Raw genomic sequence first — 56,084 nt, forward strand, 5'->3', positions numbered from 1 at the left:
GTCTCTGGCCGTAGCCGTCCGCACCACGGCGGGACGGCGTTCGGGCACAATCTGACCATGGCCATCCGCTACTGGCTCGTTGTGCAGCCCTTCGATCGCGCCCTCGCCATGGTCGAGGCGGGCTTCGTCCAGGCGCCTTGGGGTGCGTTAGAGGGCGTCGAGCAGATGCGCGTCTCTGACGGCGTGGTGCTCTACTGCCCGCGCGAGACGAACCCGGATGGCGAGCCGATGCGGAGCGTCGTGCAGGCGGGCTACGTGCTCGACGACGCGCCGTATCGCGCAGGCGGGAGGGGCTCGTCGCCGTGGCGCCGCGAGGTGCAGTGGATGCGGGAGTCGCGCCCCGCGCCCATCCGGCCGCTCAGGGATCTGCTTGATCTGACTCGCAACGACCGGTACTGGGGCGAGCGTCTGCGTGCGGGCTGGCTGGAGCTGTCGCGGCGCGACTTCGAGATCTTCGAGGATGCGGTCAGGCGGCCGTCGCCGGAGCCGAGCGCGCTGGGGATGGGGCTCATCCGTGACACCGGCCTGTCGCAGGCGGATTCGTCCGCCGGGGGTCGCGAGGGCGACCGGAATGCGGACGAGGACCCCTACTCGATCCGTTTCTGAGCATCCGTTGCCTCACGTTTCAGCGGAAGAACGCGCATTTTCGGCGCATGTGACACATTATTGAGTGAGCGTGACGAACATCGCTGACGTGTCCTTACGCTTTCCGACCAGGTGACTCTACGAACGGGGTGTCCATGATCGACGCGTTGGACTTCAGGCCGGCAGCCCAGCAGTCGAACCTGCGCGCCACCATTGAGGACTCGGTCGCTGCAGCGATCGTGTCCGGCGGCCTCGCCGCCGGTGAGCTCGTGTCGGTGCCCGCGCTCGCGGCGCGGTTCCAGGTTTCGGCCACCCCGGTGCGGGAGGCGATGCTGAACCTCGAGAAGCTGGGCTTCGTGGAGCCCGTGCGCAATAAGGGCTTCCGGGTGACGCACGTCTCCGTGGAGGAGCTGCGGCAGATCGTGCAGGTGCGGCAGCTGCTGGAGGTGCCGGTCGTCCGGGAGCTGGCGGCGGATTTCCCAGAGGAGCCGCGCGCGGAGTTACGTGACCTGGCGACTCGGATCGACGCGGCTTCCGCGGCTGGCGACCTCCCGTTGTACCTCGCCGTCGACATCGAGTTCCATGAGCGGCTCCTCGGCCTGTCCGGCAACGACCGGCTCGTGTCCATCGTGACCGCCCTGCGGCGGCAGACGAGGCTCACCGGGTTGACCGAGATGTTGGGCTCCGAGGAGCTCACTGCGTCGTCGCGCGAGCATGCGGATCTGCTGGTGTTGCTGGAGCAGGGGAGGGCGGATGAGGCTGCCGAGCTCATGCACCGCCACATCGGCCATGTGGTCGGCTGGTGGGCGGGCCTACCCGAAGAGTCTTAACAAACCCTCCACCTAGCGAAACACTTTGTAACAACTGTGTTTCAAGCGTGTGCAGGGACCTTCTGCGGCACCCTGGCGAACAGTAATGTGTGACATCCCATCACCGGAGATGGTCCGGCGATTCTGACGTCTGTTCGGAAGGAACTCACCATGACTGCACGTCGTTCCACCAGCCCTCGGGGTGCTGGCATCTGGAAGAGAGTGCTCCTCCCAGGAGCACTGCTCGCAACCGCTGCGCTCGCCCTGACCGGATGCTCCGGAGGTGTCGCGGGCGGCGGCGACGCCGGGTCAGACGATGGGCCCATCAAGCTCGGCCTGGCTGCGCCGTTCTCGGGGTCCGAGTCTGCATTCGGCCCGTACATGGAGAACGGTGCCAAGATGGCGATCGACGAGCTCAACGAAGCAGGTGGTGTCCTCGGTCGTCAGCTCGAGCTGGTCACCGCCGACGACGCCTGTGACGCGACGAGCGCGACGGCAGCGGCCAACAAGCTCGTCACCGATGGCGTCGTCGCCTCGGTCGGCGGCTACTGCTCGGGCGCCACGCTCCCCACGCTCCCCATCTTCAACACCGCTGAGATCCCCATGGTGATTCCCGCGGCCAACTCGAACCAGCTTGTCGCAGCTGGCCTCGACAACGTCTTCCTCATCAACGGAACCGGCACGCAGCAGGCCCAGTCGATGCTCAAGTACGCCGAGAAGCAGGGCGTGAAGACCCTGGCGCTCGTCGACGACAACACCGACTACTCCACCGACCTCGCGAAGTCGGCCGCTGAGCAGGCGGCTGAGCTCGGCATCGACGTGGTCCTCCAGGAGTCGGTCAACGCCGGCGAGTCCGACTACGCGGCGAACGTCAACAAGGTCGTCTCTGCGAACCCCGACATGATGTACTGGACCGGCTACTACCAGGAGGGCGGCCTGATCACGCAGCAGCTGCGCGCAGCTGGCTACACGGGCAAGATCATGGTGGCCGACGGCTCGGTCGACGCGAAGTTCGCGGAGATCGCGGGCAGCGCGTCCGACGGCGTGCTCGGCACGTTCACCCAGACCCCAGACATGCTCGAAGGCGCGACCGACTGGATCGACGCCTACACCGAGAAGTTCGGCGCGGCCCCGGGTCCGTACTCGACGCAGAGCTACGACGCCGTCCGCGTCGTCGCGCAGGCGATCGAGGATGCGGGAACCACGGACGGGCCTGCGGTGATCGAGGCGCTCAACGCGCTTGACGGCTTCGACATCTTCTCCGGGCCCCTCACCTTCACTGAGGACGGCACCCTGAGCGAGGGCGGCTTCGCCATCGTCACCGTCGGACCCGACGGCACCTTCATCCTCGAGGATGACCTGAAGAGCTAATCAGCCATGGCGGGCGGGGAGGGAACTCTCCGCCCGCTTCCGCAGTCAGGAACCACTGTGATTCAACTCATCATCGACGGGCTCTTCGTCGGCTCCTTCTACGCGCTCGTCGCGCTCGGGTACAGCATGGTGTACGGCATCATCAAGCTGCTCAACTTCGCGCACGGCGACGTCTACATGGTCGGCGCGTTCGCCGGCCTCACCATCTTCTCGGCGTTCTCCGGCCTCGCCGGGGGCGGCATCCTCTCCATCCTGCTCGTCATGCTGCTCGCGATGATCTTCACGGGCATTCTCGGCGTGACCATCGAGCGCGTCGCCTACCGGCCACTGCGCTCGAGCCCCCGCCTCGCCGTGCTCATTACCGCGGTCGGCATGTCCTTCATCCTCGAGTACGGCGTGCGCCAGATCTTCGGGCCGGACCCGAAGGTGTACCCGACGCGTCTCGAAGGCGAGGCGCTCGATCTGCTCGGCGGCCGCATCACGATGCCGCAGATCATCATGATGCTGGTCGCGGCCGCCCTGATGTTTGCCCTCAACACCTACATCATGCGATCGCGCGACGGCCGCGCGATGCGCGCCATCGCGCTCGACCCGACGGCGGCCCAGCTCATGGGCGTCAACGTCAACAAGGTCATCTCGCGCACGTTCTTCATCGGGTCGGCCCTCGCGGGCGCCGCGGGCGTCATGGCGGGTGCCTACTACGGCACGATCGACTTCCTCGCCGGGTTCGTCATCGGGTTGAAGGCCTTCACCGCCGCCGTGATCGGCGGTATTGGCAACCTCTACGGCGCCATGCTCGGCGGCCTCGTGCTCGGCCTGCTCGAGGCGTTCGGCACACACTGGCTGGGCGGGCAGTGGCGCGACGTGTTCTCGTTCGCGTGCCTGATCCTCTTCCTGTCCTTCAGACCGACCGGCATCCTCGGTGCCCGCGTCGTGGAACGGATGTGATCCCATGACCGACATCAGACTGCAGGCGCCTGCCCCCACGGTGGAGCGTCCGACCCCGCGCAAGGGCCTCCTGAACCCGAAGACCTTCATGAACTTGGTCGGCCTCGTGCTGTTCCTCTTCGCGTTCCTCCTCCCGTTCATCAACGCGACCCCGTACGTCATCTCCATCGGCACGTCGGCGATGATCTACATCATGCTGGCGATGGGCCTCAACATCGTGGTCGGCTACGCGGGGCTGCTCGACCTCGGCTACTACGCCTTCTTCGCTGTGGGCGCCTACACGGCGGGCGTGCTGAACACGCTGCTCGACATGCCGCTCATCGCGACCATCCCCTTCGTCATCGTCGCGTGCATCCTCGCGGGCCTCATCATCGGCGGCCCGACGCTTCGACTGCGCAGCGACTACCTGGCGATCGTGACGCTCGGCTTCGGTGAGATCATTCGCCTCACCGCGAACAACCTCGAGGTCACGGGCGGGCCCTCCGGCATCTCCGGCATCGATACCTTCGAGTTCTTCGGCTGGTCGTTCGCCGACGGCCTCACGATCGGCGGCATCGAGTTCAACGGCAAGATTCTGCTCTACTTCCTCTGCGTCATCGTCGCGGGCGGTGCGGCGATCATCGCGGCATCGAGGCTCGGCAAGGGCAAGATGGGCCGCGCCTGGCGTGCCATCAAGGACGATGAGGACGCGGCGGAGGCGATGGGCGTCAACACCTACACGACCAAGCTCGGCGCGTACGTGCTCGGCGCGGTGTTCGGCGGCCTGGCCGGTGTGCTCATGGCGGCGCACCAGACGGCCATCAGTCCCACGTCGTTCGTGTTCCTCAACTCGGCGCTGCTCCTCATGGCTGTCGTGCTCGGTGGCATGGGCTCGATCCCCGGTGTCATCGTCGGCGCGTTGCTCGTGTCGCTGCTGCCGGAGATCCTGCGCGAGTTCTCCGACTGGCGCTTCCTCGTCTTCGGCGTGCTGCTGGTGATCATGATGATCTTCCGGCCGCAGGGCATCTGGCCGGCGACGGCGATCCTGCCGTTCCTCAAGTCGAGGGCAAAGGGTGAGCCGCCGTCTCCGAAGGACGGCTTCTCGGCCCATGAGGGGCCAGACGCCAACATCGACCTCTCGAAGGAGCAGGCATGAGCCAGGTTTCAGGCGCGGGTGAGGTCTACGGCACCTCTCCCATTGACGTGCCGAAGACGGAGTCGGTGACCGCGGTCGCCGAGGAGTTCCGGCGGGCGCACGCCGGCGAGCCGCTGCTGTCGGTGCGTGACCTGCGGCTGCAGTTCGGCGGTGTGAAGGCCGTCGACGGCACCTCGTTTGATGCCTACGCGGGCGAGATCATCTCGGTGATTGGCCCGAACGGGGCGGGCAAGACGAGCGCGTTCAACTGCATCACCGGCTTCTACCGGCCGACCTCGGGGTCGATCACGTTCGACGGGGTCGACATCATGCGCAAGCAACCGTCGACGATCACCCGCCTCGGGCTGAGCCGCACGTTCCAGAACGTGCGCATGTTCCGCGACATGTCGGTCATCGACAACGTCAAGACGGCGATGCACGCGCGCATCCGCCAGAACGTGTTCCAGACGATGCTCCATACGTTCGGCTACAAACGGGTCGAGGAGAAGGCGCTCGAGGATGCGCGGGGCTGGCTCGACTTCGTCGGCTACTCGCTCGACGACGAGCTGCTGGCCTCCCAGCTTCCCTACGGCGAGCAGCGTCGCGTCGAGATCGCGCGAGCGCTCGCGACGCAGCCGAAGTTGCTGCTGCTCGACGAGCCGGCTGCAGGTCTCAATCACAACGAGAAGCAGGAGCTCATCGCGCTGATCCGCAAGATCAGGGACCTCGGGGTCGGCATCGTGCTCATCGAGCACGACATGGGCCTCGTGATGGAGATCTCGGAGCGGGTGATCGTGCTCAACTTCGGTCGGGAGATCGCGGATGGGCTGCCCGAGGACGTCAAGAACGACCCGAGGGTGATCGAGGCGTACCTGGGGGTCGAGGATCCCGAGGACGAGGTCGAGGAGGAGGTTGCTCGGCAGCAGCTCGATTCGCCGGAGCGGCCGCGCACCCTTCGTGATCACATCGATGAAGAGAGCATCGCGGAACAGGGCTCCGCGGAGGAGGGTCGACCATGAGCGTTGAACTCGAAGTGAAGGACGTCGACCTCTTCTACGGGCGCGTGCAGGCGCTGCGCGGTCTGTCGATCGAGGTCAATGAGGGTGAGGTGGTGTCGCTGCTCGGGAACAATGGTGCGGGGAAGACCAGCACGCTCACGATGCTCTCGGGGCTCGTACGGGCCAAGAGCGGCAGCATCTCGTGGCGGGGCAAGGACATCACCGGGGCCAAGCCGTGGGACCTCGTGCGGGACGGGCTCATCCATGTGCCGGAGGGCCGCCGCATCTTCTCGACGATGTCGGTGCACGAGAATCTGCTGCTCGGCGGCTACCAGGTCAAGGATCCGAAGGTCGTGGCCGAGCGGGTCGAGGAGTGCTACGAGCTCATGCCTCGGCTGCTCGAGCGCCGGACGCAGCAGGGCGGCACGCTCTCCGGCGGTGAGCAGCAGATGGTGGCGATCGCGCGTGCGTACGTCGGTGGCCCGAAGCTGCTGCTGCTCGACGAGCCGTCGATGGGGCTGGCGCCGTTGGTTGTGAAGCAGGTGATGGAGCTGATCGGTCGCATCAACGAACGCGGTGCGACGGTCCTGCTCGTGGAGCAGAACGCCCGGGCGGCGCTGAAGGTCGCGCACCGGGCCTACGTCATCGAGCACGGGCACGTGACGTTGTCGGGCCGGGCGTCCGATCTCGCGAAGGACAAGGCGGTCATCGAGGCCTACCTGGGCTGATGGCTGTCGCCTGGCTCGCCGCGTTCTGGCGGGCCAGGCGTCTCTCGGGTCAAGAGTCCCGCCACGCGGGCGGTCGCTTTCCGCTTGCACGCATTCATGGTGTGTGACATATTACTGATGGGAGGTGCAGCATGAGCACGTACGACGTTGTGGTCGTCGGCGGCGGGATCGTTGGCGCAGCGTGTGCTGCTGAGCTCGCTGGCCGTGGCCGTCGGGTCGCGCTCGTCGAGCGCGGTCGCGTCGCAAGCGGCACGAGCGCACACTGCGAAGGCAACCTCCTCGTCTCAGACAAGGGTCCCGGGGCCGAGCTCGAGCTTTCGAAGCTCGCGAACGACGCCTGGTCGATGCTCGCCGATGGCTTCCGGGAGGAGCTGGGCGACCGGTTCCCCGACATCGAGTTCGAGGCCAAGGGCGGCCTCGTCGTCGCGACCACCGACAACGGTGCGGCTAACCTCCTCGACTTCGCGGCGACCCAGCGCACCGCCGACGTTACGGCTGAGCCGATCACCCTCGCTGAGGCGCGCGACCTCGAGCCCTGGCTCACCGAACGTGTCACCGCAGCGGTCTGGTATCCGGGCGACAGTCAGGTGCAGCCCACCATCGCCACCGAGGCGCTCGTCGCGCTCGCCAGAGTTCGCGGGGCGCGCATCCTGGAGCACCACGAGGTCGTCGGGCCGCTGCTGGCTGGCGGCCGCCTCGCCGGCGTGCGCACAACGGCGGGGGAGGTGCGTGGTCACGAGGTCGTGATCGCCGCTGGCCCGTGGTCAGGTGAGGTCGCTTCGACGCTCGGCGTGCATCTTCCTGTGCGTCCCCGCAGGGGAGTCGTGCTGGTGACCGCCAAGATGCGGCAGCGCGTGTTCCACAAGGTCTACGACGCCGACTACGTCGGTGCGGTCGGGTCTGGTGACCTGGGGCTGATGACCTCGAGCGTCGTCGAGTCGACGCCGGGCGGAACCGTGCTCATCGGCTCGAGTCGAGAGCAGATCGGCTTCGATGACGCCTTCCGCGCCAACGTGCTCGGCGAGCTCGCGACGAAGGCCATCTCGATCTTCCCGTTCCTTGCTGAGACGGCCGTCATCCGCAGCTATTCAGGGTTTCGGCCTTTTATGCCGGACCACCTGCCCCTCATTGGGGCGGATGCGCGGCTGCCGGGCCTCTGGCACGCGACGGGGCACGAGGGGGCTGGGATCGGCCTCTCGCTGCCGACCGCGTCCCTGATCGGCGACCTCATGGACGGGGTCGCGACGCAGATCGACGCCGCGCAGTTCTCGCCGTCCCGTGAGAGCCTCGCCGCAGAACTGGAGGCACTCACGTGAACGATCACATCGACAGGGCCTCGGACGCAGAGGCGCCCGTTCGCATCACCGTCGACGGCGAGCCGTTCGAGGGTATCCAGGGGCAGAGCATCGCAGGGGTGCTGCTCGGGGCTGGGCGCCGCTCCTGGCGGGAGACGGCGGTGGCCGGCAGTCCGCGCGGGCTGTTCTGCGGCATCGGCGTTTGCTTCGACTGTCTCGTCACCGTCGACGGGGTTCCGGATGTGCGTGCCTGCCAGCGGCGTGCGTGCGACGGTGACGAGGTGACCTCGCAATGAGCGCTTCGTCTGAGAGCCTGCGCCACGTCGCGGTCGTGGGCGGGGGCCCGGCCGGTCTCGCCGCAGCCCTGTCCGCCGCGGAGTTCGGGGCCAGGGTGACCATTATCGAGTCGGGTCGCGACCTCGGTGGCCAGTATTGGCGTCACCTGCCTACCGAGCGTGACGGCAGCGGCCAGGAGTCCATGCACCACGGCTGGTCGACGTTCCAGGACCTCGACGGTCGCGTCCGCGCGCATCCGGCCATCACGCTGCTCGCCGAGACGACGGTGTGGGCCGTGGATGCGCCGACCGGGAGCCCTTCGGGTTCCCGCGGGGGAGTCCCTGCGCTGCAGCTGCTCACCGGTGCGGCTGACGCGGCGAACAGGGTGGCGTCGACGCTGCGGCCCGACGCGATCGTGGTCGCGACCGGCGCACACGATCGCACGCTGCCGTTTCCGGGCTGGGACCTGCCGGGCGTGTTCACGGGTGGGGCCGCGCAGGCCTTCGCGAAGAGCGAGCGTGTCGCCATCGGCAGCGCCGTCGTGGTCGCCGGGGCCGGGCCCTTCCTGCTTCCCGTCGCGGCGTCGCTCACGCAGGTGGGCTCGCGCGTGATCGAGGTCGTCGAGGCCAACCGTCTTCCGAGGCTCGCCGCGGGATGGCTGCCGAGGCCGTGGCAGCTGGCGGGCGCGCCTGGAAAGGTGCAGGAGCTCTTCGGCTACGTCGCGGGCCAGCTGCGCCATCGGGTGCCGTACCGCGTCGGCGAGGCCGTCGTCGAAGCACACGGCGACGGGCGAGTCGAGCGGGTCACGATCGCGAGCGTCGACGCGCAATGGCGGCCGATTCCCGGCAGCGAGCGCGTCGTGGCCTGCGATGCCGTCTGCGTCACCCACGGCTTCACGCCGCGACTCGAGGTCGCGATCGCTGCCGGATGCGCGGTGAGCGACGAGCGGTTCGTGCTCATCGATGAGTCGTGCGCGAGCAGCGCCGAGGGCGTCTTCGCCGCGGGTGAGGTGACGGGCATCGGCGGCGTCGACCTCTCCCTCGCCGAGGGCAGCGTCGCGGGCCACTGCGCGGCGGGCGGTTCGTCGCGCGACCCGCAGATCGCCCCGCACCAGCGCAAGCGCGCCGTCTTCGGCTCCTTCGCGGCCCGAATTGAGGCTGCGCACGGCGTGCGTCCCGGCTGGCAGGAGTGGCTTCGCGACGACACGATCGTGTGCCGTTGCGAAGAGGTCACCGCCGGGCAGCTCCGCGCCAAGGCGGCCGCGACCGCGTCGCGCAGCCTGCGGTCGCAGAAACTCTCGACCCGTGCGGGGCTCGGCATCTGCCAGGCGCGCATCTGCGGTCGCAGCGCCGAGGAACTCCTCGCGGCGGCGGTCGACCCCGCTGGCGGACCCCAACGGGCTCTCGACGAGGGCATCGTCGACCGGCGCCCCATCCATACCCCCATCCGGCTCGCAGAGCTGGCAGGAATCTCAGAAGCACATCATCCCCTGACAGGAAGGCAAGACCCATGACCCACGCAGCTTCAACGCACCTCGACCTCGGAGGCGTCGTCGTCGCGACGGCCCTCCCGTACAAGGAGGATGCCTCCGCCCCCGCCGGGCTCGCCGTCGACTACGAGGCCTACGCCGAGCACTGCAACTGGCTCATCGAGAACGGCTGCCGTGGGGTCGGGCCCAACGGCTCGCTCGGCGAGTACTCGTCGCTCACGGATGAGGAGCGCCGCAAGGTCGTGCAGGTCGCCGTCGAAGCGGTCGGCGACCGTGGCATCGTCGTCGCCGGCGTGCACGGACCCGGGTGGCACCAGGCTCAGCACTGGGCGCAGCTCGCGAAGGAGGACGGCGCCCACGGTGTGCTGTGCCTGCCACCGACGATGTACCGCTCGGCGGATGCAGACGTCATCGAGCACTTCGCGAAGGTCGCCGAGGTCGGGCTGCCGGTGATGATCTACAACAACCCCCTCGACACCAAGGTCGATCTTCGGCCTGAGCTGGTCGCCGAGATCGCCAAGATCGACGGCATCGTGGCCGTCAAGGAGTTCTCCGGTGACGTGCGCCGCGCCTTCGAGATCCAGGAGGCCTGCGAGGCGGCCGGGTCGCAGATCGATGTGATCGCCGGCAGCGATGACGTGCTCTTCGAGCTCATGATCGACGGCGCGACCGGCTGGTTCGCCGGGTACCCGAATGTGTTCCCCGCTGAAGCTGTTGCCATCTACGACCACATGGCCGCTGGCCGCTACGTCGAGGCTCGCGAGATCTACAAGAGCCTCATTGCCGCCTTCCGGTGGGATTCGCGGACCGAGTTCGTGCAGGCCATCAAGCTCGGCATGGACATGGTCGGCCGGAACGGCGGGCCCTGCCGTCCTCCTCGCGCCGAGCTGACGCCCGAGATGGCCGATCGAGTGCGCGCAGACACGCAGCGAGCACTCGACGCACTGGCCGCGCTCCAGTAGGGTCGCAGCAGACATGGGGGTCGTGATGAATGTCCCCTCTCGTCTGCTTGCGGGCCCCTTCCCGCAACAAGCGACGCAATCAGGCAATAGGGCCGATTGCGTCTGGCCCGCGGGGCGATCCCCCCTTGTCCCGTTGGGCCGGCTGCCCGGGGTGCCCCCCACCCCGGGCAGCCCTCTCTCTTCGAGCCACGAGGTCTACTGACATGCGAGCATCACGAGTCATCTCCGCCGTCGATTCCCACACTGAGGGGATGCCGACCAGGGTCGTCACCGGGGGCGTCGGGGTCATCCCTGGCGCGACCATGAACGAGAAGCGGCTGTACGTGCAGGAGCACCGCGACGATCTGCGCACCTTCCTGATGCGCGAGCCGCGCGGACATTCGGCGATGAGCGGCAGCATCTTGCAGCCATCGACGCGGGAGGACGCCGACTTCGGTGTCCTGTACATCGAGGTATCCGGCCTGTTGCCGATGTGTGGGCACGGCACGATCGGCACGGCGACGGTGCTCGTGGAGACCGGGATGATCGAGGTCAGCGAGCCTGAGACGGTGATCAGGCTCGATACTCCCGCCGGACTCGTGATCGCGCGCGTCGAGGTCAGCGAAGGACGCGCTGTTAGCGTTACCATCGAAAACGTGCCCAGCTTCTGCGAACGCCTCGACGCCGTCGTTCCCGTCCCGGAACTCGGCATCGACGCGCTCCGATACTCGCTGGCCTTCGGCGGAAACTACTACGCGATGGTCGACCTCGACGACGTCGGCCTCCCGTTCGAGCGAGCGCGCAAAGACGACATCATGCGAGCCGGTCTCGCGATCATGGATGCCATCAACCAGCACGACGCGCCGAAGCACCCCACCATCGAGGGCGTCGGCCACGTGCACCACGTCGAGTTCATCGCCCCGGGCTCCGACGCCGCGCACTCGCGGCACGCGATGGCCATCTACCCCGGCTGGTTCGATCGCTCACCGTGCGGCACCGGAACCTCCGCGCGCATGGCCGAGCTGCACGCCAGAGGCGAGCTGCCGCTGCACACCGACTTCGTCAACGAGTCGTTCATCGGCACGAGCTTCACCGGGCGACTCATCGACGAGGTGCAGGTCGGTGACCGAGCCGCCGTCATCCCGACCATCAAGGGTCGCGCATGGATCACGGGCATGGGCCAGTACCTGCTCGACCCCACAGACCCGTTCCCCGCAGGCTTCGAATTCTAGATTGGACTCATTGATGAGCACACCCACCCCGCACACCAGCGACGCCGAGCTCGAGCAGATCCTCGCGGCTGCGGCTGCCGCCGCGCCGATCTGGGCCGCAACGCCCCCGACACAGCGAGCCACCGCGCTCGTCGCCGTCGCCGACGCGCTCGACGCCGCGGCGGGGGAGCTCATCCCCATCGGCATGCGCGAGACCGGTCTCGCACAGGCGCGCCTCACGGGCGAGCTGAAGCGCACGACCGTGCAGATCCGGCTCTTCGCCGACGTCATCCGAGACGGCTCGTACCTCGACGTGCGTCTCGACGAGGCCGACCCCGACTTCGTGCTCGGCCCACGGCCGGATGTGCGGCGCATGCTGGTCCCGGTCGGCGTCGCGGTCAACTTCTCCGCCTCGAACTTCCCCTTCGCCTTCTCCGTGGCAGGCGGCGACTCCGCCGCGGCGCTCGCCGCCGGTTGCGCGCTCATCGTCAAGGGCCACTCCGGGCACCCGGAGCTGTCGGTGGCGACCGCGCGGGTCGTCGAGACAGCCCTCCGCGGCGCCGGAGCGCCTGACGGCGTCTTCGCGCTCGTCCTCGGCCAGCAGGCCGGCGTCACCGTGCTCGAAGACGAGCGAGTCGACGTGGGCACCTTCACCGGCTCGATCCGCGTCGGGCGCCTGCTCGCCGACAAGGCTGCCGCGCGCCCGCGCCCTATCCAGTTCTACGGAGAGCTCGGCAGCGTCAACCCGGTCTTCGTCACGGAGGCGGCGCTCGCCGAGCGCGGCGAGGAGATCGCGAGCGGCTACGCAGCCTCGGTCGCTGGCTCTGCCGGCCAGCTCTGCACCAAGCCCGGGTTCCTCTGGGTCCCGACGACGGATGCGGCGGCCGAGCTCGAGCTGCGCGTCTCGCAGGCGGCGGAGCAGGCGGCGGAGCACCGACTCCTCAACCCGAGCATCGGCCGGGCGTACGTGGAGCGGCGGAGCGCCGTGCTCGCTGCGGACGGCGTGCGTGTGGTCGCGGAAGGCTCCGTGCGCAGCGATGACGACGGCAACGTGTGGGCGACGCCGACCATCGTGGCGGTCGCGGCCGACAAGCTCGAAGCCGGCGACGAGACGTTGCTCGACGAGGTGTTCGGCCCCTTCTCCGTCATCGTCCAGTACGACGACGAGCAGGCGCTGGCGCCCAGTCTCGACGAGCTCTACGTCGGGAACCTGACCGGCACGGTGCACGCGGCCGAAGGGGAGCAGTCTCCGGCGCTGTCGGCACTCGTCGCCGGCCTGGCCCGGAAGACGGGTCGTGTCCTCTTCGGCGGCTGGCCCACCGGTGTGGCGGTCACGCCCGCGATGCAGCACGGCGGACCGTACCCGGCGACCTCGAACGACACGTCGACGTCGGTCGGCACCGCATCCATCTCGCGCTTCCTGAGAGGCGTCGCCTACCAGGGTGCGCCGCAGGCCGCGCTCCCCGAGCCGCTGCAGGACGCGAACCCGTGGGGCGTCCCGCAGCGGCGCGCGGCCGCCGGGCAGTCGGTCAACTGGGGGTCCGGGGCCTGAGCTTCGTGGCGAGACGCTGACGGAGCGTCAGCGTCTCGCTGGAGGTTGGAGCCTCGCTCGAGGCCGGAGCATCGCTGAGTGTCGGAGCTGCCGCGAGGCGCCCCCGACGCCGCAGCTCGGGGACGACGTGCTCGACGAAGTCCGCGAATGAGCTCGGCAGCAGCGCCGGGGTCACGACGAATCCGTCGGCGGCCCCGGCGTCCTGCCAGGCGCAGAGCTCGTCGGCCACGTCTCGGCCGCTGCCGGTCGGTGACGGGGTGAGCTGGTCGAGCGATTGCCTGAGGGCGAGGTCGCGCACCGTGAGCCCCTCTCGGGCGCAGACGGCCACGAGCATGTCCTCGAAGCCGTCGCTGCCGGTCGCGCCGCGGTGCTCCGCCAGTACGTCGACGGTTGCCCTGTCCAGCTGAAGGTTCCCGGCGTCCGCGTGCAGGAGTCGCGCGAGCGAGCGCACCGCGGAGGCCTCGTCGATGTGGGCGAGGAGCGAGTCCCGCGTTCGCGCTGCATCGATGCTCGTCGATCCGACGATGGGCTGGATGGCGGCGCAGACTCGCAGCTCGTTGGGGTCGCGCCCCGCGCGGCTGGCTCGCTCGCGCAGCTCGGCTCGGACCGCACGGTTGCCGTCGATGCCGTCTGCCGCGACGAACACGAGTTCCGCCCACTTCGCCGCGAAGTCCATGCCGCGAGGGGAGGCTCCCGCCTGCATGAGCACCGGATGCCCCTGCGGGCTTCTCGGCAGGCTCAGCGGCCCAGGTGGCGCGGCGCGTTCGCGCGGCGACGGCATGCGCGAGATGCGTTGGGGGTCCGCAAACACGCCGGCGGCCGCATCCCGGACCACCGCGTCGCTCTGCCAGCTCTCCATGAGCTGAAGCACCTGCGTAACGACCCGGTCTGCGCGATCGTAGCGTCGCGCCTTGGGGGCGATGTGGTCGAGGCCCATGTTTCGTGCCTCTGCGTCCGTCGTCGACGTGACGATGTTCCAGGCGACGCGGCCAGCCGACAGGTGGTCAAGGCTCGCGAGCGTCCGGGCGATCGCGTACGGCGGGAGGAATGAGGTCGAGACGGTGGCGCCGAGCCCGATCGTGCTGGTCGCGCCGGCGATCGCGCTCAACACCGGCACCGGGTCGAGGGTCACGGCTCCCTTGCCGCCGCTCGCGAGCGTCGTCGCGACGTCGCCGAGCGCGTCTTCCGGCACCGCGAGGGCGTCCGGCATGAAGACCACATCGAAGCCGCCGCGTTCGAGGAGGCGGGCGAGGTCGATGTAGGTGCTCGCGCGCAGCCAGTCTCCGCCGGAGTCAGGGTGCCGCCAGGCCGCCGCGTAGCGGTGCGTCGGCGGGTTGAGCATGCCGACCAGCGTGAGGTGGGGAGCTGCCGAGTCAGACAAGTGAGAGCCCCGTTCCCGCCAGGACGCCCGCGGCCGAGACCGCCGCGAAGACGGCCAGCACGACGCCCGCGAACATCGCGTCGCGCGCATCCAACCGCACCGGGCGCCAGACGGTTCGGGGGCCAGCGCCGAGTCCCCGCGACTCGAGAGCTTGTGCGATCCGCTCGCCGGAGCGGATCGACACCACGAGCAGTGAGAACGCGGCTGCACCGAACGACGAGAGCCCGGCCCGAGGCATGCCGTTTCGTCGAAGCGGCGCTCGCACGGCCTGGGCGGCGCGGATGCTCTGCCACTCGCTGGGGAGCAGCTGCAGCATCCGGAAGCCAGCCAGCAGCGCGTACGCGAAGCGCGGGTTCAGCCTGGCGTGCTGCGTGAGGCTTGTCATCAAGTCACGTGGTGGGGTGCTCGCGATGAACGCGATCGACATGAGACCGATGACGCCGGTCCTGAGGGCCAGCGCGAAGCCGATGGCGAGCCCCTCCGCAGTCACACGCACCGGAAGGTCCGGGGCGATCTCGGTGCCCGGTCTGCTGAGGGCGTTCACCGTGAGGAGGCCGACGCCGAACGCGGCGAACGGCGTGCACGCGGCCAGGAGTCTGGCGGGGGACAGGCTCGTCGTGGTCAGTACCGCGAGGGCGGCGGCGGCCGCCAGCACGCCGAGGGTCACCGGGTTCAGCACCAAGAGCGTCGCGAGCGAGCAGCAGAACAGTATGGCGAGCTTAACGGTCGGGTTGCGTCGCTCGAGATACGGCGGCGCGCTCATGCCGGTTTCCTGAGGCCGACATCGTCGAGCTCGCGCAGGATGCCTCGGGCGTGCGCATCGGATTCGCTGTGCCCGACGAGCCACTCGAGGAGCGGGGACACCTCGAGACCGGCGGCCGCGAGCAGCTCGGGCTGCCGCAAGAGCTCGAAGGGCGTCGTCTCGGCGAGCAGGCGTCCGTCGCCGAGCACGAGCACTCGGTCGGCGTGCGCGCAGACGGTCCGGAGCTCGTGGCTCGAGAACAGCACCCCGCATCCGGATGCGGCCGCCCGCTCAAGCTCGCGCATCGCGGTGATGCTGGCGCGTCGGTCCAGCCCGAACCCCGGTTCGTCGGCGAGGAGAAACGGACGCTCGTGCGCCAGCATGGCCGCGAGGCTGAGGCGTCGCTGCTGCCCGCCGGAGAGGCGGAACGGGCTGTGGTCGAGATGCTCTGAGAGCTCGAACCGCGCGGTGAGCTCGGCGACCCGTGCCGCCGCGTCCGTTCCCAGGCCGTGCTGGATCTCGCGGCGCACGGTGTGCTGCGCGAACTGGTGCTCCGGGTTCTGGAAGATCAGGCCAGGCCTCGGTCCGGTGATGCGACCCCGGCTCGGCTGCGCCAGTCCGGCGAGCGTCCGCAGCAGGGTCGACTTGCCGCATCCGTTCGGGCCGACGAGCGAGACGGTCTCCCCGGCCCGCAGCTGGAAGGTCACGCCGCGCAGCAGCGGCGTCGCGGAGCCCGAGGCGCGGGTGCGCCGCGTCGAGGCGCCGGCGACTACGTCAACGTCCGACACCTGCAGACAGTCGGCGCCGGCCGCCGGAGGAGTCTGGGGGGTGTGTGTTGGCTCAGCCGCGCGGCCGAGCATCGACAGCGAGTCGGCGACGGCGTCGTTCGCGAGGCCGCCCGCCATGCCCGTCACCGCGGCGAGCTCGGCCTCGAGCGGCAGCCAGCATCCCGCGGCCTGCAGCTCGCGGGCGTGCTCGAGCAGCACCGATGCGGTCGCGCCATCGTGCGCGATCACGCCGCCACGACCGACCACCACCGTGCGCGCCGGCAGTCCGGCGATGCCCCGGGCGCCGGCATACTCGTCCAATCGGTGCTCGACGAGCACAAGCGTGGATGCGCGTGCCGTGGCCGCGTCGACGGCCAGACGGACCGAAGCGATGCCGGCCGGGTCGAGCATCGAGGTCGGCTCATCGAGCACGAGCACCCGGGGATCCGTGACGATCGCCGCCGCGAGTGCGACCCGCTGGGTCTCCCCGCCGGACAGCGCGGCCGACCGACGCCCGGCGAGCGCACCAGCACCGACCAGCTCGAGCGCAGCATCCACCGCCTGGCCGATCGTCGAGGGGTCACGGGCCTGATTCTCGAGCGGGAACGCGACCTCGTCGGCGACGTCGGGCAGGCAGACGGAGGAGCTCGGATGCTGCGCGACGACGGACACGTGGCGCGAGATGCTCGGGACGTCCGAGTGCCGCGTCTCCACGCCGCAGACGCGGAACGATCCCGTGACCCGGGCCGGGACGGTATGCGGGATCACCCCGGTGATCGCCTGCAGCAGGGTCGACTTCCCCGAACCGGACGGCCCGATCACCAGGATGTGCTCGCCGCGGCGGATCCGGAGGTCCACGGGGCCAAGCCCGTCACCGGACGAGTGGATAGCCTCGAAACCCACAGTCTCGATGTCCGGCGCCGCGGCGTCAGCTCCCGCCGAGTCAGACCGCACGGCGCACGGCGTGCGGCTTCGAGTCCTGCACGATCGCGAAGTTGTCGAGCACTCCGGTACGCACGAGGGCGTCGACGATGAGCTTCGCGAAGAGCCCGCCGAGGAGGATGCCTGAGGCTACCTGGATGCCGAAGCGCAGGAAGAGAATCTCCTGCCCGTACCAGCCGGACCGGAACGCGGAGTAGAAGAACACGATGCCGGCGCCGAGCGCGCCGGAGATCGCGAAGCGCAACCAGCCGTACTTCCGGTACCTGCCGAGCGCGAACGGCAGCTCGCTGCCGATGCCCTGGATCGCCGCCGCGACGAAGAGCAGGGGGCCGACCGCGGATCCAAGGAAGACGACCTCGATGACCGACGCGAGGACCTCAGCGATCACGCCCACGAGCGGCAGGCGGATGATCGCGATCGCGATGGGAGCAACGAGCAGCCACCCGCCGAAGAGGAAGTGCTGTGCGAGGTCACCCGCCGGGCCCATCGCGATCGAGAGGGCCGTCCAGGCCTGCACGAGCGCCCAGTAGAGGAAGCCGAAGACCGTGCCGAGGACCACCATGAGCACGATGTCGCGAAGCTTGAGGCTCATGCGCGCACCCCGGACTCGGTCTGGGCCGCGTGGCTCGGGCTGTTGAGCGAGATCGTGAGGTGGCTCGTCACGTGCTGCACGTGCGCACCGACCGACGCCCACGCGACAACCACGGTCTCCAGCACACGCCCGAGGTCGCCGCTGAGCTTCGTCACGAAATGCTCCGAGGCCACGAACGTGCCGCTGGCCTTCGCCGTCTCGATGGCCGCAAAGATCTCCCGCATGTGGTCGGGCTCGCGGCCCTCCGAAGGCGAGTCCTCGAGCGGGTACAGTGCCCACTCCGCGCTCGCGAAGCTGCCCGTGTGCCGCCCGCGTGGCGCATCCACCCGCCGCGGCCCAGCCCCGCCGGGCAACTCGCACACCGCCTCGCCCGGGCACCCGCGAGAGAGCAACACCGAGACCGAGGCATGCAGCCCGGTCTGCGCGATCTGCTGGGTCACATCGGTCAGCCATCGAAGCAGCGCCTGCTCGTCGCCACCTGCGTAGGTGCTGACGTCACCGGTCTCGAGGACGAGACCTGCGGCATCCGTCGTCTCGAGCGCCGACGTGATGACCTCGATGAAGCGGTCGGACATGACCGAGACGGTCAGTCTTGCCCCCACGCCAAACGCGAGCGGGTCTTTGGTAATGGATTCCATGTGCGTGCCTTCCGTCGGAGCGTGACGGCACGGGTGAGTCGACTCCCTTCGCTGGCATTACCCAGATCAGGTTCAACGGTCGGAGTTCGAGTACTCCCTCTCAGCCCGACTCATCGGGCTCCCGTGCACGGCCACACTGTAGCCCCGACGGGGCACGCGCCTACCCCGCGGCGCTCGTGAAAACGACGTGGTTCCCCTCGGGGTCGAGCACCTGGAGGATCTGGAAGTGAGTGGCGTCTTCGATTCCGCCGTGCTCGATGCGCGCCGCGTCGAGGCGCTTGGCGACGGCCGGCAGGTCGTCATCGTTGAACACCACTGTGGATTTCCCCGACCTGCTCGGGTCGGCCCACAGCTGCAGGCCGGCTTGGTTTGTGAAGTGCCACTCCAGGAGACCCGGCATGGGGTTCTCGTCCGGGCCGCGGCCGAAGAGCCTGCCGTAATATTCCGTAGCCTGCGCCAGGTCGGACACTGTGATCTGTGCGAGAACGCCTGTGATAGCCATGGTGGAAGTCTGCGCGACGCGCGTGCGAGGAACCTCCGAGTCTCGCCTCAGGCGAGCACGCATGCACCTTCATTGTGTCGCCCCGTTGCGACTCGTAACGGGGCGCGTCAGGCGCCGTGGACCGGGGCAGGAGCGCTGCCTAGCGTCGGAGCATGACGAACCCCAACCGAATCCACCTCGGCGTCGCGCTCGACGGCGCCGGCAGTCACCCGGCGGCCTGGCGGGAGCCGAGCGCCCGCCCCGACGAGCTGTTCACGGCCGAGTACTGGGTGTCGCTGGTCCAGCTCGCCGAGCAGGGGCTGCTCGACTTCGCCACCATCGAGGACTCCCTGGCGCTCCAGAGCAGCGAGCTCCTCCGCGGAGACACCCGCCTCGACGAGGTGAGGGGGCGCCTGGATGCGCTCCTCATCGCCTCGCGCGTGGCTCCCGTCACGCAGCACATCGGCCTCATCCCGACGGTCACGACGACCCACACGGAGCCGTTCCACGTCTCGAAGGCGGTCGCCACGCTCGACTACACCAGCCAGGGACGGGCCGGCTGGCAAGCTCGCGTGTCGCCCGGCGCCGAGCACGCGCACTTCGGGCGCAGAGACGCGCCACTCGTGGGCGAACTGTTCGCCGAGGCGAACGACGTCGTCGAGGTCGTGCGCCGCCTCTGGGACAGCTGGGAGGACGACGCGGAGATTCGCGACGAGTCCACCGACCGCTTCCTCGACGCCGCGAAGGTGCACCGCATCGAGTTCGAGGGGAAGTGGTTCAGCGTGCGCGGCCCGTCGATCACGCCGCGCCCGCCACAGGGCCAGCCCGTCGTCGCCGCGCTCGGCCACGCCGAGATCCCGTACGAGTTCGCCGCCGCGAGCGCCGACCTGCTCTTCGTGACCCCAAGCGATGTCGGGTCCGCCGTCCGCATCCTCAGCGAAGTGCGCGCCGCGGAGGCGAAGGTGCAGCGCGAACGTGAGCTCTCGGTCTTCGTTGACCTCGCGGTGTTCCTCGACGGCCCCGGCGAGACCGGCGCTGCCCGCCTCGCTCGGCTCGACGCCAAGGGGCGCAGACTCGGCCAGCCACCTGCCGTGTTCGCCGGCTCCGCCGCCGAGCTCGTCGAGCACTTCGAGACCCTGTCCGCGCTCGGCTACGACGGCTTCCGCCTCCACCCCGGGGTCCTGACCGACGACCTGCCTCGCATCGTCGCCGACGTCGTCCCGCTGCTCCAGCAGCGAGGACTGTTCCGTGAGCGCTACGAGGAGTCGACCCTGCGCGGCCTCCTCGGGCTGCCGACCACCGTCCCCAACCGCTACGCCGCCGTCTGAGCGCGCACATCGACCAGACCGAACGCGATCAGGAGAACACAGTGACCAAGAAGCAGATCATCCTCGCCGCCTACGTCGGCGGCGTCAACGAGCACACCCTCTGGGAGCATCCGGACGCCGGCAGCCAGATCGAGTTCTCGACGTTCAAGCACGTGGCGCAGAAGGCAGAGGCCGGGAAGTTCGACTACTTCTTCCTCGCAGAGGGCCTCGCGTTGCGCTCGCGGCTCGGCGAGATCTTCGACCACGACATCGCGGGCCGCCCGGACACGATCCCGGTGCTCGCCGCGCTCGCGGCCGTCACCGAGCACATCGGGCTCGTCGGCACCATCAATGCGACGTTCAACGAGCCGTACGAGCTGGCACGCCAGTTCGCGAGCCTCGACCACCTCTCCGGGGGCCGCGCGGGCTGGAACGTCGTCACCTCCTTCGACGCCTTCACGGGGGCGAACTTCCGCCGGGGTGGGTTCCTCCCGCACGCGGAGCGCTACGAGCGGGCGGAGCAGACCGTCAACACCGTCCGCGAGCTGTGGGACTCCTGGTCCGCTGACGCGATCGTGGCGGACAAAGAGACCGGCCAGTTCCTCGACTCCGCTGAGGAGGGCCGATTCGATGTGTCGACGAGCCAGTTCGACATCCGCGGCCGCTTCACGGTGCCGCGCAGCCCGCAGGGGCGACCCATCATCGTGCAGGCCGGCATCTCTCCGCAGGGGCGCGACTTCGCTGCCGCCAACGCGGACGTCATTTTCTCGCCGTACTCGCGCCTCGTCGAAGCCCGCGAGTTCTACGCAGACGTGAAGGCACGCGTCGAACGTTTCGGCCGGCACCGTGACGACCTCAAGATCCTGCCCCAGTCGAGCTTCGTCCTCGGCGACACACTCGAGGAGGCGCAGGAGAAGGCTCGCTGGGTGACCGAGCAGCAGCTCAGCCCACGAACCATCCAGGTGCGGCTCGAACAGGTCTGGAACCGCGACTTCTCCGACCTCGATTTCGACGGGCCCCTGCCCGACGTCGATCCCGACGGCGACAGCGCGCCGGTCATCGAGGGGCGAGCCTTCACCTACGGCGATCGACTCGCCACCGTCCGACGGTGGCGCGAGCAGGCGACGGCGAACGGGTGGAGCATCCGCGAGTTCGCACGCCACGAGCTCGGCGGTGTCCGCTACGTCGGCACGCCTGCCCAGGTGGCCGAGGAGATCGACGACTTCGTGCAGAACGACGGCTCCGACGGCTTGGTCATCGGCTCGCACCTCACTCCGGGAGGCATCGACGAGTTCGTCGACCACGTCGTCCCGATCCTCCAGGAGCGAGGGTCGCTGCGCGCGGAGTACACGGGCAGTACTCTGCGCGACAACCTGGGCATCCCGGTTCCTGCGCGCGGCACCACGGCGCCGAGCGCCTTCGCGGCCCAGCCCTAACCGGAGCAGGCCGAGCTGCCGCTGGGCGCGTCCGAGCCAGTGTCACCCGGGGGTGGGCCTCTCACCCCGAAGGGTAGGCCTCGCGGAGGACGCGCCCGAGGTAGGCCGCGATGGCGCCAGGGCCGGATCCGTCGGCCACTCGCTCCACGTCGGCGTTGTAGTTGGTGTTCGTGTTGATGTCGTAGACGACCTGGCGGCCGTCCTCGGTCTCAATGAACTCGATGCCGGCGATCTCCAGGCCTATGTCCCGCGTGAACGCCACGAGACGCGCGACGAGGTCGTCGTGACCGCCCTCACGGAGCGAGAAGATCGAGGTGCCTGGTTCCGGCGCCAGCTCGGCCCCTGGCGGCAGCGCCGGTCGACCGGTCTCCGGGTCAATCGCGCACGCGTCCGCGGGGCACAGCTGGAACCCGCCGTGGATGGTGTCGGCAGCGATCGAGTAGACGTGCTCGCCACCCACAATCTCGACGCGGGTGATGAAGCCGCCCGCGGGGCGCAGGTACTCCTGCAGCAGCGTGATGCCGTCGAGGGGCTCCTCGAACTCGGGTGAGTCGAGGTACGCCTCGAACGCTGCGAAGGTGTCGAAGCGGCGCACTCCGAGCCCCTTGCCGCCCTGGTTGTGCTTGGTGATGAACGGGGTCGGGAACTCGCGCGCCGCATCCCGGAGCCGTTCCCGGCCGATGACGGCGAGCGTGCGCGGGGTGTCGATCCCCGCGTTTCGGAGCAGCGTGAGCTGGTCGACCTTGCTCACCTCGAGCTCGATCGCGCGGCGCCCGTTGACGGTACGACGCCCGGAGGCCTCGACCCAGTTGAGGACGGACCTGGCGTAGTCCTTGGCGAGGGCGTGGCCCCGGGTGTGCGAGGACGCGCTGATGCGGGACCAGAAAACTCCCTCCGGCGGGAGGGCATCGATGTCGAGGACGCCCTCGATCAGGTGCCATTCGACGACGGGGACGCCCGCGGCCTCGAAGGCGGCCTGGAACGGGGGCCACCATTCGGGGTTCTCGTGCAGTGCGTAGACGACGGGGCCCGCGGCGACGGGCTGGGACGAGATCGATGTGCTCATGAGAAGAATCCTTCGACGTCGAGAGCGCCGCCCGCCGCGTCGAAATCGGCGCGGGCGGCTGCTCGGAGGTTGGGGTCGCTGAGGAAGTCGGCGGCGACGAGGGCGAGGCCGACGCTGGCGTCGGCGATGGCCGTGCTGGCCTCGTCGCCGGTCGCGTACTCGGCGAATTCGCGCGTGTGGAGACTCACGTCGGGCGGGCTGATCGCGATCACCGGGTGGATGCCGGGGACGCGCACGCTCACGTTCCCGAAGTCGGTGGATGCTGCCAGGTGGGAGGGCACGGACGCCTTGGTCAGGACCCTCCTGTCCCTTGCCTCCTGGTGCACCGCCCACCGCTCGGAGAGCGGGGTGTTGTAGCGCAGTGGCATGGTGAACGGCAGTGGGTCCCACTCGACCTCGACGCCGGTGCCCGTTGCCAGGGCGATGCCGTTGGCGATGTCTTCCAGACGCAGGCTGAGCTCTTTGAGCGTTGCTGCGGCGTTGGAGCGCACGTAGTACTCGAGCTCGGCGAACTCGGGGACCACGTTGGGGCGCTGCCCGCCGTCGACGATGACGCCGTGGATGCGGTCGCCCGGGTACAGGTGCTGCCTGAGTAGGCCGGTGGCCTGGTAGTTCAGGTTGGCGGCGTCCAGCGCATTGCGCCCTTGGAACGGCGAGGCGGAGGCGTGGGCTGGGACGCCGAAGTAGCGCACGCGCAGGATGCGCCGCCCGATGAATGGCTGGTCGGTGACGTCGTAGCCGAAGGGGTGGATCATGATGGCGGCATCGACGCCGTCGAAGGCGCCGGCGCGGGCCATGATCTCCTTGCCGTTCCCGCCTTCCTCTGCCGGGGTTCCGTAGAGCAGCACCCTGCCCGGTGCCAGCGCGTGCGCTCGGCTGGCCTCGACGAGCGAGAGGAAGGCGCCGACGGCCGAGGCCGCGATGATGTTGTGCCCGCAGCCGTGGCCGACACCGGGCAGTGCGTCGTATTCGGCGAGGATCGCGACGGTTGGCGCGTCGGGGGCGGGGGTGCCGATGCTTAGTTCGGCGACGAGCGCCGTGTCGAGGCCGAAGGCTCCGACCTGCGCGTCGACACCGTGCTCGGCGAGCAGCTCGGCGATGTCGGCCACGCTCTGCGTCTCCCGGAATCCCTCCTCCGCGTACTCGAAGATGCGGTGCGACAGCTCGACGAGCTCCGGCTGGAGCGCCTCGGATGCGGCGGCCAGTGCGGCGGCGTCCTCGCTGCTCGCGCCGTCGTGCGGCGAGGTGATCCTGGGCGCGGCCGCCGCGGCGATCGCGGTCTCGGCGGCGACGAGGTCGAGATAGGTGCTGCTCGGGGTCGTGGGGGTCGCCCCCACCTTGATGCCGCGGGTTGCGTCTGCTGCTTCGCTCACGTGGTGTGCTCCTTGCCGCCGTCCGGCCCCTGGCGGGCCGTCTGCATCCATCGTGCCTCGATTCTCCGGGAGGGGGCGAGGCCGTGTCCCGGTTGCCGTCGTGGGCCGTAACGTGAACCTCCATTACAGTGGCAGCGTGATGTTCATCTTCGGCGCCGTGCTGCTCGGGCTCAGTCTGGCGCTCACGACCTGGGCGCATTTTCTCGTCGGTCGGGCGGGCGCGGGGCGGAGGCTCCCGATCTTCAGGGACCCGCCTGGCACGCCGAAGCTCGCCAGCTGGCTCCGGATGGGCGGCGCACTGCTGGCGGTCATCGCCGCGGGGCAGCTGTGGCACGGTATCGGGCTCTTCGCGCTGCTCCCGGTTGCGCTCGTGCTCTTCGTTCCCGGGCTCATCATGCACGCACGACACGAGCGTACGCTTCGCTCATGAGCGATGGAGCCCTGACCCTGTCCGCAGACACCGAGGGCGTCGACGTCACGGCGCCTCCGATCGGATCCGGGGGCTGCGTCGAGTGCGACGCGGCCGGTGGGTGGTGGGTGCACCTGAGGCGCTGCGCTGCGCGCGGCCACGTCGGGTGTTGCGAATCCTCACCAGCTCAGCACGCGACGGCACACCACCGTGAGACCGGCCACCGGTACATGCAGTCCTTCGAACCTGGCGAGAGCTGGTTCTGGGACTTCGACGACGAAGTGTCCCTCGACGGCCCCGAGCTGGCGGCTCCCACCTCGAAGCCCCGCGACGTGGCGACTCCCGGGCCAGCTGACCGGCTCCCGGCTGACTGGCGCACGCACATCCACCAGTAGCTACGGCTACCCTCGGCTCACGGCCGCCGTGAGCGAGCGCGCTCGAGAGCCCCGCGATTCCGCCCCCGATCACCGCGGCCCGCCTGTTCATTGCGGCGCTCTACTACATCCATAGTGCAAGCACTACGGTTATAGTAAATCGTGGCTTCTACCCGGGATCGTTCACTGACTGCCGCGCTGGAGCTGCTCGCGGAGGGCGGCATGCGCGCCCTCACGCACAGCCGCGTGGACGCGGCCGCTGAGTTGCCGCGCGGATCCACGTCCAACTACTTCCGCACCAGACAGGCGTTAATCGAGGGCGTCATCGAGCGTCTCGAGCGCACCGATTACGCAGAGTGGCTCCTCACCTATGAGTGGGGGGCTCCGAGCCTCGAGCGCTTCTGCAGCGCGATCGAGGCCGCAGTCGAGTCGATGACCGGCGCCGGCCGCACGCAGACGCTCGCTCGCTACGCCCTGTTTCTGGAAGGCACCCACAACCCGGCCGTCGCGGCTGCGGTCCAGGCTGGCCGTGAACGCCTGCGCGGCTGGGCGGTTGGCGCCGTCGCCGGGCTCGGCCTCAGCGAACCTGAGGCACGGGCGGCCGCGCTGTTCGCCTTCATCGACGGGGCCGTCCTGCACCGACTGTCGCTGCCCGCAGAGGGTGGTGCTGACGCGCCGCCCAACATCGTGGTGACCGTGCGGCGGCTGCTCGCCGAGGGTTAGCCGCCTGCTTGCTGGAGCTCCATCGCCCAAGCCGTCGTCGCTGAGGCGATCTGCTGCCGCGCGTCAGCGTCCGGGATTGTGGCCGTCCCGTCGCCAGACTGGGGCCCGTAATTGCCGAACATGGCGTGGTTGGCGCCTTCGATCTCGAGTGTGTTCGCGTCTGCCGGGAGCAGCGGGCGTGCATCCGCCGCCTTCTGCGGGGTCGTGAGCCCGTCGGCGCTTCCTGTGATGCTGAGGACGTCGAGGGAGGAGTCTGCCGAGAGGTCGTTGGCGCAGTAACTGCCGAAGAGCAGCAAGCCGGCGGTGTCGTCGGATTCGGCGAGCTGGCAGGCGCGGACCCCGCCGAGTGAGTGTCCGCCGACGGCCCACGTGCTGACCTCCGGCGCTGCCGCCGTGAAGTCGTCGAGCGTGCGGGTGTCGAAGAATGCCAGGTTCAGGACTGGCTGGGGGAGGACGACGGTCACATTGTTGTCGGTGACGAGGCTGGAGAGCTTCGCTGCGTAGGCCGACGGTTCGACCTTCGCCCCGGGGATGAAAACGAGTCCCGTGTCGCTCGGCTCGACGGTCGGGCTGAGCACCAGCGAGCCGTCGACTTCCGTGATCGTGATCTCGGGGTCGCTCGTGACCGAGGCGAGTGCCTCCGGCTCAGCGGCCATGACGCCGACGTTCGCCCAGATCAGGAACGCGGCGATCGCGACGACGAAGACGGCCGCGACGACCGAGAACGCCCAGATGAGGGTGCGTCGAAGTCGGCTCCGCCGGCGGCGCGGCGGCTGCTGGTTCTTGGGCGTTGCTGGCACGTCCCGAGCGTACTGCCCGCGCCCGAACGGACGCTGGTCAGCTGCGCTGGGCGTCCCTTGCGACCGCGGTTGCAACCGGTTTCTCGAACGCGAAAATGGGGAGGTCGAACTGCGGGACGCGACGTTCCCCGCCCTCGAACCCGGCGGAACGATAGAGGGCGACGGCCTCCGGCTGTCGGGACCCCGTGGTGAGGAAGATGCGTGCGTAGCCGAGCGAAGCGGCGGCGGCGTCGAGCTCACGGAGGACTCGTTGGGCGAGACCCTGCCGACGGTGGGTGTCTCTGGTCCACATGCGCTTCACCTCTGCCGTCGTCGCGTCGTACCTGCGGATCGCGCCGGCGGCGACGAGGAGGTCCCCCTCAAGGATCCCGATGAACGCCCCGTCCGGTGCGACGAAGTCGGTGACGGGGTACGCGCCGATGTCGTCCTTGTAGAACTCCCGGTATCTGCTGCGGTACTCGTCGTCGAGCGCGCCGAGCACCTCGGCGACCTGCCTCGAGGTGACGTCGAGGTGGCGGACGGTCAGGGCGGATGTCATGCGCACATCGTGCGTCCCGGCGGCAGATCGCGCACGGAGCCGGGGGACTGGATGACGTCGTATTGCGTGCGGTGTAGCCGCGAGTCGTTTCGTGTCGGTGTGCGGCCGCCTCGTGGGTGGCGGCCTCCGCATCGGGCCGCTCGCTCCGTACGCTGACGATGCACACCGTTCGGCGGCGGACTCGCCGAGGGGACGCCTTCGAGAGGATGAACAGAGCATGCGCATCTCACTTCGCGCGACCCGAAACACTTCGCTCGTCGCGCGCGTGCAGCGGTTCCTCGTGCGGTGCCTCGCCGCCGAGCCTGCCGGCATCGGTCAGCAGCGTCTGCTGCTGCGCGGCGTCGGCATCGAAGAGGTGTAGCCGCGCTGCGAGCTCCTCGTGGAGCCGGGTTCAGGGCAGCTGCCGAGCGAGGAAACCGAGCGACGCCGCTGTGTCGACGATCTCGCCGACCGAGGTGCGTGGAACGACGACGAGCGGATACGCGTCGCTGTCTTCTTCCAGGAAAACGATCGCGAGCCCCACCGGTGCGAGCAACGCGTCAGCTGCAGACGCTGCCGCTGGCACGTCTCCGTCGACGTCGCCCACCTCGTCGGTGTCGAGCCCGAGCCGCACGATGCGGGGTACCCCCGCCAGTGCATCCGCGAGCTCCATGCCGGAGTCGTTCGCGTGGAGGTAGGCCAGCGCGCCGCAGTCGTCGAGCGCGTCGATCAGGGCCTCCCAAGCCTCGTCGGCACGGTCCGGCTCGACGCCGCTCTCGTCGGTGGTGTGGCCGGCCGACGCGTCGCCCTGGGTGTCCGTGGCGTCGTCGTCTTCGCCGTCCACATCGCGAAGCGCTTGGCGCACGCTCGGCCAGATCTCGGGGTCGTCGTCGATGAGCGCGCAGAGGCGCTCCCAGGAAGTGTCGTCAGTCACGGACCGAGGGTACCCGCCGCATCGGACCGGGGGATCACTTGCCCGCGATCGCGGCGATGAGTCCATCGACGTCGTCTTCGGTGGTGTCCCAGGAGCAGAGGAAGCGGACCAGCCCCGTTGAGGTGTCCCAGGTGTGGAAGGCGTAGCGCTCGCTGACTCGCTCGGCGACCTCGCCCGGCAGGAGTGCGAAGACCCCGTTGGCCTGTCGGGGCAGCGGTACGGAGCAGCCGTGGACGGGAGCGACCCCGGAGGCCAGCCTTGCAGCCATCGCGTTGGCGTGCTCAGCGTTCGCTCGCCAGAGTTCACCACCGAACAGTGCAAGGAGCTGCGCTGAGACGAAGCGCATCTTCGAGGCGAGCTGCAGGTCGATCTTTCGCGCCTCCTCGACGCCGTACACGGCCTCCGGGTTGACGACGACGACGGCCTCCGCGGCGAGCGCGCCGTTCTTGGTGCCGCCGAGACTGATCACGTCGGCACCTGCCGCGCTCGAGACCTCGGCGAGCGAGCATCCGAAGTGTGCGGCGGCGTTTGAGAGGCGAGCGCCATCCACGTGCAGCCACATGCCGTTCGCGTGGGCGACGTCGGCGAGCGCTCGCACCTCGTCCGGCGAATAGGCCGTGCCGACCTCAGTTGCCTGGCTGATGCTCACGGCGAGTGGGGCCGCGCGGTGCACGTCGCGGCGCACCGCCGCCGCGCGCTCGATGTCGGCGGGGACGAGCTTCCCGTCCGAGGTGTCGACGGTGAGGAGCTTCACGCCGCCGACCCGTTCGGGTGCGGCGTTCTCGTCGGTGTTGATGTGTGCGGATGCGGGGCACACGACGCCGCCCCAGCGAGGGAGCATCGACTGCAGCGCGACGACGTTCGCGCCCGACCCGTTGAAGACCGGCAGGCCGATGGCCTCCGGGCCGAACAGCTCCCTGCACAGCGCCTGGAAGGCTGAGGTGTACGGATCGGCGCCGTAGGCACCGACGTGGCCGCCGTTCGCCGCGATCAGCGCTTCCAGTACCGACGGGTGCGCGCCTGCCGCGTTGTCGCTCGTGAAGGTCCGGTGGGTTGCATCGTGCAGCTGCGTGGTCACCGCACTATTCTCCCGCACCTCGAAGAACATGCGTTTTCATGTTGCGCGTCTACGCTCGCACCATGAGTAACACCGAGGTCAACCCGATCGAGCAGCAGCTCCAGGCCGCCTACGAGACGGGCCAGGTGGTCGCTGGCATCGAGCTGCTCCTGCCGCGTGAGGTGCCACTCGGTGGGCCACGCTCGATGCCGGTGCTGCGCTCGCTGCCCAACAAGTTCCGGCACTTCATCGGCGCGTGGTGCTTCATCGACCACTACGGTCCCGTCGATCTCCCCGAAGAAGGGGGGATGGACGTCGCCCCGCACCCGCACACGGGTCTCCAGACCGTCAGCTGGCTCTTTTCCGGCGAGGTGGTGCATCGGGACTCCATCGGCGGACACCACGAGGTTGTCCCCGGTGGCGTCAACGTCATGACTGCCGGTCACGGCATCGCGCACTCCGAGGTCTCGCCCGATCGCCCAGATCGAAACCCCGTGCTGCACGGGGTGCAGCTCTGGGTCGCGCTCCCCGCCGCCCAACGTGGCATCCCGCCTGCCTTCACCGGGCTGGATCGATGCCCATCGATACCGCTCGCCTGCTCCTCGAACGATGCCGAGCCCGTCGTGGCGACCGTCTTCGTGGGCGAGTACGCCGGTGTGCGCTCGGAGGCGCCAAGTTTTTCACCGTTGCTCGGCGTTGAGCTCGAGTTCCCCGGCTGCGCTGAGACGGTGCTCGAGCTGAAGCCCGAGTTCGAGCACGGAATCCTTGCATGCGCGCCCGGGATCACCGTCGACGACGTCGAGCTTCCCGTCGGTGCGGTGGGCTACCTGCCTCCGGGCACGGAGCGTGCCGTCGTCGGCTCCTCGGGCGGCGGGCATGCAGTGCTCCTCGGCGGCGAGCCCTTCGGGGAGAAGATCGTGATGTTCTGGAACTTCGTCGGCGCCTCCCACGACGAGGTCGCCGCCGCGCGCGAGGAATGGGAGGCCACCCGAGGTGTGGACGCAGGCGGCGCGCGCTTCGGTGCTGTGAACAGCCACGGCGGGAAGACGCTTGCGGCGCCCGCCCTCCCCAACGTCCGCCTCGCGTCGCGGGGCCGCACCAGAGGAAACTGAGTCGCGCACCGCGGCCCGTGCTGCTGAGCCCCGCGCCTCAGTTCAGCTCAGCTCGGCTCAGCTCCGCCTCGGCGCTCCGCGTCCGAGCGCTCGCGCCATTGGATGAGGAACCGCCGATCGAAGGACGGGGCGCAGCGGAGGCATGAGACGAGTCGGCCGCGTGCGGGCCGGCGGAACCGAAGTACCTCGTGGCCGTTGGGGCAGGTGCCTGCCCACTTCGCGAACTCGCTCGCCACCTCGCCGTCGTGGGTGCGACCGCCCACGTAGCCGAGCTCATCCGCGACGCGCTTCCACTCGGGTCCGTGACCGGCCTTGTGGCCTGCGACGGCGTGCGCGACCTCGTGCAGCAGCGTCTGATGCACGGTGTCGTCGTCGTAGCGGGCCGACAGGTAGCGGGAGACGGTGATGCGCTTGTCGCGGAAGTTGCAGGCACCCGCCCGTTTCTTGGCGTGATCGAAGCCGAAGCTCCAGGTCTCATCGAGGTGCATGCGGATGAGGGCCTCCGCCCAGACCTGCACCCTGGCCAGGTCGGCCACGGCCGCCTCGCCTAGGAGTCGATCGAGGTGATCGGCTCGCTCAGCTCCGAGGAGGGCTCCTCGTCGCCCTCGAGGATCGCGCGGGTCACGCGGATCGCGAACTTCGACGACTGCAGCTGGTCGGCGGCGACGCCTCGTGCCAGACGCAGCTCGTGGGCACGCTCGAAGTCGACCAAGGCCTCCGTGTACTCGCGCTGCTCGAAACGCACCTTGCCGCGATGCTGCAGCGCGAAGGCAGCGAGTTCGTCCCATTCATGGGTGAGGGCCTCGTCGACGCAGCCCGTCAGGTCCTGCAGGGCGACATCGTGCTTGCCCTGGAACTGCTGCACCTGCGCCTTGCGGATGCGCGCCGCGAGTGCGTCCTCCCTCGCGCCGGTGAAGCGCGACTGGCGGTAGGCGGTCTGCGCGGTGTCGAACGCCTCGTCGAGCCGGCCGAGCATGCGAAGCAGTGCGACCTTCTCGTTGAGGGCGGACAGGGAGCGCAGCACGGCGATCTCCGCGAGTCGAGCCTCCGCAACGTCGACGTCGATGCGCTCGCGGAGGGTCTCCGGGTCGTAGCCGAGGATGATGGGAGCGTCTGACACCCCAGCAGGTTAGTCGCAGCGGCGACGGATCGGTGCATCCCTCGCCGGGTTGTGGAGAGGCGATCCGATCTCGTGCCTGTGCCGACTACCAGCCGCCCTGCCGTCGTTCTCGGAACACGCTCTTTCCCGGCAGCGGTGATGCCGTCGCCGAGGCGTCGCGTGCGGGTTCGGCGCCCCGCACGAACTCGCGTACGGCCTTGCCGCGCACCACGACCGCGGGCGGGAACCCGGACGCGACGCGACGCTCGAGGCCCGGCAGTGCCAGCGCATCCGCCGACCGGGAGGCGACTGCGGCGATGTTGCCGAACCTTCGCCCCTTCAGCATGGCGGGGTCGCCGACGAGCGCGACCTCGCCGAAGACCTCGATCAGTGTCGCCACCTCAGCTCTGGCGAAGGCCAGGTCATGGCCGTCGGCGATGTTGACGAGCACGACCCCGTCTGGGCGCAGGAAGGGGGCGAGCTCGGCGAAGAACTCGACGCTCGTGACGTGCGCTGGCGTCTGCGCGCCCGAGAAGATGTCGACGACGATCGCGTCGACCGAGCCGAGGAGTCCCCGCGGGAGCCTGCCGAGCTGTTCGCGCGCATCGCCGTAGCGGATGCGGATGCTCGCCCCGGCGGGGAGTGGGACGACGTCGCGCACGAAGTCGACCAGCGAGCGCTCGAGCTCGACGACCTGCTGGCGTGAGCGCGGGCGTGTGGCATCGACATACCGGGGGATCGTGAGTGCTCCGGCGCCGAGATGGAGCGCCGTGATCGCCGCTGCCTCGGGGAAGGCGAGGTCGAGCACGTACCCCATGTGCCGGATGTAGCCGAAGGAGAGTTCTCGCGGGTCGAGGGGGTTGACCGCGGACTGTGGGGTCCCGTCGACGATCAGGGTCCACTCCTCGCCGTCTCGGGAGAAGCGCGCCTGGGCGCCGGAGTCGAGCCTGACGCTGGTCTGCGGGCTGCTTTGGGGCTTGTCGTTGGCTGGCGGCACCTGGCAAGTCAAGCAGAGACACGCGGTTTTCGAGCAAGGGTCGCCTTGTTTGGAATTCTTCAAAAGAAGCGCCAGCATTGAGTCATGCCACACGTGACCGAGCCCAGAGCGGATGCGCACCGCGACGCCGACTTCTGGCAGTCGGTCCTGCGGCGCGCGGGCCTCCGGGTGACGCGGCAGCGTGTCGCCGTCCTCGAGCTGCTCGACGCGAGCCCGCACTCCTCGGCCGAGCGCATCTTCGCGGCAGCCACCCCGCTTCGGGGCGAGCTCGGCTCACTCACGCTGCAGGCCATCTATGGCATCCTCGACGACCTCGGGCGGGTCGGCCTCGTGCGGCGGTTTGACGCGCCTCGCACCGCCGCGCGATTCGAAACCCGCATCGGCGACAACCACCACCACGCCGTGTGCGACTCCTGCGGCCGCATCGAGGACGTCGACTGCGCGGTCGGCGAGGCTCCCTGCCTGGTCCCCGAAGCGCCTCGCGGCTTCGCCGTGCACACAGCCGAAGTCGTCTACCGCGGGCTCTGCGCAGACTGCTCGCGCTGACCCGAGACCGCGGCCCCGATCTCATCCCCCTGTCCCCAGTTCAGATGACACGAAAGAGGAGCGAAATGACGGAGTACATCGACCCGAAAGTCCCATCGACCGAGACGAACGGCTCACCCACCGAGAGCGACCGGAACTCCCTGAGCGCCGGCGCCGACGGCCCGCTGATGCTGCACGACGTGCGTCTCGTGGAGACGCTCGCGAGCTTCAACCGTGAGCGAGTGCCGGAGCGCAACCCGCACGCCAAGGGTGCTGGAGCCTTCGGAACGTTCACCGCGACGCACGACGTCTCCCAGTACACGCGCGCGGCCGTCTTCCAGCAGGGCGCCGAGAGCGAGACCCTGCTCCGCTTCTCAACCGTCGCCGGTGAGCAGGGCTCGCCGGACACCTGGCGCGATGTGCGCGGCTTCTCGCTGCGGTTCTACACGAGCGAGGGCAACCTCGACATCGTCGGCAACAACACGCCCGTGTTCTTCCTCCGCGACCCGATGAAGTTCCCCCACTTCATCCGCTCACAGAAGCGACTGCCGGACTCCGGACTGCGCGACAACACCATGCAGTGGGACTTCTGGACCCTCAACCCCGAAACCGCGCACCAGGTGACCTACCTGATGGGCGACCGCGGCCTGCCCCAGTCGTGGCGGCACATGAACGGCTACGGCTCGCACACCTACGCGTGGATCAACGCGGCAGGCGAACGCTTCTGGGTGAAGTACCACTTCATCTCGGAGCAGGGCGTCGAGGTCCTTTCGAACGACGAGGCCGAGCAGCTCGCGGGCTCCGACGCCGAGTACCACCGTCGCGACCTTTTCGACGCGATCGACCGCCGGGAGTTCCCGCGCTGGAAGCTCAGCGTGCAGGTCATGCCGTTCGAAGAGGCGAAGACCTACCGCATCAACCCGTTCGACCTGACGAAGGTCTGGCCGCACGCCGACTACCCGCTCATCCCGGTCGGCACGCTCGAGCTCAACCGCAACCCGGAGAACTTCTTCGCGCAGATCGAGCAGGCAGCCTTCTCGCCGTCGAACCAGGTTCCAGGCACCGGCATCTCGCCCGACAAGATGCTCCTCGGTCGCGTGTTCGCGTACCCGGACGCGCAGCGCGCGCGAGTTGGCACGAACTACCAGCAGCTCGAGGTCAACCGGCCGAAGAACGCCACGAACTCCTACACGTTCGACGGCAACATGACGGTCGCCCACTCGGGTGCCGCCCCGGTCTACGCTCCCAACTCCTTCGGCCGGCCGTACGCCGACCAGACGGGTCCCGTCGAGAACTCGTGGGAGACCGACGGCGACCTCGTTCGCAGCGCCTACACGCTGCGAGCTGACGACGACGACTTCTCGCAGGCGGGCACGCTCATCCGCGAGGTCTACTCGCCCGAGCAGCGCGACCGCCTCGTCGAGACCGTCGCCGGTGCGCTCGAGACCGTCATCGAGCCCGTGCGCTCCAACGCCTTCCAGTACTGGACGAGCATCGACGCCGAGACGGGCGCGCGCATCCGCGCCGCCGTCGAGGCCAATGCGGTGGACACCGAGCCGGCGCCCGTGGGCGTGGGCAACTAGTCCCGACCGCCCGGGTCAAGGCCCAGGCCGCGTCGCGGTGTGACGCACAACGAGCGTGCCCCCTCGAGCCGAGAGCTCGAGGGGGCACGCTCGTTGTCGTTCGAGGTGACTCCATGGTCGGTCGCGTCGCAACGCCGTCGGACGCCTCCCGTGATCAGGAAGCGCGCCAGTAGCCGCAGTTCCGGGACTCGAAGGTGTCGTCCGTCGCGTCGATCGTCACGACGATCTCCGCCTGCGACTTGTCGTAGGACGACTCGATCCAATCGCCCTTGGCGTCGTAGCGGAACCAGCGGCAGGTGTCGCTCGGAGCCTCTGGCTTGTAGGTTCCCGGCTTGATCTCCTCGCCCACCTTCCAGACACCGTCGTTGAACCGCGTGCCGTCGTTGCCGGCGGTGACGTTGGCGTCGTAGGTGTTGAGCGAGGTCCTCGCCGAATCGGCATCAGGGTGCTCGGGGCAGAGGATCAGCGCGGCTTCGAGCTGCGAGGCCTGCTCGTCGGTCGAGATGCCTGGCGAGATCGCGAAATAGAAGCCCGGGGTCGCGCAGAGCGCGTAGACGTCGGCGAGGCGCACATCGTCGGGGGCCGCGTCCTTATCGTCGTCCGTCGCGGCCTGCCCGAGCGCGTCCAGGGCCTCCTGCTCGGTGGCGGAGAATGTGGACCCGCCGTTCGACTTCCCGGTGCAGCGCGTGACGTCGTCGCCGAGTGCCCAGATCTCGCTGAGCTCGGACGGGGCCTCGTCGAAGCTCCGTGAGTCAGCCATGCGGCAGGCGTAGGTCACGGCGAAGTCGCCTGCGTCCGCGGACGCCGACGGGTTCGTGTCGTCCGTGGTCGGTGAGGCGGTTTCGGTCGAGGTGGATGAGGTGCCCTCCACCTCGGGCGCCTCCCCGCCTGACATCTGGCCGACGAGGGCGCAGCCCGAGAGGAGGAACATGGCGGTGAGCGCCACCGCCGACGTGCGCACGAGCTTCTTCACGGGGGTCTCCTTCATGGCGAGGACTCGCACGGCCGAAGCTGGGCGGCGCGCTTCCTTGCGTGCCGCTGGAAGCCGACCGTGCTCGCATCCACGGTAACGGACCCCGGCTGCTCAGCGGAGAAGCGGGGGAGGACTGCCCACCGGCTGCGGCCCGGACCACGAAGCGCCGAGGTCCCGGTGGGAGCTCGGCGCTTCGGAGTGTGGTGTGCGGATGAGGTCAGGCGGTCTCGTAGGTCAGGCAGTCGGCGGCGTCGCTGCCCTGAGCGCCGACGCGGATAGCCGGGGCGCTGCAGGTGAGGTCCTTGTTGAATCGGCAGTCGGCGGCCTGGCAGGCACCGACGCCGGCGATGACCTTGTCGAGGCCACCCTTGCGGTCGAGGGGGATGAACGTCGCGCATCCCTCGTCGCCGTCGATCGTCACGGCGGGCGCGTGGCAGCCATCGTGGTTGAACGAGCAGCCGGCGACAGAACAGGTGCTGACGTTGGGGAGATCGAGCAGTGTCATGGTGTGCCTCCGTTGTTGGGTTGCCTCAACGGTAGGAGCTGGATGGCCGGATGCTCAAGGCGACACTGGACTTGGCTGCGCCTTTCTGATAAGGCCAGGTTCGCCTTCGTGAGTGCAGGCTTGCCTGCCTCACAGGGCCGCACACGGCGGAGCCGGCGTGCGTTATACCGGAGAATCCAGATTGAGGCAAGGTCGGGGTAGACATACCACCAAACGCCGCATACACTCGATGTTTGCGCTTCGTCTCACCATGCCTTCATATTGCGGTCGGCCTGGCAGTGCTTCTCTCATCAACGTCTTCGCGGGTCTTCTTCGACCGTGGCCGTTGACGATGGGCACGCCTTGTACATCGTGAAACGTGGCGGAACCTCACCGACGACACTACTGGCATCTCGCGGAATCCGCGGGATCGTGGAGGGAACTTCCTTGGCTGCTGCGCGCAACGCATCTCCGACGCCTACGACCGGTCGGAATGCACGCCGACTCTCATTCGCGAAGATCAGCGACACACTCGATGTGCCAGATCTCCTCGCCCTGCAAACCGAATCCTTCGACTGGCTCGTCGGCAACGACGCCTGGAAGCAGCGCCTCGCCAAGGCGCAGGCTGAAGGCCGCACCGACGTCGCTCTCCGCTCCGGCCTCGACGAGATCTTCGAGGAGATCTCCCCGATCGAGGACCTCGGCGAGACGATGCAGCTGAGCTTCACCAACCCGTACCTCGAGCCCGAGAAGTACTCCCTTGAGGAGTGCAAGGAGCGCGGCAAGACCTACTCGGCGCCGCTGTACGTCGAGGCCGAGTTCATGAACCACCAGACGCTCGAGATCAAGACGCAGACCGTCTTCATGGGCGACTTCCCGCTCATGACGAGCAAGGGCACGTTCATCATCAACGGCACCGAGCGTGTCGTCGTCTCGCAGCTCGTCCGCAGCCCCGGCGTGTACTTCGAGCGCACCCCTGAGAAGACCAGCGACAAGGACGTCTTCTCGGCGCGCATCATCCCGAGCCGCGGTGCCTGGCTCGAGTTCGAGATCGACAAGCGCGACCAGGTTGCGGTCCGCATCGACCGCAAGCGCAAGCAGTCGGTCACGGTCTTCATGAAGGCCCTCGGCCTCACGACCGAGGAGATCCGCGAGCAGTTCGCCGGGTACGAGTCCATCGAGCTCACGCTCGAGAAGGACGACATCCGCACGAAGGAAGACGCGCTCAAGGACATCTACCGCAAGCTCCGTCCGGGCGAGCAGGTCGCCACCGAGGCCGCCCGCGCGCTCCTCGACAACTTCTACTTCAACTCGAAGCGCTACGACCTCGCCAAGGTTGGTCGCTACAAGATCAACCGCAAGCTCGGCATCGAGTCCGAGATCAGCGAGTCGGTCCTGACCGTCGACGACATCGTCGCGACGATCAAGTACCTGGTCGCGCTGCACGCGGGCGACGAGAAGTTCGAAGGCAAGCGCGGCGGCGAGCCCGTCGACATCCGCCTCGACGTCGATGACATCGACCACTTCGGCAACCGCCGCATCCGCGCCGTCGGCGAGCTCATCCAGTCGCAGGTCCGCACGGGCCTCAGCCGCATGGAGCGCGTCGTGCGCGAGCGCATGACAACGCAGGAGATCGAGGCGATCACGCCGCAGACCCTGATCAACGTGCGCCCCGTCGTCGCTGCGATCAAGGAGTTCTTCGGAACGTCGCAGCTCTCGCAGTTCATGGACCAGAACAACCCGCTCGCGGGTCTTACGCACAAGCGTCGCCTCTCGGCCCTCGGCCCCGGTGGACTCTCGCGTGAGCGCGCAGGCGTCGAGGTCCGTGACGTTCACCCCTCGCACTACGGCCGCATGTGCCCGATCGAGACGCCTGAAGGCCCGAACATCGGCCTCATCGGCTCGCTCGCCACGTTCGCGCGCATCAACGCGTTCGGCTTCATCGAGACGCCGTACCGCCGCGTGGTCGACACGAAGGTCACGGAGCAGGTCGACTACCTGACCGCGTCCGAGGAAGACGAGTTCGTCGTCGCGCAGGCCAACGCACCCATCGGTGCTGATGGCCACTTCGTCGAGGACGAGGTGCTCGTCCGACGCAAGGGCGGCGAGGTCGAGCTGGTCCCCGCAGGCGAGGTCAACTACATGGACGTCTCGCCGCGCCAGATGGTGTCGGTCGCGACCAGCCTCATCCCGTTCCTCGAGCACGACGACGCGAACCGCGCACTGATGGGCGCCAACATGCAGCGCCAGGCGGTCCCGCTGGTGCGCAGCGAGAGCCCGGTCGTCGGAACCGGTATGGAAGGCTTCGCGGCCATCGACGCCGGAGACGTCATCACGGCCAACCGCGCCGGTGTCGTGCAGTCGGTCTCGGCCGACCACGTCGTCATCCAGCTCGACGAGGGCGGCACGGAGTCCTACTTCCTCCGCAAGTTCGACCGCTCGAACCACGGCACGTGCTACAACCACCGCGTTGTGGTCTCTGCCGGTGAGCGCATTGAAGAGGGCATGGTCATCGCGGATGGCCCGGCGACGGAGAACGGCGAGCTCGCGCTCGGCAAGAACCTCCTCGTCGGCTTCATGCCGTGGGAGGGCCACAACTTCGAGGACGCCATGATCCTCAGCCAGAACCTGGTGAAGAACGACACCCTCTCCTCGATTCACATCGAGGAGTACGAGGTCGACGCCCGCGACACCAAGCTCGGCAAGGAAGAGATCACTCGCGACCTGCCGAACGTCTCGCCCGAGCTCCTCAAGGACCTCGACGAGCGCGGCATCATCCGCATCGGTGCCGAGGTCCAGCCCGGCGATATCCTCGTCGGCAAGGTCACGCCGAAGGGCGAGACCGAGCTCAGCGCCGAGGAGCGCCTGCTCCGCGCGATCTTCAACGAGAAGAGCCGCGAAGTGCGCGACACCTCGCTCAAGGTGCCTCACGGTGAGGCCGGCACGATCATCCAGGTCAAGGTCTTCGACTCCGAAGAGGGCGACGACGAGCTCGGCTCGGGCGTCAACCAGCGCGTGGTCGTCTACATCGCCCAGGAGCGAAAGATCACCGAGGGCGATAAGCTCGCAGGCCGCCACGGCAACAAGGGCGTCATCGCGAAGATCCTGCCGGAAGAGGACATGCCGTTCCTCGCCGACGGGACGCCGCTCGACATCGTGCTCAACCCGCTGGGAATCCCGAAGCGCATGAACTTCGGCCAGGTGCTCGAGACGCACCTCGGCTGGGTTGCGAAGACCGGATGGAAGATCGACGGCGAGCCGGAGTGGGCACAGAACCTCGCTCCTGAGGCGTACGAGGGAACCCCCGGCGTCAAGCTGGCGACCCCCGTGTTCGACGGTGCGACCGAGGAAGAGCTCACGGGCCTCCTTGACTCGACGCTCAAGACGCGCGACGGCGACCGCCTGATCGACTCGACCGGAAAGACCGTCCTGTTCGACGGCCGCTCCGGTGAGCCGTTCCCCGACCCCATCTCGGTCGGCTACATGTACATCCTGAAGCTGCACCACCTCGTCGACGACAAGATCCACGCGCGTTCGACGGGTCCGTACTCGATGATCACCCAGCAGCCGCTCGGTGGTAAGGCGCAGTTCGGTGGACAGCGCTTCGGTGAGATGGAGGTGTGGGCGCTCTACGCCTACGGCGCCGCGTACACGCTCCAGGAGCTCCTCACCATCAAGTCCGACGACATCGTCGGGCGCGTCAAGGCCTACGAGGCCATCGTCAAGGGTGAGAACATCCAGGAGCCGGGTATCCCCGAATCCTTCAAGGTTCTCCTCAAGGAGATGCAGTCGCTCTGCCTGAACGTCGAGGTCCTCTCGGCTGACGGCACCGCGCTCAGCCTCCGCGACAACGACGACGAGGCCTACCGGGCCGCCGAGGAACTCGGCATCAACATCTCCAGCCGCTTCGAGTCTTCGTCCGTCGACGAGATCTAAGCCTCCCGTACACGACGAAGACTTTTCTTCACAAGGAGACAACAGCATTGTTGGATGCAACCAAGTTTGATGAACTGCGCATCGGCCTCGCCACGGCCGATGACATTCGCAAGTGGTCGTACGGCGAGGTCAAGAAGCCAGAGACCATCAACTACCGCACGCTCAAGCCAGAGAAGGACGGCCTGTTCGGCGAGCAGATCTTCGGCCCTTCCCGCGACTGGGAGTGTGCCTGCGGCAAGTACAAGCGCGTGCGCTTCAAGGGCATCGTCTGTGAGCGATGCGGCGTCGAGGTCACGAAGTCGGCAGTGCGCCGTGAGCGCATGGGCCACATCGAGCTCGCCGCGCCCGTCACGCACATCTGGTACTTCAAGGGCGTTCCGAGCCGTCTCGGCTACCTGCTCGACATGGCGCCGAAGGACCTCGAAAAGGTCATCTACTTCGCGGCCTACATGGTCATCTCGGTCGACGAGGAAGGCCGTCGCGACGACCTCAGCGGCCTCGAGAGCGAGATGCGTCTCGAGCTCAAGAGCCTGAACGACCAGAAGGATGCGGCCATCGCGGCTCGCATGCTGCGCCTCGAAGAGGAGCTTGCTGCCCTCGAGGCCGAGGGTGCGAAGGCAGACCAGCTCCGCAAGACGAAGGACGCCGGCGAGAAGGAGATGGGTCAGCTCCGCAAGGGGTTCGACGAGGACATCACCCGCGTCGAGCGTGTCTTCGAGTCGTTCAAGAACCTCAAGGTCGGCGAGCTGAAGCCTGAGGACACGGACTTCCACGAGCTGGTCGACCGCTACGGCGACTACTTCGAGGCCCACATGGGTGCCGAGTCCATTCAGAAGCGCCTCCAGAACTTCGACCTCAAGGCCGAAGGCGAGCTCCTGCGTACGCAGATCGCCGAGGGCAAGGGGCAGAAGAAGATCCGCGCCATCAAGCGCCTCAAGGTCGTCTCGTCGTTCCTCGCCACGGGCAACAGCCCCGCGGCGATGGTCCTGGATGTCGTCCCGGTCATCCCGCCGGAGCTCCGCCCCATGGTGCAGCTCGACGGTGGCCGCTTCGCCACCAGCGACCTCAACGACCTCTACCGTCGTGTGATCAACCGCAACAACCGCCTCCGCCGCCTGCTCGACCTCGGTGCCCCCGAGATCATCGTGAACAACGAGAAGCGCATGCTCCAGGAGTCGGTCGACGCGCTGTTCGACAACGGCCGTCGCGGACGCCCCGTCACGGGAACCGGCAACCGCGCCCTCAAGTCCCTCAGCGACATGCTAAAGGGCAAGCAGGGACGCTTCCGCCAGAACCTGCTCGGCAAGCGTGTCGACTACTCGGGCCGTTCGGTCATCATCGTGGGTCCGCAGCTGCGCATGCACCAGTGCGGCCTTCCTAAGCAGATGGCGCTCGAGCTGTTCAAGCCGTACGTCATCAAGCGACTGATCGACCTGCAGCACGCCTCCAACATCAAGGCAGCCAAGCGTGCCGTTGAGCGCGCGAAGCCCGAGGTGTGGGACGTCCTCGAAGAGGTCATCCGTGAGCGTCCGGTGCTGCTCAACCGTGCACCTACGCTGCACCGTCTCGGCATCCAGGCGTTCGAGCCGCTGCTCGTCGAGGGTAAGGCGATCCAGCTGCACCCGCTCGTCTGCGCGGCGTTCAACGCCGACTTCGACGGTGACCAGATGGCCGTCCACCTGCCGCTGTCGGTCGAGGCTCAGGCCGAGGCTCGCGTGCTGATGCTCGCGTCGAACAACATCCTCAAGCCGTCGGATGGCCGCCCCGTCACCCTGCCCTCGCAGGACATGGTTGCCGGTTTGTACCACCTGACGACGCTGCAGGACGACGTCGAGGGCGCCGGGCGAGTGTTCTCCTCGACCGCCGAGGCGATCATGGCGTTCGACCAGGGCTCGCTCGACCTCAACGCACCCATCAGGCTGCGCCTCACGGGCGTCACGTTCGAAGAGGGCAAGGCTCCAGAGGGCTACGTGCAGGGCGAGACGGCGCTCGTCGAGACGACGCTCGGACGCGCGCGGTTCAACGAGCTGCTCCCGGCCGACTACCCCTACGTCGAGGACACGATGACCAAGGGACGTCTGTCCGGTGTCGTCAACTACCTCGCGGAGCGGTACTCGAAGGACGAGGTCGCCGAGACGCTCGACCGCATCAAGGACGCCGGCTTCTACTGGGCCACACGCTCCGGAATCTCGATCGCCCTGAGCGACCTCGTGACGCCGGACTCGAAGCGAGAGATCGTCGAGCGCACCGAGGCAGAGGTCGCCGAGCTCCGCAACGAGTGGCAGGTCATGGGCGCGATCTCCGAGCAGGAGTACCGCGAAGAGGTCATCAAGAAGTGGGAAGCTGCCACCGCGCTCGTCGCCGACGAGATGCAGGCCGCCTTCCCGTCGACCAACTCCATCCACCGCATGGTCACGGCAGGCGCAAACGGTAACTGGCTGCAGGTTCGCCAGATCGCCGGTATGCGCGGCCTGGTCGCCAACCCGAAGGGTGAGACGATTCCTCGCCCGATCGTGCACTCGTACCGCGAGGGCCTCACCGTCGCCGAGTACTTCATCTCGACGCACGGTGCGCGTAAGGGTCTGGCTGACACGGCGCTCCGTACGGCCGACTCCGGATACCTGACGCGTCGACTCGTCGACGTCTCGCAGGACGTCATCATCCGCGAAGACGACTGCGGCACTGCTCGCGGCCTCGACATCCAGATCGCCCACATCACCGATGGTGGCGAGATCGTCGTGGACGACAACGTCGAGAACGCGGTCTACGCCCGCAGCATCTCGGTCGACGCGGTGGACGCTGACGGCAACGTCGTCGCGGCTGCCGGCACGGACATGGGTGACGTCGTCATCGGCCAGCTCATGGACGCGGGCATCACCGAGGTCAAGATCCGCTCCGTGCTGACGTGCGAGTCCAGCGTCGGCGTCTGCGCGGCCTGCTACGGCCGCTCGCTCGCCACGGGCAACCTCGTCGACATCGGCGAGGCGGTCGGCATCATCGCGGCACAGTCCATCGGCGAGCCGGGCACGCAGCTCACGATGCGTACGTTCCACTCCGGTGGTGTGTCGAGCGCTGGTGACATCACGCAGGGTCTCCCGCGCGTCCAGGAGCTCTTCGAGGCTCGCACCCCGAAGGGCGCATCGCCGCTCGCCGAGGCTGCAGGCCGAATCGAGATCCAGGACACCGACAAGTCGCGCAAGATCGTCCTCATCCCGGACAACGGCGACGAACCGCACATCTACCCGGTGCTGAAGCGCGCTGAGCTCCTCGTCGAGGACGGCCAGCACGTCGAGCACGGCCAGCAGCTGCACGAGGGTCCCATCGACCCGAAGGACGTGCTGCGCGTCAAGGGTGCTCGCGAGGTGCAGAAGTACCTCGTCAGCGGTGTGCAGGGCGTCTACCGCTCGCAGGGTGTGCCGATTCACGACAAGCACATCGAGGTCATCGTCCGTCAGATGCTCCGCAAGATCACGGTCATCGACCACGGCGAGACCGACATGCTCCCCGGCGAGCTGGCTGACGGGCAGCGCTTCGCATCCGTCAACCGCGCCGCGGTCATGTCGGGGCGCAAGCCGGCCACCGGACGTCAGGAAGTCATGGGAATCACGAAGGCGTCGCTCGCGACCGAGTCGTGGCTCTCGGCCGCTTCCTTCCAGGAGACGACCCGCGTGCTCACGCAGGCCGCCATGGAAGCGACGACCGACCCGCTTGTCGGCCTCAAGGAGAACGTCATCATCGGTCGACTCATCCCGGCAGGTACTGGCTTGACCAAGTACCGCGAGATGTCCGTCGAGCCGACCGACGAGGCCCGCGCAGAGCGGTACCCGTTCGGCGCCGACGAGGGCAGCTTCGACGAGAACGACCTCACGTTCGTCGACTTCGAGGCATTCTCGAGCGACGACTTCGGCGGTTCGAACTTCAGCTAGCACTGGAGTCGTGACGGTTCGCCGTCGCGCACCGCGAACGCCCCCACCCATCACGGGTGGGGGCGTTCGTGCGTCTGCGGCTTGTCACCAGGGAGAACTGGGCGCGCAGCCCTAACGTTGGCGTCATGAGTGACGACACGCGCGCGCCTCGCCAGCCTTTCGACGACGGCCCGAACCACGAAGCGGGCACCGAAGCGGGTGACCCCAGAGAGCTCCCCGACGCCCAGGACCAGCTTGAGGCGGCGCTCGCGCGTAGCCGCGGCATCGGCGAGGACGGCGATGTCCAGTCAGGAGAAGTGCTCGCCGGTGACGACGTGGCGTTCGACGGGGGTGCCGAGGCGCCGACCGACCCCGCGCTAGCTCCAGCCGACGACGTGAGCGTCGCCTTCGCCGATCCGCTCGCGCACGACACGACCGATCCCAACGCGACCGTCGGGCTCGACCGAGATGAGCTCGCCGCGGTGCTCGCGAATGGGCCTGTCGCCCAGAGCACACCCGGCACCCCCGCTGCAGCGTCATCGACCGACGAGTCGGAGGCCCAGAACGACGCGAGCGACGAGTCGGGCGCCGACGAGGATGCAGCTCCAGTCCCCGCTGACGGCGGGCATCCTGTTGCCGGGGACGTCGCCGGACTCGAGGCCGCGAGCGAAGCCGAACCTGAGCGCGAGGCATACGAGGGTGCGGGTGTCGACACCGAGCCGCCGTCCGGGGCCGTGGTGGGCACCGAGCGTTCCGCGGGCACCGCTGTCACAGAGCAGGCGCACGATTCCGAGCAGGTTCCCCCCACAGAGCGTGTCATCGCCGAGGAGGACGACGCCGCCGTCTTCCCAGCTACGGAACCCGTTCCCGCACACGATCTCGCCGCAGACGCCATCGGTGCAGAATCTGTCGCGGCGATCACCGTCGACGCCGAAGGCTCGGCGACGGCACCGGACGACGAACGAGACGCGCCGCGGCGAACGCTCGAGATCGATCGGACGGCGGCTCGCGTGGCGGCCGTCTCCTCGACTCCGCCCGTCGCGGCGGCAGCCTCACCCGCAGACGACGATTCGGACGCGTCGACGGCCGAGACGGCGGTTGCAGCGCCCCAGGACGATGCGGCGGCGAGTATCCACGGCGTCGAGCGTGCAGAGGCAGAGGTCGTCGTTACCGAGACCGTGACGGAGCAGCTCGCCGACGACGGAGAGACCGTCGAGGCGGTTACCGTGACCGAGCGCGTCGAGGTGCTCGACGGCACGGGCACGGGCCAGCAGGCCGATGACGGTGCCGCTGCATCGTCTCCGGCCCCTGACGCCGCCCTGGAGCACGACAGCATGGGCGGCGGGGGAGCGGCTCCTGTCGCCATCGCGGCAGCCGACACCGCCGACGTGAGCTCGCTGGAGGGCACAGGGACGTCGGGCGACGACGGGCCAGCACCGGATGCGCCAGACGTGGCGCCGTCTGCGGCCACCGCGCCGGCGGCCTCCGCTGACGATGACTCGACCTTCGCCCCGCTTCGATTGTCTGCACCGACCGACAGCGACGACCTGGCGCCAGTGAAGCCGAAGAAGCGCGGGAACCGCATGTTCGCGGTCTTCGTCGCCCTCGTCGCCTCGGTCGTCTTCGCCGCGCTGTACCTGCTGGCCTTTGCCCTGCTGCGAACCGCGTTCAACACGGGCCTCGACCCGATCGGGGAGGCCTCGGAGTTCGCCATCACCGCGGCCTTCACGGTGCCGGTGACCGTCTTCGCGGCGTTCGGCGTGCTCTGGGCGCTCATCGTGAACCGGGCCGGGTGGTGGGCTTACGTCCTCGGCGGCTTCCTCGCAGCCGCCCTCGTGCTCTGTGGCTACTACTTCGGCGCGGCGCTCCAGCAGCACCTCGCCGACGGCCTGCCGCTCGCGAGCATCCAACTCGACGAGGTCCTCGCGAAGTTCCGCGCATCGGAGCACCTCTTGACGGCGCTCGTCGCCGCCATCGCCGCGCGAGAGGCCTTCACCTGGGTCGGCGGCATCGCGGCCGCACGTGGACGCCGGGTCTCGCGAGCGAATCGCCTGGCAAAACTCGGCTACGAGAAGCGCATGGCTGAGCGTGCGGCCGAGACCGCAGCCGCGAACGGGGAGAGCGCATGAGCGACGACCGCACGCGACGGCTCACGCTGCCGAGCGAGGACTTCCCGGCCTTCCCACAGATCGCCATCGACATCCCCGCCGGCTGGGAGCCGCTGCAGTGGGCAGGATCCGTGCTCGGCGCGCGGCATCTGGTCGCCACGAACGGCTTCAACCCGAACGTGCTCGTGACGATCGAGCGCTGGCCGGGAACGATCTCGCACGAGGATGCGCTGACGGTGCTCCGTCAGCGCGTCGCGCAGAGCGGTGGCAAGGAACGGAGTGCCGTCACCGAGGTGGAGCCCGTGCCCTCGCATTATGTCGAGTCGACGCAGCGCGAACCGAAGCTCGGGGGACTCGAGGTGCGCTCGAAGATGGTGGTCCTGCATCGCGGCCCCGTGACCGAGATCGTCACCGCGGTCGGCACGAGCACCGCGGCACAGTCGACGCACATCGGCAAGGACATCGCCCTCATCGTGCGCGGCCTGCAGGTCGAGGTTGACTCCTGAGCGAGGCGGCCACCACCGAATGACCGAGTGCCTCGACGCGGAGCTGCCGCCTGATCCCGGTTCCACCTGGGCAAGGGCTGCGACCTGGGGTGCCGTCAGCGGACTCGTCTTCGCCTCGCTGGTGATCGCGACCTGGGGCTTCGTGGCGCTCGGACTCGACCGCGATGTCATCGATCTTCCAGGGGTCGGCGTCCTCGTGGCGCCGCTCGCCGTCGCCGCCGCGACGATCGTGGTCGCTGCTACTGCTGCGATCGCCCTCCGAAGGCGCTTTCACGGCAAGCCCGGCGTGGCCTGGCTCACCGTCCTCTGCGCCCTCGTGTCGTGGCTCACCTTCACGATCGCGGCTGGCCTCGCCGCCTCCGCCTCGCGCCCTGCGGCGGGGGAGCCCGAAGTGCAGCTCGCGCTGCCGAGCCAGGTTGTCGTGAGCCTCGCCACGAGCCCGTTTGGTCTGGCCATCGTCCCGCTGTCGGTGCTCGTCATCGTGGCGGTCCTGCTCTCGACGGCCCGACCCGCCGGGGGCGATCGGGGTGCCGCTTGACCCTGCAAAACTCACGGGGTAGGATTTTTCGGTGCGCGCGCCCTGTCGCGCCCAAAACCGTGCGAACGTTGAAACTGTGAAGAAACTGCAGTCCAACGCGCAACTGTAAGCAACGCCAGTCGCCTCGGCTGCCACCGCTTCACCAACCAGCGATACCAGAGATTTTGTACCGCCGGTCGGTTATCAAGAGGCAAACAGTGCCTCGTAGGCACAGGAATCGTGCTTACCACGATCACGCAGTACAAAACCAAGGAGATTATTCGTGCCAACAATTCAGCAGTTGGTCCGCAAGGGCCGCCGCCCCAAGGCGTCGGCGTCCAAGACGCCAGCCCTGAAGGCCAACCCTCAGCAGCGCGGGGTTTGCACCCGCGTCTACACCACGACGCCCAAGAAGCCGAACTCGGCGCTCCGCAAGGTCGCTCGTGTCAAGCTGTCGAACGGCACCGAGGTGACCGCCTACATCCCAGGTGAGGGCCACAACCTCCAGGAGCACTCGATGGTGCTCGTCCGCGGCGGTCGTGTGAAGGACCTCCCGGGTGTGCGGTACAAGATCGTCCGCGGTGCACTCGACACCCAGGCAGTGAAGAACCGCAAGCAGGCTCGCAGCCGTTACGGCGCGAAGATGGAGAAGAAGTAATGCCACGCAAGGGTCCAGCCCCGAAGCGCCCCGTGGTCGCCGACCCCGTGTACGGCGCCCCCATCGTCAGCCAGCTCGTCAACAAGATCCTTCTTGACGGCAAGAAGGGCCTCGCCGAGCGCATCGTCTACGACGCACTCGAGGGCGTCGCGGCGAAGTCCGACCAGGACGCCGTTGCGACCCTGAAGAAGGCGCTCGACAACGTTCGCCCCACGCTTGAGGTCCGCTCGCGTCGCGTCGGCGGCTCGACGTATCAGGTTCCGGTTGAGGTCAAGCCGCACCGCGCCAACACGCTCGCGCTCCGCTGGCTCACCAGCTACGCGAAGAACCGCCGTGAGAAGTCGATGACCGAGCGCCTCACGAACGAGATCCTCGACGCATCCAACGGCCTCGGTGCCGCGGTGAAGCGCCGTGAAGACACGCACAAGATGGCCGAGTCCAACAAGGCCTTCGCGCACTACCGCTGGTAATCCAGCAGCTGGTAGCCCTCACCACTCTCGCTTCAATCCTTTCGGAGGACACCCGTGGCACAGGACGTGCTTACTGACCTGAACAAGGTCCGCAACATCGGCATCATGGCGCACATCGATGCTGGCAAGACGACAACCACCGAGCGCATCCTGTTCTACACCGGTGTCAACCACAAGCTCGGCGAGACGCACGATGGCGCCTCGACGACGGACTGGATGGAGCAGGAGCAGGAGCGTGGCATCACGATCACCTCCGCTGCCGTGACGTCGTTCTGGAAGAAGAACCAGATCAACATCATCGACACGCCCGGACACGTCGACTTCACCGTCGAGGTGGAGCGCTCGCTCCGCGTCCTCGACGGCGCAGTCGCCGTGTTCGACGGCAAGGAGGGCGTTGAGCCCCAGTCGGAGACCGTTTGGCGTCAGGCCGACAAGTACGACGTTCCGCGCATCTGCTTCGTCAACAAGATGGACAAGCTCGGCGCCGACTTCTACTTCACGGTCGACACCATCGTGAACCGCCTCGGCGCGAAGCCGCTCGTCATCCAGCTCCCCATCGGTGCTGAGAACGACTTCATCGGCATCGTCGACCTGGTCGAGATGAACGCGAAGGTCTGGCCGAGCGACGCCAAGGGTGACACCACCCTCGGTGCGGCCTACGAGACGCAGGAGATCCCCGAGGACCTCAAGGAGCGCGCGGAGGAATACCGCACGAAGCTGCTCGAGGCCGTCGCCGAGACCGACGACGAGCTCATGGAGCGCTTCTTCGCGGGCGAGGAGATCTCGATCGCCGAGATCAAGGCCGCCATCCGCAAGCTCACCGTCACGAGCGAGATGTACCCCGTGCTCTGCGGCTCCGCGTTCAAGAACCGCGGTGTCCAGCCGATGCTCGATGCAGTCGTCGACTACCTCCCATCGCCGCTCGACGTTCCCGCCGTTGTCGGCATGAACCCGCGCGACGAGTCGGAGGAGCTCACGCGTCGTCCGAGCGCCGACGAGCCGTTCGCCGCGCTGGCATTCAAGATCGCCGTGCACCCCTTCTTCGGTCGTCTGATCTACACGCGCGTCTACTCGGGACACGTCCCGTCCGGTGCGCAGGTCGTCAACTCCTCGAAGGGCAAGAAGGAGCGCATCGGGAAGATCTTCCAGATGCACGCCAACAAGGAGAACCCGGTCGAGTCGATGACCGCGGGACACATCTACGCCGTCATCGGCCTCAAGGACACCATGACCGGTGACACCCTGAGCGACCCTGACAAGCAGATCGTCCTCGAGTCGATGACCTTCCCGGAGCCCGTCATCGAGGTCGCCATCGAGCCGAAGACCAAGGCCGACCAGGAGAAGCTCGGCACGGCCATCCAGAAGCTTGCTGAAGAAGACCCGACGTTCCGCGTCATGCTCGACCAGGAGACCGGTCAGACGGTCATCAAGGGCATGGGCGAGCTGCACCTCGACATCCTCGTCGACCGCATGAAGCGCGAGTTCAAGGTCGAGGCGAACGTGGGCAAGCCCCAGGTCGCCTACCGTGAGACGCTCACGAAGGTCGTCGAGAAGTTCGACTACACGCACAAGAAGCAGACGGGTGGCTCCGGCCAGTTCGCCAAGATCCAGATCAAGCTCGAGCCGCTTGAGATGGAAGCTGACAAGACCTACGAGTTCGTGAACGCCGTTACCGGTGGTCGCGTGCCTCGTGAGTACATCCCATCCGTGGATGCAGGTATCCAGGATGCGATGCAGGTCGGCGTCCTCGCCGGCTACCCGATGGTCGGCGTCAAGGCGTCGCTCCTCGATGGCGCTGCCCACGACGTCGACTCCTCGGAGATGGCGTTCAAGATCGCGGGCTCGATCGCGTTCAAGGAAGCAGCTCCCAAGGCCGGTCCCGTCATCCTCGAGCCGCTCATGGCGGTCGAGGTCCGTACTCCTGAGGAGTACATGGGCGACGTGATCGGCGACCTCAACTCGCGCCGCGGCCAGATCCAGTCGATGGAAGATGCCAGTGGTGTGAAGGTGGTGCGTGCACTCGTGCCGCTGTCGGAGATGTTCGGATACATCGGAGACCTGCGCAGCAAGACCTCTGGTCGTGCCGTGTACTCCATGACGTTCGAAACGTACGCCGAGGTCCCCAAGGCTGTTGCCGAGGAGATCATCCAGAAGAACCGGGGCGAGTAGCCCTTGCCGGCTCGGGTGACGCAGCGCGTCGCCCGAGCGGGTAACATTCATCACTGAAAACCCGGAAGTCATTCTGCGTCATTCGCGGACTGGCACCAACGACGTCCTAGGAGGACCACAGTGGCTAAGGCCAAGTTCGAGCGGACCAAGCCGCACGTAAACATCGGAACGATCGGTCACGTCGACCACGGCAAGACCACGCTCACCGCAGCGATCTCGAAGGTGCTTGCTGACAAGTACCCTTCGGCGACCAACGTGCAGCGTGACTTCGCGTCGATCGACTCCGCTCCGGAAGAGCGTCAGCGCGGTATCACGATCAACATCTCCCACGTCGAGTACGAGACGCCCAAGCGTCACTACGCTCACGTCGATGCTCCGGGTCACGCCGACTACATCAAGAACATGATCACGGGTGCTGCGCAGATGGATGGCGCAATCCTCGTGGTTGCCGCAACCGACGGCCCCATGGCCCAGACGCGTGAGCACGTTCTGCTCGCGAAGCAGGTCGGCGTGCCGTACCTCGTCGTGGCCCTGAACAAGGCTGACATGGTTGACGACGAGGAGATCCTGGAGCTCGTCGAGCTCGAGGTTCGCGAGCTCCTCTCCAGCCAGGACTACCCCGGCGACGACGCTCCTGTCGTCCAGGTCTCCGGCCTCAAGGCTCTTGAGGGCGACGAGAAGTGGGCAGAGAAGATCGTCGAGCTCATGCAGGCTGTCGACGACAACGTGCCGGAGCCCGTCCGCGACAAGGACAAGCCGTTCCTCATGCCCGTCGAGGACGTCTTCACGATCACCGGTCGTGGAACCGTTGTCACGGGTCGCGCCGAGCGTGGCACGCTCTCGATCAACTCGGACGTCGAGATCGTCGGCCTCCGCCCGACCGTCAAGACGACCGTCACGGGTATCGAGATGTTCCACAAGCAGCTCGACGAGGCGTGGGCCGGTGAGAACTGTGGTCTGCTCCTTCGTGGCACGAAGCGCGAGGACGTCGAGCGCGGTCAGGTCATCGTCGCTCCCGGTTCGGTCACGCCGCACACGAACTTCGAGGGCACTGCCTACATCCTCTCGAAGGACGAGGGTGGCCGTCACAACCCGTTCTTCACGAACTACCGCCCGCAGTTCTACTTCCGCACCACGGACGTGACCGGCGTCATCACCCTGCCCGAGGGCAAGGAAATGATCATGCCTGGTGACACCACCGACATGACGGTCGAGCTCATCCAGCCGATCGCCATGGAAGAGGGCCTCGGCTTCGCAATCCGTGAGGGTGGCCGCACGGTCGGCGCCGGCACGGTGACGAAGATCAACAAGTAAGCTTCCAGCTCACTGCACAGTGGGGTCGGACCTTCGGGTCCGGCCCCATTTTGCGTTCCCGGCACCGGCAGCACAGCGATGACACGGATGCACGCATCCTGGTTCGACGTGTTCGGGCCGGAATTCCTCGAATCCGGAAGCGGGTTAGAGTAGAACACTGTGCGTCGAGAGCACAGCCGCGGCCCCCGCCCCTTCCGCTCAGCCTCGACGCTGCCAGCGGAGGACCGACCGCCGCATGAGCGCAGCAGCACCAGGAGCTCGACGAATGTCCGTACGCGCAGAACGTCCCTTGAGGGCTTCAGCTCGACCGGCGCCGAACCGCTATCGCGACGACATTCAGGGGCTTCGCGCTGTCGCGTCGCTGCTCGTCGCCTCGTTCCACATCTGGTTCGGCACCGTCTCCGGTGGCGTTGACCTCTTCTTCGTGCTTGGCGGCTTCTTGCTCGCGACGACGCTCGTCGGCGAACTCGAACGGCGGGGGAGCATCCGTGTCTGGCAGTACGTCAAGCGCACCGCGACGCGCCTGTTCCCCATGGCGGGCCTCGTTCTGCTCGTCGTCTCCGCGGTGCTGCTCTTCACCGAGCCACCGCTCTCCTTCCAGCGCAACGTCACCGATGTCTTCGCGGCCGCCACCTACTGGGAGAACTGGCGCCTCGCCGGGGACGCGACCGACTACATCGCTGCGGGCCACGATAAGTCCGCGGTCCAGCACTTCTGGGCCATGTCCGTGCAAGGGCAGTCGACGCTCCTTCTCCTGGTCTTCGTGGTGCTGCTCGGGCTCCTCGCGAAGCGCGCGACGTGGCCGGTACGACGCGTGGCCGTCGTCGGGTTCGCCGTATTGACGATCGCGTCGTTCATCTCCGCGCTGAACGGTGTCGCCGTTGACCCCGTGCCCACGTACTACAGCACCTGGGCGCGGCTCTGGGAGTTCGGCATCGGCGCCATGGCGGCGCTCCTCGTCACGCGCATCCACCTGCCCACACGCGTGCGCGCCGTGCTGGGGAGTCTCGGCCTCGCGCTCGTGCTCACCGCCGGGCTTTTGCCGAGCAGCTGGCCCTACCCGGGCCTCATCGCTCTGTACCCAGTGGGCGGTGCCCTGCTCGTGCTCCTTGCTGGCGCATCCGGGGACCCGGTTGGTGGCAACCGGCTCCTCACCTGGAAGCCGCTGGTGTGGCTCGGGGGATTCTCGTACGGGCTGTACCTCTGGAGCTGGCCGATTCTGAAGCTCTACGTCGAGCTTTTCCCGGATCGGGCCGAGCCGGTCTCGTTCTTCGACGGCGTCATCCTGTTGGCCGTCTCGATCGCCGTCGCGTGGGCCGCGTCCAAGGGACTCAAGCTCCTGGGGCGGGTTCGGAACCCCATCTCGCAGGTCGACGCGTCAGCACCGAAATGGAAGTCGAACCCGCGCCTCCTCACGTCGGTGACGGTGCCCCTCGTCGCGCTCGTGACCTTCGTGGGCGTGCAGGTGGCACCCCAGGTGCACGAGGACGCAATCCAGGCGATCGAGCTCGCCCCCGCGGTGGCGAGCATCGACGACCTCGCCGCCGTCGTCGCGGATGCTGTGGCTGACCCGACCGTGCCGGACGGGGAGCTCATCAGCGGCGCTGAGGCGCGCAGCGAGGAATGGGAGCTCGACGACTGCGTGTCTGTCGCTTCCGACGAAGCCCTCGATCGCTGTGCCTATGGCGAGAGTGACGCGGACCGCGAGGTCTGGCTCGTCGGCGACTCGCAAGCGGTGACATGGGCCCCAGGGTTCCGAGAAGCGCTCGGCGAAGGCACGAAGCTGCAGCTCATGGGCCTCTCCATGTGCCCGTTCACGTCGGGCGCAGGGCTGGACAGCATCGATCACTACCGCGAGACCTGTGAAGGCCACAACGAGTGGGTCGTTGATCTCGCCACTGAGCGGCTGCCCGAGCTCGTCGTGATCTCCTATGGCGCCTGGTGGGTCGGCGACGGTTACGAGCACCTTGGCGACGATGTGGGTGCAGACCTCGGTCGGGGTTCGAGCGAGTACGTCCGTGCGCTCACCGACCTCGGCATCACGGTTGTGTGGCTCGACTCGGTGCCACCGACTCGGGACCTCGACGAGTGCATGGAAGCCTCCACCGTCGCCGAAGCGTCCCGCTACTGCGAGACGCCGTTCGGTGCGGAGCGCCAGCAGCGCGTCGACGAGCTCGCCGGGACGATGTCGGACGCGGGTGCCCAGGTGGTGCCGACGACATCGTGGTTCTGCGACCTCGAGGCGGCGGCCTGCCCGAACGTCGTTGCCGGCATGCCGGTGCACAGCGATCCGACGCACATCGGACGCCAGTACTCGCTCTACCTCTCGAACGTCATCGCGGACGCTGTGCTCGCTCCACAGGGGTTCTGAGCGCGCACGAGGATCGGCGCGACACGCCCGGGTTGCAAGAACAGGGGAGTGCGGTCTAAACTCGGTGAGTTCAGTATTTCGGGGCGCGGCGATAGTCGTGTGTTCGAATCACTGCCCGGAGTGTGCATAAGCGCCCCGCGTCGAAAGACGCCTGGTGCGCAGCTTAGGCCGCCGGCAGCAGAGCAAAGCTCCGGTCTCCGGAGACGACCTCACCGAGGTCCGATCCGGAAGACCGTCCATCAGCTTGAGCACACTCCTGTGCTCCGAGCAGGTGAACTTGACAGAAAAACAGTGGTGCGAATCCCGGCGTGAAGACGCCACGGGGTTGCATGCGAAGCCGCAATGGCGGCACGTCATTGAGAGAGAGAGTCAACCATGGCGGGACAGAAGATCCGCATTCGACTGAAGTCGTATGACCACGAGGTCATCGACAGCTCGGCGCGCAAGATCGTCGACACCGTAACCCGTGCTGGCGCCTCCGTCATCGGCCCGGTGCCCCTGCCTACCGAGAAGAACGTGATCGCTGTGATCCGTAGCCCTCACAAGTACAAGGACAGCCGCGAGCACTTCGAGATGCGCACCCACAAGCGTCTGATCGACATTGTCGACCCGACGCCGAAGGCCGTCGACTCGCTCATGCGTCTCGACCTTCCGGCCGACGTCAACATCGAGATCAAGCTCTAGGGAAACACATGTCTACCGCTACCAAGACGTTCAAGGGACTGCTGGGCACGAAGCTCGGTATGACCCAGGTCTGGGACGCTGAAAACCGTCTCGTCCCCGTCACGGTCATCCAGGTGAGCACCAACGTCGTCACCGAGATCATGACCGTCGAGAAGAACGGCTACGAAGCCGTTCAGATCGCCGCAGGCGCCATCGACCCGCGCAAGGTGAACAAGCCGGCAGCCGGCAAGTTCGCAGCAGCGGGCGTCACGCCGCGCCGCCACATCACCGAGCTTCGCACCGCTGACGCAGCCTCGTACACGATCGGCCAGGAGCTCGGCGCAGACACGTTCGAGCCCGGCACCAAGATCGATGTCGTCGGCACCAGCAAGGGCAAGGGCTTCGCCGGTGTCATGAAGCGCCACAACTTCTCCGGTGTTGGAGCCTCGCACGGTGCGCACAAGAACCACCGTCGTCCGGGCTCCATCGGTGCCTCCGCGACCCCGAGCCGTGTCTTCAAGGGCACGCGCATGGCTGGCCGCATGGGTGGCGACCGCGTCACCGTCCAGAACCTCACGGTTCACGCAGCCGACGCCGAGAAGGGCATCCTCCTCGTCAAGGGTGCTGTGCCCGGCCCCAAGGGTCGCCTCGTTTTCGTTCGCAACGCAGTGAAGGGGGCCTAGTTTCCTATGGCAACCAAGATTGACGTCATCGACGCAGCCGGCAAGAAGTCCGGCTCGGTCGAGCTGCCTGCTGCCATCTTCGATGCGCAGACCAACGTCCCGCTGATCCACCAGGTCGTCGTCGCACAGCGTGCAGCTGCTCGTCAGGGCACGCACAAGACGAAGAACCGCGGCGAGGTCTCCGGTTCGGGTCGCAAGCCGTTCAAGCAGAAGGGAACCGGCCGCGCACGCCAGGGCTCGGTGCGCATGCCGCAGCACACGGGTGGTGGAGTGGTCCACGGACCCACGCCGCGCAACTACTCGCAGCGCACCCCCAAGAAGATGATTGCAGCCGCCCTCATCGGCGCACTGAGCGACCGCGCACGCGGTGGCCACCTGCACATCGTCGACTCCCTCGTCACCGGCGAGAAGGCCTCGACCAAGGTCGCAGCCGCAGCGATCGCCAAGGTCGCGACGGGCCGCAACATCCTCGTCGTCCTCGACCGCAGCGATGAGCTCAGCCTGCTGAGCGTCCGCAACCTGAAGGCTCTCCACGTGCTCTTCGCGGACCAGCTCAACGCCTACGACGTGCTCGTCTCGGACGACATCCTCTTCACGAAGGCTGCCTACGACGCGTTCGTCGAGAGCAAGACCAGCAAGGAGCAGGGCGCATGAGCGCAAACAACAAGGACCCGCGCGACATCATCTTCGCGCCGGTGATCTCCGAGAAGAGCTACAGCCTGATCGACCAGGGCAAGTACACCTTCGAGGTCGACCCCCGTTCGAACAAGACCGAGATCAAGCTCGCCATCGAGCAGATCTTCGACGTCAAGGTCGACAAGGTCAACACCTTGAACCGCCAGGGCAAGACGCGCCGCACCCGCTTCGGGCTCGGCAAGCGCAAGGACACCAAGCGCGCCATCGTCTCGCTCAAGTCCGGCACCATCGACATCTTCTCGAACGCCGGTTAATCGAGAGCACAGAGGACGAATTCACATGGCTATTCGCAATTACAAGCCCACGACGCCTGGTCGTCGTGGAGCCTCGGTGTCCGAGTTCACCGAGATCACGCGCTCGACCCCTGAGAAGTCGCTGCTCCGCCCCCTGACCAAGTCGGGTGGACGCAACAACCAGGGACGCATCACGACCCGTCACATCGGTGGTGGCCACAAGCGC

General features: G+C 67.8%; 55 protein-coding genes and 1 riboswitch (2 of these 56 running past the window's edge). Of the genes, 38 read left to right on the top strand and 17 right to left on the bottom strand.

Features of this window, described 5'->3' with window-relative positions; translation table 11 throughout:
- The 14 genes from ACPYN9_RS05925 to ACPYN9_RS05990 all read left to right on the top strand — a co-directional run.
- A protein-coding gene (locus ACPYN9_RS05925; RefSeq protein ID WP_424464797.1) for a DUF4916 domain-containing protein crosses the window boundary here: on the top strand, positions 1 to 14 show its 3' end. 523 nt of this gene lie to the left of the window's left edge; the window shows 14 of its 537 coding nt (coding positions 524-537); its start codon lies beyond the left edge, outside the window; the stop codon is at positions 12 to 14.
- 43 nt (positions 15 to 57) lie between these two features.
- The gene (locus ACPYN9_RS05930; protein WP_424464799.1) at positions 58 to 606 is read left to right on the top strand and encodes an EVE domain-containing protein; all 549 of its coding nucleotides are present in this window, start codon (positions 58 to 60) and stop codon (positions 604 to 606) included.
- 134 nt (positions 607 to 740) lie between these two features.
- Entirely contained in the window at positions 741 to 1,415 is a 675-nt protein-coding gene (locus ACPYN9_RS05935) for a GntR family transcriptional regulator (RefSeq protein ID WP_424464801.1), read from the top strand.
- Between the two features lie 150 nt (positions 1,416 to 1,565).
- Positions 1,566 to 2,765 (top strand): branched-chain amino acid ABC transporter substrate-binding protein, encoded by a 1,200-nt coding sequence (locus ACPYN9_RS05940; RefSeq protein WP_424464803.1) that lies wholly within the window; start codon positions 1,566 to 1,568, stop codon positions 2,763 to 2,765.
- A gap of 57 nt (positions 2,766 to 2,822) precedes the next feature.
- Positions 2,823 to 3,713 carry a branched-chain amino acid ABC transporter permease gene (locus ACPYN9_RS05945; protein WP_424464805.1) on the top strand — a complete coding sequence of 297 codons (891 nt, stop codon included), beginning with the start codon at positions 2,823 to 2,825 and terminating at the stop codon, positions 3,711 to 3,713.
- Between the two features lie 4 nt (positions 3,714 to 3,717).
- Positions 3,718 to 4,848: a branched-chain amino acid ABC transporter permease gene (locus ACPYN9_RS05950; RefSeq protein ID WP_424464807.1), complete on the top strand. Its 1,131-nt coding sequence runs from the start codon at positions 3,718 to 3,720 to the stop codon at positions 4,846 to 4,848.
- Entirely contained in the window at positions 4,845 to 5,846 is a 1,002-nt protein-coding gene (locus ACPYN9_RS05955) for an ABC transporter ATP-binding protein (protein ID WP_424464809.1), read from the top strand. The genes ACPYN9_RS05950 and ACPYN9_RS05955 overlap by 4 nt, the downstream gene beginning before the upstream one ends.
- Positions 5,843 to 6,553, top strand: a complete 711-nt coding sequence (locus ACPYN9_RS05960) for an ABC transporter ATP-binding protein (RefSeq protein WP_424464811.1) — start codon at positions 5,843 to 5,845, stop codon at positions 6,551 to 6,553. The genes ACPYN9_RS05955 and ACPYN9_RS05960 overlap by 4 nt, the downstream gene beginning before the upstream one ends.
- A 131-nt stretch (positions 6,554 to 6,684) precedes the next feature.
- Positions 6,685 to 7,869, top strand: coding sequence for an NAD(P)/FAD-dependent oxidoreductase (locus ACPYN9_RS05965; protein WP_424464812.1), 1,185 nt, complete (start codon positions 6,685 to 6,687; stop codon positions 7,867 to 7,869).
- Complete coding sequence (locus ACPYN9_RS05970; RefSeq protein ID WP_424464814.1) at positions 7,866 to 8,144, top strand: (2Fe-2S)-binding protein; 279 nt, start codon at positions 7,866 to 7,868, stop codon at positions 8,142 to 8,144. The genes ACPYN9_RS05965 and ACPYN9_RS05970 overlap by 4 nt, the downstream gene beginning before the upstream one ends.
- Entirely contained in the window at positions 8,141 to 9,637 is a 1,497-nt protein-coding gene (locus ACPYN9_RS05975; protein WP_424464816.1) for an FAD-dependent oxidoreductase, read from the top strand. The genes ACPYN9_RS05970 and ACPYN9_RS05975 overlap by 4 nt, the downstream gene beginning before the upstream one ends.
- Positions 9,634 to 10,575, top strand: coding sequence for a dihydrodipicolinate synthase family protein (locus ACPYN9_RS05980; RefSeq protein ID WP_424464818.1), 942 nt, complete (start codon positions 9,634 to 9,636; stop codon positions 10,573 to 10,575). Before ACPYN9_RS05975 ends, ACPYN9_RS05980 begins: the two co-directional genes overlap by 4 nt.
- Before the next feature lie 203 nt (positions 10,576 to 10,778).
- Positions 10,779 to 11,786, top strand: a complete 1,008-nt coding sequence (locus ACPYN9_RS05985; protein ID WP_424464820.1) for a proline racemase family protein — start codon at positions 10,779 to 10,781, stop codon at positions 11,784 to 11,786.
- Between the two features lie 13 nt (positions 11,787 to 11,799).
- Positions 11,800 to 13,317 (top strand): aldehyde dehydrogenase family protein, encoded by a 1,518-nt coding sequence (locus tag ACPYN9_RS05990; RefSeq protein WP_424464822.1) that lies wholly within the window; start codon positions 11,800 to 11,802, stop codon positions 13,315 to 13,317.
- Here ACPYN9_RS05990 and ACPYN9_RS05995 read toward each other — a convergent pair.
- From ACPYN9_RS05995 to ACPYN9_RS06020, 6 genes are all read right to left on the bottom strand, one after another.
- Positions 13,295 to 14,698 (bottom strand): NtaA/DmoA family FMN-dependent monooxygenase, encoded by a 1,404-nt coding sequence (locus ACPYN9_RS05995; RefSeq protein WP_424464824.1) that lies wholly within the window; start codon positions 14,696 to 14,698, stop codon positions 13,295 to 13,297. The genes ACPYN9_RS05990 and ACPYN9_RS05995 overlap by 23 nt on opposite strands.
- Positions 14,691 to 15,461, bottom strand: coding sequence for an energy-coupling factor transporter transmembrane component T family protein (locus ACPYN9_RS06000; RefSeq protein WP_424464826.1), 771 nt, complete (start codon positions 15,459 to 15,461; stop codon positions 14,691 to 14,693). The genes ACPYN9_RS05995 and ACPYN9_RS06000 overlap by 8 nt, the downstream gene beginning before the upstream one ends.
- A complete protein-coding gene (locus tag ACPYN9_RS06005) occupies positions 15,458 to 17,161 on the bottom strand; it encodes an ABC transporter ATP-binding protein (protein WP_424464827.1) in 1,704 nt (567 codons plus the stop codon). Before ACPYN9_RS06005 ends, ACPYN9_RS06000 begins: the two co-directional genes overlap by 4 nt.
- A complete protein-coding gene (locus ACPYN9_RS06010; RefSeq protein WP_424464829.1) occupies positions 17,151 to 17,741 on the bottom strand; it encodes an ECF transporter S component in 591 nt (196 codons plus the stop codon). Before ACPYN9_RS06010 ends, ACPYN9_RS06005 begins: the two co-directional genes overlap by 11 nt.
- Complete coding sequence (locus ACPYN9_RS06015) at positions 17,738 to 18,379, bottom strand: YkoF family thiamine/hydroxymethylpyrimidine-binding protein (protein ID WP_424464831.1); 642 nt, start codon at positions 18,377 to 18,379, stop codon at positions 17,738 to 17,740. Before ACPYN9_RS06015 ends, ACPYN9_RS06010 begins: the two co-directional genes overlap by 4 nt.
- A gap of 27 nt (positions 18,380 to 18,406) precedes the next feature.
- Positions 18,407 to 18,514, bottom strand: a riboswitch (TPP riboswitch).
- Positions 18,515 to 18,539: 25 nt separating this feature from the next.
- The gene (locus ACPYN9_RS06020; RefSeq protein ID WP_424464832.1) at positions 18,540 to 18,881 is read right to left on the bottom strand and encodes a VOC family protein; all 342 of its coding nucleotides are present in this window, start codon (positions 18,879 to 18,881) and stop codon (positions 18,540 to 18,542) included.
- 152 nt (positions 18,882 to 19,033) lie between these two features.
- On the opposite strand from ACPYN9_RS06020, the gene ACPYN9_RS06025 reads away from it, so the two are divergent.
- Both ACPYN9_RS06025 and ACPYN9_RS06030 read left to right on the top strand, forming a co-directional pair.
- A complete protein-coding gene (locus ACPYN9_RS06025; RefSeq protein WP_424464833.1) occupies positions 19,034 to 20,188 on the top strand; it encodes an LLM class flavin-dependent oxidoreductase in 1,155 nt (384 codons plus the stop codon).
- Between the two features lie 41 nt (positions 20,189 to 20,229).
- On the top strand, positions 20,230 to 21,603 hold the full coding sequence (locus ACPYN9_RS06030) for an NtaA/DmoA family FMN-dependent monooxygenase (protein WP_424464835.1): 1,374 nt from the start codon (positions 20,230 to 20,232) through the stop codon (positions 21,601 to 21,603).
- A gap of 61 nt (positions 21,604 to 21,664) precedes the next feature.
- Here ACPYN9_RS06030 and ACPYN9_RS06035 read toward each other — a convergent pair whose 3' ends face one another.
- Together ACPYN9_RS06035 and ACPYN9_RS06040 are read right to left on the bottom strand one after the other, a co-directional pair.
- Entirely contained in the window at positions 21,665 to 22,669 is a 1,005-nt protein-coding gene (locus tag ACPYN9_RS06035; protein ID WP_424464837.1) for an ATP-grasp domain-containing protein, read from the bottom strand.
- On the bottom strand, positions 22,666 to 24,042 hold the full coding sequence (locus ACPYN9_RS06040) for a M20 family metallopeptidase (protein WP_424464839.1): 1,377 nt from the start codon (positions 24,040 to 24,042) through the stop codon (positions 22,666 to 22,668). Before ACPYN9_RS06040 ends, ACPYN9_RS06035 begins: the two co-directional genes overlap by 4 nt.
- A gap of 136 nt (positions 24,043 to 24,178) precedes the next feature.
- Between ACPYN9_RS06040 and ACPYN9_RS06045 the strand changes: the two genes are divergently transcribed.
- The 3 genes from ACPYN9_RS06045 to ACPYN9_RS06055 all read left to right on the top strand — a co-directional run bounded on the left by ACPYN9_RS06045 (position 24,179) and on the right by ACPYN9_RS06055 (position 25,548).
- Positions 24,179 to 24,472 (top strand): hypothetical protein, encoded by a 294-nt coding sequence (locus ACPYN9_RS06045; RefSeq protein WP_424464840.1) that lies wholly within the window; start codon positions 24,179 to 24,181, stop codon positions 24,470 to 24,472.
- Complete coding sequence (locus ACPYN9_RS06050; protein WP_424464842.1) at positions 24,469 to 24,846, top strand: UBP-type zinc finger domain-containing protein; 378 nt, start codon at positions 24,469 to 24,471, stop codon at positions 24,844 to 24,846. Before ACPYN9_RS06045 ends, ACPYN9_RS06050 begins: the two co-directional genes overlap by 4 nt.
- Positions 24,847 to 24,987: 141 nt before the next feature.
- On the top strand, positions 24,988 to 25,548 hold the full coding sequence (locus ACPYN9_RS06055; protein WP_424464844.1) for a TetR/AcrR family transcriptional regulator: 561 nt from the start codon (positions 24,988 to 24,990) through the stop codon (positions 25,546 to 25,548).
- On the opposite strand, the gene ACPYN9_RS06060 is transcribed toward ACPYN9_RS06055, so the two are convergent.
- Positions 25,545 to 26,348, bottom strand: coding sequence for an alpha/beta hydrolase (locus ACPYN9_RS06060; RefSeq protein WP_424464846.1), 804 nt, complete (start codon positions 26,346 to 26,348; stop codon positions 25,545 to 25,547). The genes ACPYN9_RS06055 and ACPYN9_RS06060 overlap by 4 nt on opposite strands.
- A gap of 37 nt (positions 26,349 to 26,385) precedes the next feature.
- The gene (locus ACPYN9_RS06065) at positions 26,386 to 26,886 is read right to left on the bottom strand and encodes a GNAT family N-acetyltransferase (protein ID WP_424464848.1); all 501 of its coding nucleotides are present in this window, start codon (positions 26,884 to 26,886) and stop codon (positions 26,386 to 26,388) included.
- Between the two features lie 217 nt (positions 26,887 to 27,103).
- On the opposite strand from ACPYN9_RS06065, the gene ACPYN9_RS06070 reads away from it, so the two are divergent.
- On the top strand, positions 27,104 to 27,247 hold the full coding sequence (locus tag ACPYN9_RS06070) for a hypothetical protein (protein ID WP_424464849.1): 144 nt from the start codon (positions 27,104 to 27,106) through the stop codon (positions 27,245 to 27,247).
- Positions 27,248 to 27,277: 30 nt separating this feature from the next.
- On the opposite strand, the gene ACPYN9_RS06075 is transcribed toward ACPYN9_RS06070, so the two are convergent.
- Positions 27,278 to 27,799 carry a DUF6630 family protein gene (locus ACPYN9_RS06075; RefSeq protein WP_424464850.1) on the bottom strand — a complete coding sequence of 174 codons (522 nt, stop codon included), beginning with the start codon at positions 27,797 to 27,799 and terminating at the stop codon, positions 27,278 to 27,280.
- 34 nt (positions 27,800 to 27,833) lie between these two features.
- A complete protein-coding gene (locus ACPYN9_RS06080; protein WP_424464852.1) occupies positions 27,834 to 28,877 on the bottom strand; it encodes a threonine aldolase family protein in 1,044 nt (347 codons plus the stop codon).
- Positions 28,878 to 28,939: 62 nt separating this feature from the next.
- Between ACPYN9_RS06080 and ACPYN9_RS06085 the strand changes: the two genes are divergently transcribed.
- A complete protein-coding gene (locus tag ACPYN9_RS06085; protein WP_424464853.1) occupies positions 28,940 to 29,968 on the top strand; it encodes a pirin family protein in 1,029 nt (342 codons plus the stop codon).
- A 47-nt stretch (positions 29,969 to 30,015) separates the two neighbouring features.
- On the opposite strand, the gene ACPYN9_RS06090 is transcribed toward ACPYN9_RS06085, so the two are convergent.
- The 3 genes from ACPYN9_RS06090 to ACPYN9_RS06100 all read right to left on the bottom strand — a co-directional run bounded on the left by ACPYN9_RS06090 (position 30,016) and on the right by ACPYN9_RS06100 (position 32,064).
- Positions 30,016 to 30,504, bottom strand: a complete 489-nt coding sequence (locus tag ACPYN9_RS06090) for a SprT-like domain-containing protein (protein WP_424464855.1) — start codon at positions 30,502 to 30,504, stop codon at positions 30,016 to 30,018.
- Between the two features lie 11 nt (positions 30,505 to 30,515).
- A complete protein-coding gene (locus tag ACPYN9_RS06095) occupies positions 30,516 to 31,088 on the bottom strand; it encodes a hypothetical protein (protein ID WP_424464857.1) in 573 nt (190 codons plus the stop codon).
- Positions 31,089 to 31,173: 85 nt separating this feature from the next.
- Positions 31,174 to 32,064, bottom strand: coding sequence for a spermidine synthase (locus tag ACPYN9_RS06100; protein ID WP_424464859.1), 891 nt, complete (start codon positions 32,062 to 32,064; stop codon positions 31,174 to 31,176).
- A gap of 84 nt (positions 32,065 to 32,148) precedes the next feature.
- On the opposite strand from ACPYN9_RS06100, the gene ACPYN9_RS06105 reads away from it, so the two are divergent.
- Both ACPYN9_RS06105 and ACPYN9_RS06110 read left to right on the top strand, forming a co-directional pair.
- A complete protein-coding gene (locus ACPYN9_RS06105; RefSeq protein ID WP_424464861.1) occupies positions 32,149 to 32,610 on the top strand; it encodes a Fur family transcriptional regulator in 462 nt (153 codons plus the stop codon).
- Between the two features lie 65 nt (positions 32,611 to 32,675).
- On the top strand, positions 32,676 to 34,172 hold the full coding sequence (locus ACPYN9_RS06110; RefSeq protein ID WP_424464863.1) for a catalase: 1,497 nt from the start codon (positions 32,676 to 32,678) through the stop codon (positions 34,170 to 34,172).
- 154 nt (positions 34,173 to 34,326) lie between these two features.
- On the opposite strand, the gene ACPYN9_RS06115 is transcribed toward ACPYN9_RS06110, so the two are convergent.
- The gene (locus ACPYN9_RS06115; protein WP_424464864.1) at positions 34,327 to 35,145 is read right to left on the bottom strand and encodes a hypothetical protein; all 819 of its coding nucleotides are present in this window, start codon (positions 35,143 to 35,145) and stop codon (positions 34,327 to 34,329) included.
- Between the two features lie 217 nt (positions 35,146 to 35,362).
- Positions 35,363 to 35,650, bottom strand: a complete 288-nt coding sequence (locus ACPYN9_RS06120; RefSeq protein ID WP_424464866.1) for a DUF1540 domain-containing protein — start codon at positions 35,648 to 35,650, stop codon at positions 35,363 to 35,365.
- A 426-nt stretch (positions 35,651 to 36,076) separates the two neighbouring features.
- On the opposite strand from ACPYN9_RS06120, the gene ACPYN9_RS06125 reads away from it, so the two are divergent.
- The 15 genes from ACPYN9_RS06125 to rplB form a co-directional block, all read left to right on the top strand.
- Positions 36,077 to 39,565, top strand: coding sequence for a DNA-directed RNA polymerase subunit beta (locus tag ACPYN9_RS06125; RefSeq protein ID WP_424464868.1), 3,489 nt, complete (start codon positions 36,077 to 36,079; stop codon positions 39,563 to 39,565).
- A 47-nt stretch (positions 39,566 to 39,612) separates the two neighbouring features.
- Positions 39,613 to 43,491, top strand: a complete 3,879-nt coding sequence (locus ACPYN9_RS06130; RefSeq protein WP_424464869.1) for a DNA-directed RNA polymerase subunit beta' — start codon at positions 39,613 to 39,615, stop codon at positions 43,489 to 43,491.
- A 125-nt stretch (positions 43,492 to 43,616) separates the two neighbouring features.
- Positions 43,617 to 45,599 carry a hypothetical protein gene (locus ACPYN9_RS06135; protein ID WP_424464871.1) on the top strand — a complete coding sequence of 661 codons (1,983 nt, stop codon included), beginning with the start codon at positions 43,617 to 43,619 and terminating at the stop codon, positions 45,597 to 45,599.
- Positions 45,596 to 46,084: a hypothetical protein gene (locus tag ACPYN9_RS06140; RefSeq protein ID WP_424464872.1), complete on the top strand. Its 489-nt coding sequence runs from the start codon at positions 45,596 to 45,598 to the stop codon at positions 46,082 to 46,084. The genes ACPYN9_RS06135 and ACPYN9_RS06140 overlap by 4 nt, the downstream gene beginning before the upstream one ends.
- A 19-nt stretch (positions 46,085 to 46,103) precedes the next feature.
- A complete protein-coding gene (locus tag ACPYN9_RS06145; protein WP_424464874.1) occupies positions 46,104 to 46,622 on the top strand; it encodes a hypothetical protein in 519 nt (172 codons plus the stop codon).
- A 262-nt stretch (positions 46,623 to 46,884) separates the two neighbouring features.
- On the top strand, positions 46,885 to 47,259 hold the full coding sequence (rpsL, locus tag ACPYN9_RS06150) for a 30S ribosomal protein S12 (protein WP_068479306.1): 375 nt from the start codon (positions 46,885 to 46,887) through the stop codon (positions 47,257 to 47,259).
- A complete protein-coding gene (rpsG, locus tag ACPYN9_RS06155; protein WP_104254040.1) occupies positions 47,259 to 47,729 on the top strand; it encodes a 30S ribosomal protein S7 in 471 nt (156 codons plus the stop codon). The genes rpsL and rpsG overlap by 1 nt, the downstream gene beginning before the upstream one ends.
- Positions 47,730 to 47,783: 54 nt before the next feature.
- On the top strand, positions 47,784 to 49,898 hold the full coding sequence (fusA, locus tag ACPYN9_RS06160) for an elongation factor G (protein WP_424464876.1): 2,115 nt from the start codon (positions 47,784 to 47,786) through the stop codon (positions 49,896 to 49,898).
- Between the two features lie 120 nt (positions 49,899 to 50,018).
- Positions 50,019 to 51,212, top strand: a complete 1,194-nt coding sequence (gene tuf / locus ACPYN9_RS06165; protein WP_068479300.1) for an elongation factor Tu — start codon at positions 50,019 to 50,021, stop codon at positions 51,210 to 51,212.
- Positions 51,213 to 51,477: 265 nt separating this feature from the next.
- Positions 51,478 to 53,583: an acyltransferase family protein gene (locus ACPYN9_RS06170; RefSeq protein WP_424464878.1), complete on the top strand. Its 2,106-nt coding sequence runs from the start codon at positions 51,478 to 51,480 to the stop codon at positions 53,581 to 53,583.
- A 375-nt stretch (positions 53,584 to 53,958) separates the two neighbouring features.
- Positions 53,959 to 54,267, top strand: a complete 309-nt coding sequence (gene rpsJ, locus ACPYN9_RS06175; protein ID WP_068479296.1) for a 30S ribosomal protein S10 — start codon at positions 53,959 to 53,961, stop codon at positions 54,265 to 54,267.
- A gap of 8 nt (positions 54,268 to 54,275) precedes the next feature.
- On the top strand, positions 54,276 to 54,929 hold the full coding sequence (gene rplC / locus ACPYN9_RS06180) for a 50S ribosomal protein L3 (RefSeq protein ID WP_104242682.1): 654 nt from the start codon (positions 54,276 to 54,278) through the stop codon (positions 54,927 to 54,929).
- Positions 54,930 to 54,935: 6 nt separating this feature from the next.
- The gene (gene rplD, locus ACPYN9_RS06185; protein WP_424464880.1) at positions 54,936 to 55,583 is read left to right on the top strand and encodes a 50S ribosomal protein L4; all 648 of its coding nucleotides are present in this window, start codon (positions 54,936 to 54,938) and stop codon (positions 55,581 to 55,583) included.
- Positions 55,580 to 55,879 carry a 50S ribosomal protein L23 gene (rplW, locus tag ACPYN9_RS06190; RefSeq protein WP_424464882.1) on the top strand — a complete coding sequence of 100 codons (300 nt, stop codon included), beginning with the start codon at positions 55,580 to 55,582 and terminating at the stop codon, positions 55,877 to 55,879. Before rplD ends, rplW begins: the two co-directional genes overlap by 4 nt.
- Positions 55,880 to 55,904: 25 nt before the next feature.
- Positions 55,905 to 56,084 carry the start of a 50S ribosomal protein L2 gene (gene rplB, locus ACPYN9_RS06195; RefSeq protein ID WP_424464883.1) on the top strand. The gene runs 660 nt beyond the window's last position, so only the first 180 of its 840 coding nucleotides appear in the window; its start codon is at positions 55,905 to 55,907; its stop codon lies beyond the right edge, outside the window.

The sequence above is a fragment of the Pseudoclavibacter helvolus genome, assembly GCF_049707175.1.
Taxonomy (GTDB): domain Bacteria; phylum Actinomycetota; class Actinomycetes; order Actinomycetales; family Microbacteriaceae; genus Pseudoclavibacter; species Pseudoclavibacter helvolus_A.

What these genes read in the sequence shown, in the direction of transcription:
- ACPYN9_RS05930 (WP_424464799.1), top strand. Translation starts at nt 58, where the DNA reads ATGGCCATCCGCTACTGGCTCGTTGTGCAGCCCTTCGATCGCGCCCTC.
- ACPYN9_RS05935 (WP_424464801.1), top strand. Translation starts at nt 741, where the DNA reads ATGATCGACGCGTTGGACTTCAGGCCGGCAGCCCAGCAGTCGAACCTG.
- ACPYN9_RS05940 (WP_424464803.1), top strand. Translation starts at nt 1,566, where the DNA reads ATGACTGCACGTCGTTCCACCAGCCCTCGGGGTGCTGGCATCTGGAAG.
- ACPYN9_RS05950 (WP_424464807.1), top strand. Translation starts at nt 3,718, where the DNA reads ATGACCGACATCAGACTGCAGGCGCCTGCCCCCACGGTGGAGCGTCCG.
- ACPYN9_RS05955 (WP_424464809.1), top strand. Translation starts at nt 4,845, where the DNA reads ATGAGCCAGGTTTCAGGCGCGGGTGAGGTCTACGGCACCTCTCCCATT.
- ACPYN9_RS05960 (WP_424464811.1), top strand. Translation starts at nt 5,843, where the DNA reads ATGAGCGTTGAACTCGAAGTGAAGGACGTCGACCTCTTCTACGGGCGC.
- ACPYN9_RS05965 (WP_424464812.1), top strand. Translation starts at nt 6,685, where the DNA reads ATGAGCACGTACGACGTTGTGGTCGTCGGCGGCGGGATCGTTGGCGCA.
- ACPYN9_RS05975 (WP_424464816.1), top strand. Translation starts at nt 8,141, where the DNA reads ATGAGCGCTTCGTCTGAGAGCCTGCGCCACGTCGCGGTCGTGGGCGGG.
- ACPYN9_RS05980 (WP_424464818.1), top strand. Translation starts at nt 9,634, where the DNA reads ATGACCCACGCAGCTTCAACGCACCTCGACCTCGGAGGCGTCGTCGTC.
- ACPYN9_RS05985 (WP_424464820.1), top strand. Translation starts at nt 10,779, where the DNA reads ATGCGAGCATCACGAGTCATCTCCGCCGTCGATTCCCACACTGAGGGG.
- ACPYN9_RS05990 (WP_424464822.1), top strand. Translation starts at nt 11,800, where the DNA reads ATGAGCACACCCACCCCGCACACCAGCGACGCCGAGCTCGAGCAGATC.
- ACPYN9_RS06000 (WP_424464826.1), bottom strand. Translation starts at nt 15,461, where the DNA reads ATGAGCGCGCCGCCGTATCTCGAGCGACGCAACCCGACCGTTAAGCTC.
- ACPYN9_RS06010 (WP_424464829.1), bottom strand. Translation starts at nt 17,741, where the DNA reads ATGAGCCTCAAGCTTCGCGACATCGTGCTCATGGTGGTCCTCGGCACG.
- ACPYN9_RS06015 (WP_424464831.1), bottom strand. Translation starts at nt 18,379, where the DNA reads ATGGAATCCATTACCAAAGACCCGCTCGCGTTTGGCGTGGGGGCAAGA.
- ACPYN9_RS06020 (WP_424464832.1), bottom strand. Translation starts at nt 18,881, where the DNA reads ATGGCTATCACAGGCGTTCTCGCACAGATCACAGTGTCCGACCTGGCG.
- ACPYN9_RS06025 (WP_424464833.1), top strand. Translation starts at nt 19,034, where the DNA reads ATGACGAACCCCAACCGAATCCACCTCGGCGTCGCGCTCGACGGCGCC.
- ACPYN9_RS06035 (WP_424464837.1), bottom strand. Translation starts at nt 22,669, where the DNA reads ATGAGCACATCGATCTCGTCCCAGCCCGTCGCCGCGGGCCCCGTCGTC.
- ACPYN9_RS06050 (WP_424464842.1), top strand. Translation starts at nt 24,469, where the DNA reads ATGAGCGATGGAGCCCTGACCCTGTCCGCAGACACCGAGGGCGTCGAC.
- ACPYN9_RS06065 (WP_424464848.1), bottom strand. Translation starts at nt 26,886, where the DNA reads ATGACATCCGCCCTGACCGTCCGCCACCTCGACGTCACCTCGAGGCAG.
- ACPYN9_RS06070 (WP_424464849.1), top strand. Translation starts at nt 27,104, where the DNA reads ATGCGCATCTCACTTCGCGCGACCCGAAACACTTCGCTCGTCGCGCGC.
- ACPYN9_RS06085 (WP_424464853.1), top strand. Translation starts at nt 28,940, where the DNA reads ATGAGTAACACCGAGGTCAACCCGATCGAGCAGCAGCTCCAGGCCGCC.
- ACPYN9_RS06105 (WP_424464861.1), top strand. Translation starts at nt 32,149, where the DNA reads ATGCCACACGTGACCGAGCCCAGAGCGGATGCGCACCGCGACGCCGAC.
- ACPYN9_RS06110 (WP_424464863.1), top strand. Translation starts at nt 32,676, where the DNA reads ATGACGGAGTACATCGACCCGAAAGTCCCATCGACCGAGACGAACGGC.
- ACPYN9_RS06120 (WP_424464866.1), bottom strand. Translation starts at nt 35,650, where the DNA reads ATGACACTGCTCGATCTCCCCAACGTCAGCACCTGTTCTGTCGCCGGC.
- ACPYN9_RS06135 (WP_424464871.1), top strand. Translation starts at nt 43,617, where the DNA reads ATGAGTGACGACACGCGCGCGCCTCGCCAGCCTTTCGACGACGGCCCG.
- ACPYN9_RS06140 (WP_424464872.1), top strand. Translation starts at nt 45,596, where the DNA reads ATGAGCGACGACCGCACGCGACGGCTCACGCTGCCGAGCGAGGACTTC.
- ACPYN9_RS06145 (WP_424464874.1), top strand. Translation starts at nt 46,104, where the DNA reads ATGACCGAGTGCCTCGACGCGGAGCTGCCGCCTGATCCCGGTTCCACC.
- rpsG (WP_104254040.1), top strand. Translation starts at nt 47,259, where the DNA reads ATGCCACGCAAGGGTCCAGCCCCGAAGCGCCCCGTGGTCGCCGACCCC.
- ACPYN9_RS06170 (WP_424464878.1), top strand. Translation starts at nt 51,478, where the DNA reads ATGTCCGTACGCGCAGAACGTCCCTTGAGGGCTTCAGCTCGACCGGCG.
- rpsJ (WP_068479296.1), top strand. Translation starts at nt 53,959, where the DNA reads ATGGCGGGACAGAAGATCCGCATTCGACTGAAGTCGTATGACCACGAG.
- rplC (WP_104242682.1), top strand. Translation starts at nt 54,276, where the DNA reads ATGTCTACCGCTACCAAGACGTTCAAGGGACTGCTGGGCACGAAGCTC.
- rplD (WP_424464880.1), top strand. Translation starts at nt 54,936, where the DNA reads ATGGCAACCAAGATTGACGTCATCGACGCAGCCGGCAAGAAGTCCGGC.
- rplW (WP_424464882.1), top strand. Translation starts at nt 55,580, where the DNA reads ATGAGCGCAAACAACAAGGACCCGCGCGACATCATCTTCGCGCCGGTG.